Raw genomic sequence first — 57,671 nt, 5'->3', positions numbered from 1 at the left:
TTGAAATGATTAAAACGACTGTCCCGGCTGGGGGACTGCGTGAGAGGAAGATTTACATTTAGGGAAACAGGGGAAAAGTGCCTGTTCTCTTTCGTCTTTTAGGGAACACTCCATGCGGGCGGAAAGGCAAGGGTGTTGTGAGCTTGCTTGCAATACGCTTGTGCGGGTTTCCAACGGCTCTTTTCACGAAATACAGTCAGCCATGCCACGCACGGCTGGCGTTTCGGGGAATGTGCCAGTTGGAAAGGGATATAAAAAATGCGGGTAGTCGATGGACTGCCCGCAAGGTGAAAGAGTGTACTTTGTTGGGATATAGTTTATTAGGTGGAATTTCGTTACCGAAATCGTTACCAGTTCTGTTACCAACGGTATATAGGTAACTAAAAACTCACATGGCGACTTCCTTGTAAATCTTTTCGATGCCGACAAATTTCTTGTCAAGCCCCTGCATATCGCTGCCTATCTTGCTGTTGGTGATGCGGGCGTAAATTTGGGTCGTTTCGATATTGGTGTGTCCCAGCATCTTGGAAACCGTTTCAATGGGTACGCCCTTTGATAGTGTGGTAGTCGTTGCGAACGTGTGCCGGGCAAGGTGAAATGTCAGGTTCTTTTTAATACCGCATACATCGGCAATCTCTTTCAGGTACGCATTTAGTTTCTGATTGCTGATTACGGGAAGTATCTTACCGTTCGGCAACTTGCCCTTGTACTTCTTCAAAATCATCTTGGGAATATCCAGCAGGGGAACATTAACGTCCGTATTCGTCTTTTGTCGCTTTGTCATTATCCAAAGGTTGCCGTCAAAGGATTTGCATATATTATCTTGCGTAAGCCCGGCTACATCTATATAGGCAAGCCCGGTGAAGCAGGCAAAGATGAACAAGTCCCTGACGTGTTCCAGCCGCTCGGAAACCATTTTCTTTTTAAGGATGATTTTTATCTCGTCCTCTGTCAGATAACCCCTGTCCACTTTCTCCAGCCGGATTTTGTAGCTGGCGAACGGGTCGCCCACCAGTATGCCGTTGTTGCGGGCAATAATGATGATGCGCTTGAAGAACTGCATGAACTTGGCGGTGGTGTTGTAGCCGCACTTGCAGGCGGTACGCAAATACAACTCAAAATCGGTAATGAACATAGGGGTAATCTCCTTAATGGATATGTCCGATACATTGTACTTGCTGCGGATAAATTCTGCAAGGTGTCGGCGTGTGACTTCATACTTGCGGTAGGTCGCTATCGTCTTGGATATGCCCACAAGCTGCTTCATATCGTCATTGTGCTTTTGGAACAATGAAAGGATTGTTTCGTGGCTCTCGCTGTGTCCCAAAAACTCGTTCTTCACTTTTTCGGCGGTCACGTAGTTGTCACGCCGCTGCATTTCGTGGTAAATGGTGTTCAGGGAAGAACGTATGTCGTCCAAAAGGGCGTTTATCCTCCCGGCATCCCTGCCTTTGGCTTTGCCCGCAGCCGTGTTCCAGTTGTCGGGCTGGATGCTCTGTTTCGTGCTGAACTGGCAAAGTTTTCCGTCTATGGTGATGCGTGCCATAATCATAACCTCGCCGTTTTTCTTTTCAGAACCTTTCTTCAAATAAAAAAGAACCTTGAATGTCGATTTCATAACTCACTTTTTTTAGTTGCAAAATTAATTTTTACCTCTCGTTTTCGAGTTATGCAGACTATGGACTAATCAAGTCATTTTCAGGTCATTTGAGGACAAATCGTTACCGTTTTTGTCCGGTAAGGAATAGGTAACGATTTAGTAACGAAACTTTGTCTTTTACCGTACTTTTGAAGTCTTGGAAGCTGGACTTTCGGGTAATAAAAAAAGCCACAAATCATTGATTTGTAGCTTTTTGTCCGCTTACTGACCATTTCTGTCCAGTAAGTTCAGCGGAGAGACAGGCTCTCGAACTTATACCTTCACAAAATATCATAAAACCGCAAACAACTGATAATCAAGTGCAAATTACAACATAGAGTAAAACTAAATGTTTCTAAATGTCTTTTGCTATCTCAATAATTGGGTGTATATTTGGGTGTAGAATTTCAAACGCACCCAATTATGAATATCAAGCGCAACATCATTTTTGCATTGGAGAGCCGGAAAAAGAACGGTGTGCCAATCGTAGAGAACGTACCTATCCGTATGCGTGTCATCTTTGCCAGCCAACGCATCGAGTTTACAACGGGCTACCGGATTGACGTATCCAAATGGGATGCAGACAAGCAGCGGGTAAAGAATGGATGTACCAACAAGCTAAAGCAAAGTGCAGCCGAAATCAATACGGACTTGCTGAAATACTATGCCGAAATTCAGAATATTTTCAAGGAGTTCGAGGTGCAGGAGGTCATGCCAACGACCCAACAGTTGAAGGAAGCTTTCAACATGAGAATGAAAACCAGCGAAGAACAGCCGGAAGAAGCCCCTGTCAGCTTTTGGGAGGTGTTCGATGAGTTTGTAAAAGAGTGCGGTAACCAGAATAACTGGACGGCATCCACCTATGAAAAATTTGCAGCAGTGAGGAACCACCTCAAAGAGTTCAAGGAGGATGCAACATTTAACTATTTCGATGAGTTTGGATTGAACGAATACGTCAATTTCCTGCGTGATACCAAGGATATGAGAAACAGCACCATCGGCAAGCAAATGGGATTCCTCAAATGGTTCCTGCGCTGGAGCTTCAAGAAAGGACATCATCAGAACATTGCATACGATACATTCAAACCGAAACTGAAAACCACCTCGAAAAAAGTGATCTTCTTGACTTGGGATGAACTGAACAAATTGAAAGATTATCATATACCGCATGACAAACAATATTTGGAACGTGTCAGGGATGTCTTTCTGTTCTGTTGTTTCACGAGTTTACGATATTCGGATGTCCGTAACTTGAAAAGAAGCGATATTAAACCCGACCACATTGAAGTTACCACAGTCAAGACTGCGGACAGCCTGATAATCGAACTGAACGACCACAGCAAAGCCATTCTTGAAAAATACAAGGATGTTCATTTCGAGAATCACATGGCATTGCCCGTCATCAGCAATCAGAAGATGAACGATTATTTGAAGGAACTGGGCGAGCTGGCGGAAATCAACGAACCTGTACGGGAAACCTACTACAAAGGAAATGAGCGCATAGATGAAATCACGCCCAAATATGCATTGTTAAGCACCCATGCCGGAAGAAGAACATTCATCTGCAATGCGTTGGCTCTCGGAATCCCTGCACAAGTGGTTATGAAATGGACGGGACACAGTGACTACAAAGCCATAAAACCCTATATTGACATAGCGGATGACATTAGGGCAAATGCAATGAACAAGTTCAATCAACTATAAAAGTATCAATTAGTTTCATAGATTACCACCTTTGAATTATATTTGTATTCTGAAAATATCATAAGATGAACAACAACGGACATAACATAGAAAAGACGAACTTTGACGCATTTATAAATGCTGTCGGTTCGGAAATACAACAGGCACAAGTACGGCTGATTACCGCAGCCAATGCGCAAATGTTGTTCCATTACTGGAAAATGGGTAACTATATTCTCTATCATCAGCAACTGCACGGATGGGGAAGCAAAACCATCAAACAGTTGGCAAAGGCTATCCGGTTGAATTATCCCGAAAAGAAGGGCTATTCGGAACGCAACCTTACCTATATGTGTCAGTTTGCAAAAGCATATCCTTTGAGGGCATTGCAAAGTTTCATAGAAACGGATGCAAAGTTGATAGCTCCAAGTGTGGAGAAAATAGCAGACGAAGTACGCTACTTAAACGATGCGCAATTTACGTAAGAGCCTCTTACGCAAGTCCAATCCACTGATAACAAGGAAATTATAATCACGCAAGAACCTCTTGCGCAAATTCATAATGTAGCCCAAACCGTATCTGATATTTACCGGATGGAAATTAAGGATATAGAAAGCGTATTCATGGCATCACCTGTTGCAAGAACCAATTGGGCAAGCCATGTGATTATGCTTAACAGTTCACTTCCATTGGGTGTAAGCTATTGGTACATGAAGCAGTCTGTGGAAATGGGCTGGAGCAGCAATGCTCTTAAAATACAAATTGAAACCAACCTGTACAGCAGACAAATCAGCAATAATAAGGTAAACAATTTCACAACCACGCTTCCTGCACCGCAAAGCGACCTCGCCAATTACCTGTTGAAAGACCCGTACATCTTTGATTTGGCTGGAACTAAAGAGAAAGCAGATGAAAGGGACATAGAAGAACAGTTGGTTAAGCACGTTACCCGTTACTTGCTGGAAATGGGCAATGGCTTTGCTTTCGTTGCACGACAGAAGCATTTCCAAGTCGGAAACAGCGATTTCTATGCAGACCTGATATTATATTCTATTCCACTGCACGCATATATCGTGGTAGAATTAAAGGCTACCCCATTCAAACCGGAGTATGCAGGGCAACTGAACTTCTACATCAATGTGGTGGATGATAAACTGAGGGGAGAGAATGACAACAAGACTATCGGGTTGTTGCTGTGCAAGGGAAAAGACGAAGTTGTAGCACAATACGCATTGACAGGCTATGACCAGCCGATAGGCATCAGCGATTACCAACTGAGCAAGGCTATACCTGAAAACTTAAAATCGGCTCTGCCAAGTATAGAAGAAGTGGAAGAAGAACTGGCTTCCTTTCTTGATAAAGACAAAAATCCATAAACCCAAGATATATGGCAGGAGAAATACTGATTATGATTCCCCAATACGGTGAACTCAACCGAATATACAGTGACTTTATTGTAAGCCATACTTTTTCTTTTGACAAGCAGAAATTCATCACGAACTTCTACAAGCAATACAATGACACAAAAGCTTTTGAAGCCGCTATCCTTGAATTGGTACTTGACAAGCAGAAAGAACAGTACACTCTGATTCTCGACAGTCTAAGAGCCGAGATAGAGAAAAACATGATGCTTTACGAAAAATATCCATTGCTTGATGATGAGATAATTTCTCGTGTGTGCTACCATTTCGCTGATAGATATAATATTGATATAGAGGAACAACTGGAGGTTACACAAAGACTAAACAAGCCTTTGAACGAGGCATATAACAGATATGATTTTATTGGTTACAGGGAACATACGGCAGAAGAAGAAAAGCAAGCCGAAAAGGAATATGAACGCTGCAAGGCTGAATATGAGAAAGAAAAAGAAGAACTGAACAGGCTTTATGAATTGCAAAAGCAAGCAAGAAAAGAGGCTTTCCAATATATAGAGAACTGCTGCGGAGATATTTATAAATTGAGTTTCCATTTTATGGAAATATTAGCAAAATATATTCCCGTAGCTAAAGATAAACCGGAAGAGCTAACCAAGCCAAGCGAACCCGATATGCAAGAAGAAGCACCCAAAGAGGAACAACACGAATATTTCGACATGGAGTTGCTTTCGCACGTTTACACGACCTGCGTAGGAGAACAATTCGAGAATATTTCCGAATATGATTTCTATGCTTGTATGAATCTGCACCCCGGCAAATGCAAGCTGAAAATAAAAACGAGAGAGAAAATACGTGTCTGCTACCTGATATTCCTGATGGGTGAACAACTGCCCAAACTTGACAGGGAGAATTGGAAAAAGAATATCCTCAAAATGCTGGATATTGAAGAGAACTATTACAAGTCAAAATACAAGGAACCTGTTTCCGATTTCCCAAGTGACAGCAACCAGAAGTTCGCCAAAGAAATGGACGCAATATTCCGATAATCCGTGATATACCCTGACATATTACGAAATAACCACTTTTACCACTCAAATTAATTTTTGAGTGGTATTTTTATTGTCTGATATTCAAAGAAATAATAAAATATTCCATTTGCACTAACCACATCCTTACCACTTACAAACCTACCTAATTTTGCATCGTTCGAGAACAGAAATAACAGCCAGTGCGCAGGGCTGATTGTTAAACGACTAAATAGATTGGACGATGACAAATCTTCAAGAGTTATTATCAAAACCCGTCTGGCAGATGACAGGCGAAGAGTTCATATTCTTAAGCAAGCACGCTTCCGGTCAAACGGAAATGCAGCCACAGCCCGTTACGGACACAGAAAGGAAGTATGTGTACGGAATACTGGGCATTGCCAAACTGTTCGGGTGCAGCCTGCCCACCGCCAACCGCATCAAGAAAAGCGGAAAGATTGACAAGGCAATCACCCAGATAGGACGCAAGATTATCGTAGATGTGGAGCTTGCCCTTGAACTGGCCGGGAAGAAAACAGGAGGACGAAAATAACGGGAGGCATGGCTATGGACTATATTAAAGAGACTAAGGACATATCGGCAGAAGAAGCCATTATCCTTTGGCAAGCCTCACGTTTGAGCCTGTCGAAAAGTTATGAGAAAGCACCTGAAATCCTCAAAGTACATGGTTCTGTCATTGGGACATTGGGCAATTTCAGCGCATCCATCGGCAAAGCCAAAAGTAAAAAGACATTCAATGTATCGGCTATCGTAGCCGCCGCATTGAAGAACGGCACAGTGTTGCGGTATGTGGCGGAACTGCCGGAAGATAAGCGGAAAGTGCTTTATGTTGATACAGAGCAAAGCCCTTACCATTGCCTGAAAGTCATGACACGCATTTTGCGGATGGCCGGCTTGCCAGATGACAGGGACAATGAGAACCTTGAATTTCTCGCTTTGAGAAAATACACGCCTGAGCAACGTATCAGGATTGTAGAACAGGCTATCTACAACACTCCCGACATTGGTCTTGTAATCATAGACGGCATCCGTGATATGGTGTACGACATCAACAGCCCCGGTGAATCCACACGCATCATATCCAAACTGATGCAGTGGACGGACGACAGGCAGATACACATCCATACGATACTGCATCAGAACAAGGGGGATGAGAATGCGAGAGGGCATATCGGTACGGAGTTGAACAACAAGGCGGAAACCGTATTGCAGGTAGAAAAGGACAAGGGCAACGGTGACATCAGCCATGTTTCAGCCATTCACATACGAGCAATGGACTTTGAGCCTTTTGCGTTCCGCATCAACGACAAAGCCCTTCCCGAACTTATAGAAGGTTACAAACCCGAGACAAAGAAACCGGGAAGACCCGAAGAAGAGAAGTTCGACCCTTACAGGCATATCACCGAGCAGCAGCACCGCATCGCATTGGAAGCCGCATTCGGTCTGAAAGAGGAATATGGTTACAAGGAACTGGAAGATGCTTTAATCAAGACCTATATGTCCGTGGGTGTAAAACTGAACCATAAAAAGGCGGTATCGCTCATCACCATGCTCCGCAACAAGCGGATGATAGTGCAGGAGAACGGCAGGAAATACACCTTCATGCCCGACTTCCACTATTAGCCCATTTCCCTGCAATCACTTCACTTTATTCTCGGGGTGTATATATTAGGAATATAGTGAAGTGATTCTGAAATGGGATTAAATCACTTCACTTTATTACCGTATCCTATATATACGAGAATTTAGTGAAGTGATTATAGACCGTACTTCCTAAAAAGGTACGGGCGAAAAGAAAAACAAATCAATTTACCAACTACTAAAACAATCATTTTATGGATATACAGACAGCCAAGCAAATCAGGATAGCGGATTATCTGCACAGTTTGGGTTATTCACCAGTAAAACAACAAGGTATCAACCTTTGGTACAAATCCCCATTTAGAGAAGAGACTGAAGCATCGTTCAAAGTGAATACCGAACGAGAACAATGGTATGACTTCGGTTTGGGTAAAGGTGGTGGCATCATTGAACTGGCTGCACACCTGTATGCTACCGACCATGTACCTTACATCTTGAAACGGATAGCGGAACAGACACCATATGTGCGCCCGGTATCTTTCTCTTTTGGCAAGCAAAACTCTTCCGAACCGAGCTTCCAACAGTTGGAGATTGTTCCGCTGTCATCTCCTGCCCTGCTTGCCTACTTGCAAGGTAGAGGAATAAATACAGAACTGGCGAAAATAGAATGTAGTGAAGCCCGTTTCACCCACAACGGCAAGCGGTACTTTGCCATCGCCTTTCCCAATGTATCGGATGGATATGAAATCCGCAACCGCTATTTCAAGGGCTGTATCGCCCCAAAGGAAATCTCCCACATCAGACAATCAGGGAAAGCGAGGAATACCTGTTATGTATTCGAGGGGTTCATGGATTACCTCTCCTTTTTGACATTGAGACAGGAGAGCTGCCCGAATTATCCGGAGTTGGACGGGCAGGACTACATTGTATTGAATTCCGTATCGAATATAAACAAGGTTCTCTATCCGTTGGGCAATTACGAACGCATTCACTGCTTTTTCGACAACGACCATGCAGGCATGGAAGCACTCCGGCAAATCCGCAAGGAATACGGCAGAGACAGATACATCCGTGACGCTTCGCAGACTTACAACGGATGCAAGGACTTAAACGAATACTTACAGAAACAGGCTGAGAGAAAAGGGCAAGTCCAATCCGTCAAAGGGGTGCGCAGCCAGTCACCGAAAAAGAAAAACGGCTTTCGGTTATAGCCCACTATAACTACACGCTCCGCTTTCGTAGTTGTGGGCTCTCCCGAGGGGATTAGGGCTTTGCCCTAATGACCCACTCAGGGCGTTTCTCCCCTGAGAACCCCGAGCAAAGAGTGACCCTCTCTTTGCAATCTCCGCTTATGGGTTGTACCCCTAAGAACCCCACTGCGGAAGCGAAGAAACAATCTATTGCGAACAATAAAACAGAACAGCTATGGCAACAAAATCAAGCATACATATCAAGCCTTGCAACATTGCATCAAGCGAGGCTCATAACCGTAGGACTGCCGAGTATATGCGTAACATCGGCAAGTCCAAAATCTATATCGTTTCTGAACTCTCAGCCGACAACGAACAGTGGATAAATCCCGGCTTCGGCACTACCGAATTGCGGACACATTACGACAACATCAAACGGATGGTCAAGGAAAAGACCGGACGTGCCATGCAGGAGAAAGAACGTGAACGCAAAGGCAAGAACGGAAAAATAATCAAAGTGGCAGGGTGTTCGCCAATCCGTGAAGGTGTGCTGCTCGTCAGACCAAACACCACATTGGCAGATGTGCGTAAATTTGGCGAGGAGTGCAAACAACGCTGGGGTATCACTCCGCTGCAAATCTTTCTGCACAAAGATGAAGGACATTGGCTGAGCGGACAACCCGAAGCCGAAGATAGGGAGAGTTTCCAAATTGGTGGAAAGTGGTTCAAGCCGAATTATCACGCTCATATCGTTTTCGATTGGATGAACCACGATACAGGAAAGAGCTGTAAACTAAATGACGAGGATATGACCGAAATGCAGAGTTTGGCTTCTGACATTCTCTTGATGGAACGAGGACAATCTAAAGCCGAAACAGGCAAGAAACATCTGGAACGTAACGATTTCATCATAAAGAAACAGAAAGCCGAACTGCAACGTATAGAGGAAACCCAAAGGTACAAGGAGCAGCAGGTAACTCTTGCTGAACAAGAACTCAAACAGGTAAAATCCGAGATACGCACGAACAAACTCAAAAGCGTAGCCACCGATGCGGCCACCGCCATAGCAAGCGGAGTCGGTTCTCTTTTCGGAAGTGGAAAACTAAAAGAGTTGGAGCATAGCAATTCGGAACTGCATCAGGAAATAGCAAAACGTGATAAAAGCATTAATGGTTTGAAAATCCAAATGAAGCATATGCAGGAACAATATGGCAAACAGATTCGAAATCTTCAAGGAATACATAACCAAGAACTTGAAGCAAAAGACAAAGAAATATCACGATTGAACACCATTCTTGAAAAAGCGTTCAACTGGTTTCCTTTACTCAAAGAGATGTTGAGAATGGAAAAGATGTGTTATGCCGTTGGCTTTACCAAAGATATGGTAAACAGTCTTTTGACAAAAAAAGAGGCTATCAAATGCAATGGAAAAATCTATTCCGAAGAACACAGACGGAAGTTTGAAATCAAAAATGATGTTTTCAAGGTGGAAGAAAATCCGACCGATGAAAACAAATTGATATTGACGATAAACAGACAACCAATAGGCGAATGGTTCAAAGAACAATGGGAGAAACTGCGGCAAGGCTTACAGGAGTCAATAGAAGAACCAAGAAAAAGTAGAGGAATGAGATTCTAATAGCCTTACATCTAATATGATTAATTAGCAAAGAATGAGATTACAAGGCAAGAGCAGGAAACTATAATGTATGTTAAAACAGAAATAGAAATGCAGTCTTTTGCATCTTTTCTATCATATATTAATAAAGTTTACATTGAAAAAGGTAGAACTGTTAAGAACCAACAACCATATTTGATATTTCGCCTAATGCATAATAAATATGACCAAAGAAGAATTAGTAAATCTATGCAAAGAAGGAAATGAGCAGGCTTTAAGTCTGCTCTATAAAATTTATGCAAAAAAGATGAAAAGGATTTGCAGCCGATATGTCTCTAATGAGCAAACAGTAAACGACCTTCTACATGATGGATTTATTATAATTTTTACATCCATTAACACATTACGTTCCTCTGAAAAATTAGAAAGTTGGATGGGGAAGATAATGAAAAATATTTCATTAAAGTATTTGGAACAATGTCATGCCATAACCAATATTCCTTTAGATTGTATAGAAGAATCTGAGGAGCCATTAATTCCGTCATATTCTACTGATTTTCCATCTTATGCAATAATGCTTAAGATGGTAGAGTCATTGCCGAATGGTTATTGTAAAATTTTCAAATTAGCGGTATTGGATGGATTATCTCACAAAGAAATCGGCATATTGCTAAATATAGCGCCTCATTCTTCCTCATCACAACTATCAAGGGCTAAAGAATTGTTACGCAAGCTCCTATCACAATACTATATTGCTGTAGGGTTATTTGTGTTGTTGTCTGTCATTTATCTACGACATCTACTGTATGCGCCAAAAGAAATCGCCGGCACATCTCCCAAAACGGTAATAAATCCCCAAAAAGAACAAGAGTCAGAAAACATCTCACTTGAAGATATTATAAATGTTATTCCTGTTCGTATATCTGCTCACCAATATACACACCTTCAATCAACAAAAGAAGAGATGTACAAACAAGATATTATTAACCAAGATAATGTTATTGAACAAAAAGACAGTAGTCAATTATCTAATAATCCAATAACTAAAGAGCAAGAATTTGAAGAGAGCAAAAACACTCATTACACCATTGTTCCTCAATTCTCGTCCCATAATAAAAAGAAATGGTCATTAGCTTTGTCTTATTCAGGAATAAACAAGCAAACGAATATTCAAAAAACGATAAATTCCGGTGGCATTTCATCCGAAAAGCCACAAGAGGTAATAAAAGAATCATATCATCACATCCCTATCATCTTATCGCTTTCTTTTAGTAAGAAATTTGATGAACGTTGGGGACTTGAAACGGGCTTTCAATACACACACTTACATTCTGATTTTACGACTATTACTGATTCCTACTTAAAAGAAGTACAGAAAATCAACTATATAGGAATTCCCTTGAAAGGAACATTCAATGTACACAGCAAGCAAAGGCTGTCCATTTACTTATCTACGGGAGTAACTTTGGATATCCCTGTAAAAGCAACTTCTGAAAGTATTGCATCTAATGAAAGTGGACAAATTACTTTTTGTGGAAAGAGTGATATATATCCATCTTTGCAGTGGTCAACGAATTTGGGTATAGGCATCCAATATCAGATTACACCATCCGTTGGAATCTATGCGGAACCCAATTTACATTATTACTTCAATAATGGAGATGGAATAAAGACAATTCGAACAGAAAAGCCTTTTAATGTGGCTTTGCCTATAGGAATCCGTCTGTCGTGGTAAAAAAGTTATGGTTATCATGCAGTCTTTTACAAAATAACTTATCATAGTTGTAGAGAACAATTCAAATAAATATTAACTAAAAACAAATCAGTATGAAAGTACGTGTTATCAAATTTTCAAAGGCAATGGAGGATACTCGTATTCAACAACCTCAAACCGTCCTAATGGGACATGGAATAATGAAATGGGGTACGGCTTATGCAATGCTTTTGCAGCAGTTTCTACTGCCGGAGGAGAGATTGTAACCTTTAATGATAAAACAGTATCATCAACACAATCTGTTACAGGTTGGATTATTATGTCAAAAAATGTAACAGTCACCAATGGTGCTAAACTTACATTTAATGCAGGAGAATCCGTAACAATCAATACTCCTTTCACAGTTAATGCAGGCTCACAAATTGAGATTTCCGCAAATTGAACAACAAGAATAGGTAGTAGCAGTTTTTTACTGCTACTACTCTACAAATAATTATTTTATGCAAGAACGTCATAAAAATAGAGCTATCTATTTCAAAGAACTTTCTATTACAAGCAAAAACTATTTTATACCATATATTCAACACTGGCATTCAGTAGAGACAGGAACTGATGTGTTAGAAATAGGCTGTGGTGATGGTGGCAATCTACTTCCTTTTTCTGAAATGGGATGTCGTGTTGTTGGAGTTGATATTGCAGCCTGCCGGATTAAAGATGCAAGAATTTTTTTTGCGGATGCCCATGCAAGAGGGACATTTTACGCACAAGATATTTTTCAACTAAAGGAATTGGAACGGAGTTTTGATATAATCATCTGCCATGATGTCTTTGAGCATATAGACAATAAAAAGCTATTCCTTTCAAATTTGAATAAATATCTAAAGCCTCAGGGCATTGTTTTCATGTCATTCCCGGCCTGGCAAATGCCATTTGGTGGGCATCAGCAGATTTGTCAAAACCCCATACTTTCCCGTCTGCCCTTTGTTCACCTACTTCCCATGACTGTATATCGGGGAGTACTAAAAGCCTTTGGAGAAAACGGAGACTGTATCAAAGAGTTGCTTTCTATTAAAAGAACAAGGGTGTCAATAGAATCTTTTGAAAGCATGCTAAAAACGACTGTTTTACGCATTACAAATAGGCAATTATGGCTTATCAATCCTCATTATCAGGTTAAATTCGGATTATCCCCACGCAAATTGAACAAAGTGATTGCCTACATTCCTATTCTAAGAAACTTCTTTAGTACGAGTTGTTTTTATATTCTGAAAAAAGGAACATAAGCTTTGCTCCATATACCACAATATTATTGGTTAGTCCGAAACCCCGTCTATGTCCCTGCTCTCTTTTTCCAACAGGCAAGACCGATACACAGGAAGAATTTTCAATGTAGAGGTTACGTTTTTTAGAAAGCCTGTTCTGTGGAGCGTTGTTTATACGCTCTGAACTATGCACACAAAAATAGGGGCTGTAACTGGATTTCCGGACAAATCAATATTATTTAGTTACAGAATTCAGGGATTTAGTTAAATAACAAAAAAATACCCAACTTTACATTTTGGGGTGTAAAATTGGGTGTTTCTTTTGTAATTCATTGATTTTCAATGTTTATCGCGGAGAGACAGGGATTCGAACCCCGGGTACCTCGCAGTACAACGGTTTTCAAGACCGCCGCAATCGACCACTCTGCCACCTCTCCAAACTCCTCTTTCAAGAAGTGCTTTTCTCTTAAAGCGGTGCAAAGATACAAATCATTTTTAATTCTGCAAACTTCTTTTCTATTTTTTCATGAATTAATAGTACTTTTGCACCATGATATATCCGCAGAACTTTGAACAGAAAATAGGTTTCGACCAAATACGCCAATTACTGAAAGAAAAATGCCTCAGTACACTTGGCGAAGAACGGGTGATGAACATGACATTTTCCAATTGCTTTGGAGAAGTGGAAGAACGTCTGGACCAAGTCACCGAATTTGTACGTATACTCCAAGAAGAAGATAATTTCCCGGCACAATATTTTTTTGATGTACGCCCATCATTAAAACGCATACGCGTAGAAGGCATGTATCTGGATGAACAAGAGCTTTTTGACCTGCGCCGTTCACTGGAAACCATACGTGATATTGTACGCTTCCTACAAAAAAGCGACGATGATGAGGAAGAAAGGGCTTCCCCCTACCCTTGTCTGAAAAGACTAGCGGGAGACATCACCGTTTTCCCACAGCTCATAACAAAAATAAACGGCATCCTCTCTCCTTACGGAAAAATCAAGGACAATGCCTCTACAGAGTTGGCACGCATCCGCCGGGAACTGGCAAGTACTATGGGAAGCATCTCTCGCTCACTGAACAGCATTCTACGAAATGCTCAGTCCGAGGGCGTTGTGGACAAAGATGTAACGCCCACCATGCGTGACGGTCGTCTGGTCATTCCCGTTGCACCGGCACTGAAACGGAAAATACGTGGTATTGTACACGACGAGTCGGCCAGCGGTAAAACCGTATTCATTGAGCCTGCCGAAGTAGTGGAAGCCAACAATCGCATACGGGAACTGGAAAGTGACGAACGCAGAGAAATTATCCGCATCCTGACGGACTTCTCCAACCAGCTGCGTCCCTCCATCCCCGACGTACTGCTATCATACGAATTCCTTGCTGAAATAGACTTCATACGTACCAAAGCACTGTTTGCTGAGCAGATATCCGGGCTGAAACCAGCTCTCGAAAACAAGCAGTTGCTAGACTGGACAATGGCTGTGCACCCGCTCTTGCAACTTTCTCTTGCCAAACATGGCAAAGAAGTAGTACCACTTGACATCGAACTGAATGAGAAGCAACGTATCCTAATCATCTCTGGTCCAAATGCAGGCGGTAAATCCGTCTGCCTAAAGACAGTGGGCTTACTGCAATACATGCTGCAATCCGGACTGCTCATCCCGATGCACGAACGCAGTCATGCCGGAATATTCAGCAGCATATTCATCGACATAGGTGACGAGCAGTCCATTGAAGATGATTTGAGTACCTACTCCTCCCACCTTACGAACATGAAAATCATGATGAAAAGCTGCAATGAACGGAGCCTCATCTTGATTGATGAATTCGGTGGTGGAACTGAACCCCAGATTGGAGGCGCTGTCGCTGAAGCCGTATTGAAACGTTTCAACCAAAAACAGACGTTCGGTGTCATCACCACACACTATCAGAACCTGAAACATTTTGCCGAAGACCACGAAGGTGTAGTAAACGGTGCCATGCTCTATGACCGCCATCTGATGCAAGCACTGTTCCAGTTGCAGATAGGCAATCCGGGCAGTTCGTTCGCTGTAGAGATTGCCCGCAAGATTGGTCTTCCGGAAGATGTCATTGCCGATGCCTCGGAAATCGTGGGCAGCGAATACATCAATGCCGATAAGTACCTGCAAGACATTGTGCGCGACAAACGCTACTGGGAAAGCAAACGCCAGACAATACGCCAGCGTGAAAAGTACATGGAAGAGACCATAGAGCGCTATCAAACTGAAATAGAAGATTTGCAGAAATCCCGAAAGGAGATTCTGCGCAAAGCAAAGGAAGAAATGGAGCAACTGATGCAGGAAGCCAATGCGCGCATCGAGAACACCATACGCTCCATCAAAGAAGCCCAAGCTGAAAAAGAAAAGACACGCCAGGCCCGCCAAGAGTTGACGGACTTCCGTGAATCAATGGAAGCACTTGCCAACAAGGAACTGGAAGAAAAAATTGCCCGCAAAATGGAAAAGCTGAAAGAGAAGCAAAACCGGAAAAAGGAAAAGAAAGCGGGCAAAGGAAAAGAAAACGGGCTGTCTGCTCAAGCTTTGGCAGAACAGCAGGCACGGAAAGAAGCAGAACGTCTCGCAGCCATCATCCCCGGCTGCAACGTCAGAATAAAGGGACAGACCTCTGTGGGCGAAGTAATGGAAGTAAATGGCAAGAATGCGGTCATCGCGTTCGGCAGTATCAAGACTACCGTAAAGCTGGATAGACTGGAACGTACCAACGCGCAGCCTAAACAAGCTGATGTGTCCACCAAAAGCACTTTTATCAGTGCCCAGACCCAAGACAGCATGTACGAGAAGAAACTGCATTTCAAGCAAGACATCGATGTCCGAGGTATGCGAGGTGACGAGGCCTTGCAAGCCGTAACTTATTTCATTGATGACGCCATCCTTGTCGGCATGTCACGCGTGCGTATCCTTCACGGAACGGGGACAGGCATCCTACGCATGCTCATCCGTCAATATCTGGAAACTGTTCCCGGAGTACGCCACTTTGCCGACGAACATATACAGTTCGGCGGAGCAGGCATCACCGTTGTAGACTTGAATTAATGGATAATTGATAGTTAAAGCTAAATCATAAATTTGATAAATTTTGAAATATATGAAATCAATCAAAGAACTCTACCGTATCGGTACCGGCCCATCCAGCAGCCACACTATGGGGCCACGCAAGGCAGCTCAGATATTCTTGGAAAAACATCCCAAAGCAGCCGCATTCCAAGTAACTCTATACGGAAGCCTCGCTGCTACCGGCAAGGGACACATGACCAATGTTGCCATCACCGAGACACTGCAACCCGCAGCACCGGTAGAAATAATCTGGGAACCCAAAATATTCCTGCCCTTCCATCCCAACGGCATGAAATTCGTCTCCTTGGACAGTGAAGGCAAGGAGACAGACCAATGGACTGTATTCAGTGTCGGTGGCGGTGCCCTGGCAGAGGAGAATGACGGAACCTCATCCGTCAACACCCCGGATGTATACGAAATGAACCGCATGACCGAAATACTGCAATGGTGTGAACGTACCGGAAAAAGTTATTGGGAGTACGTCAAGGAATGCGAGGAAAGCGATATTTGGGATTACCTGCAGGAGGTATGGAAAACCATGCAAGCTGCCGTAAAACGGGGATTGGATAGTGAAGGAGTCTTGCCCGGCCCTCTGAATCTGCGCCGGAAAGCCTCGACCTATTATATACGTGCCAGTGGCTACAAGGCTTCCCTCCAGTCGCGCGGACTGGTATTTGCCTATGCCTTGGCAGTAAGTGAAGAAAATGCGTCAGGCGGGGTCATTGTCACTGCACCTACCTGCGGTTCGTGCGGCATTGTACCTGCAGTGCTCTATCATCTGCAAAAAAGCCGGGAGTTTAGCGACACACGCATACTCCGTGCCCTTGCCACAGCCGGACTGATAGGAAATATCGTGAAGACCAACGCTTCCATTTCGGGAGCGGAAGCCGGATGCCAGGCAGAAGTAGGCGTAGCATGTTCTATGGCATCAGCCGCGGCCAACCAATTGTTTGGAGGTAGTCCGGCACAAATAGAATATGCCGCTGAAATGGGATTGGAGCATCATTTGGGAATGACCTGTGACCCGGTTTGCGGACTGGTACAAATCCCATGTATCGAACGTAATGCCTACGCCGCCGCACGCGCCCTGGATGCCAACCTTTACTCCTCTTTCACCGACGGCATGCACCGCGTATCATTCGACAAGGTGGTAGAAGTCATGAAAGAAACCGGAAACGACCTGCCCTCCCTCTACAAAGAAACCAGTGAAGGAGGACTGGCAAAGGACTATAAACCGATGTAGCCAGAAATTAGGAATTAGGGATTAGGGGGGCAATATGATTACCACAACACTAGTCCCTAATCCCTTATCCTTTAATCAAGTTTTATCGGCCAATACGTATCATCCCTATCACCGCTCACATCTTTTGTCTGCAGCAAGTCGCCTTCTTCCGAATAGAACAATTGATACTCTGCATTTCCCTTTTCAACTTCAATGACAAACTGCATAGGCACTACCGGATACTCCAAAAGAACAATCTCCTCTATCTTCCAGCCAACATATTTACTGCCGCTGAAAGAAGTCAGTACAGTTCCCGGAAGATCGTTCCAAAGCAGTTCTGTCTCCGTCAACACCCATTCTGCCCGATTATTGAACCATACATCCTTTTCCTGGCCATCCACTCTACAGTCTGCCACCAAATAACCTCCTTTCTGTTCCCACTCCACATGGATTGCGGAAGGGTATTTGGACTTCAATGCCTGTGACATTGCTTCAGGCACTTTCACATCATCCTTGTCGTCATCATTACTGCATGCACCAAGTGCCAAGGCGGTGATGAACATCATCGCCAACATTTGAATCTTCATTCTCATCATTTTCATATAAAGTTAAAATATTTACTAAAAAATCAGTCGTCCATACTGACAAATTTTCCTTTTTTGTTGAACTTCAAAGAGTAGTCATTGTTCAGCTCGACTTCCATACCGGTACGTCCGCGCTCAATCTTGGTAATAATCTCTCTCGGGAAGTTGGTCTTCACATATTCCTTTACCGGAGCCGGAATCAATGCTTCGGGAACAGCAGATTTCTTGCAATCCACTTCCAGCCAATTTCCTTTCTTATCGAAATCAATTTCCGTACGGTCGGTCAGCAGCACTTCATATTTCTTGGTCTGCAGTATTTCACTTTCAATCTTGATATGCGAAATATGCGGTTTCGAGAAATACTGATTGATAAAGTTACGCGCTGTCAGCGGAAGCAGCTTGGCATCCTGAGTAATTACATCACCGGCAAAAGCAAACTGAACAGCTACAAGAGCCAATATAAAAATAGACAATACTTTCTTCATAATCGTCATTTTTTAATGTTATTAATAAATTTCATATCATTCACACTGCAAATAACAGTAGAGAATTAGGAAAGATTTGGGAATAATCGCAGTTTACGATTTTTTTAGTTTTCTTTAACCAGACAGAAGCAATGCATGCCATCCTGCCATTCATACGTAAGCTTCAGTGAAGACGACAATGCAATGGAACGCGCAATGGCAAGCCCCAGTCCTGTGGAATCCTTCTTGCCATCCATGCCGCGATAAAAACGCCGGAACAGCTTCTCTCCATCCAAAGGAATATCCCCCGTGTTTCTGATGACCAGCGAAGTTGGAGTGGTAAGCACCTGCAACTCCCCCCCTTCCCTATTGTGCAGCAACGAATTCTTCACCAGATTGGAAACCAGTATTTGCGCCAGCGAATGATTACAACGGATGATAAAAGGTTGTTCCTCCCGTTTCCGTATCAGATTCACGCACTTATGTTCATAAATATCCATCAGGTCGGGCAAGAGTTCATCCAATATTTCATCTACCGAGACATCTTCCATCTCAGTATACTGCCCGTTTTCTATACGGGAAAGCAACAACAGGGACTTATTCAATTTCACGGCACGGTCCAACGTGACATATATCTCGTCCAGTTCCTTCATTTGCTGTTCCGTCATTCCTTCACTCTCAGCCAGCAGTTCCACTTTTCCCCTCACGATGGCAAGCGGTGTCTGCAACTCATGCGAGGCATTCTCGATGAACTGTTTCTGCTCCTCGTATGCCTTGTAGCTGCGGTTTCCCATATCCAATGCGGCGTCACTCAACTGGCGGAACTCCCGTATCTTCGTCGGGTTGTCCAATGAAGGCACCTCCTTGCCGGGCTGAATGCGGTGCAACCAGTCAAGCAGCTTATGTAATGGACGGAACACCCCCTTCAACACCAATTGAATGCCGATGGAAGTACAGATTAGAAACAGCAGGAACAGCGCTCCCAGATACCAAAGCATAGCCTCCACCATATCGTCCCGCTCCAGAATGGAAATCATCAGTTTCAACTCATAATATTGCCCGTCGGGCATACGGAAAGCGGTACACATGACACGTACCGGCTCGTCTTCATCCTCCAGTTCGATATAGACTGTAGCATCATAAAACACTTGCCGGTAATGCCGCCCCTCTTCTTCGGATATTGGAGTGAACTTATAGAAAGACATCAACGAGCCTTCTGTTCCGAGTATCGCGGGGTCGTGAAGCGCACTCTCCATCAATATATCACCGTAATTCTCCAACGTATCGTCCGTCTCATCCACCACCTCGTCGATGATTGCGCAATAGAACAGCACACCCCACACTGCCATCAGCAGAAACATCAGCCATGCAAGTTTGCGGTAGGTGTAGCTTAACAGTTTCATAATTCGGAGAGTTTGTAGCCGAATCCATAAACTGCCTTTAATTCTACGCTAGCCTCAGCTTGTTTCAATTTCTTACGCAGATTTTTCACTTGCGAGTAGATAAAATCCAGCGAATCCGTCTGGTCTATATTATCTCCCCACACCGACTCGGCAAGACTCATCTTATTGATGACCCGGCCGGGGTTGACAACAAAATAATAGAGCAGGTCGAACTCCTTACGGTTCAGTAGCAAAGGCTTTCCGTTTATCTCTACCTGCCGTTTATCGGGATAGAACAGAAGATTTCCAAGAGTGACGGTCACATCTCCCTTCGCCTGCCTTCTACGTATCAATGACTTGACACGTGCATTGAGTTCTGCCAAATGGAAAGGCTTTGTAAGGTAATCGTCGGCTCCCAGTTCCAGCCCATCCACCTTGTCGTCCAGAGAATCTTTGGCCGAGATAATCAGCACGCTGTCACTGCGGTGCAGCCGTTTCAACTCACGCAGCAAGTCCAGACCGTTTCCACCGGGCAACATTATATCCAGTAGAATGCAGTCGTAATCGTAGTCATTGATTTTATCTAATGCCGAGAAATAGTCGGCAGCAGTCTCTACGACAAACTTTTCTTTCAGGAGCGAAGTGCGGATGGTTTCCCGCAAATCTTGCTCATCTTCTACAATCAGGATTTTCATACCGGCAAAGATGGTCTATAAAACAGGAAACAATCTGGAAAACCATCCACTAATCAATGCTGTTTGTCTGATACTCCTCCAGCAGTTCCTCTTTTGCCATGGAGATTTTCCCGTCAGCCGTAATGGTCAGTCTGATGGGAACATAAAGGTCGGATTGCGGATAGCAGACACTGGCCGCATATATGATTCCCTGCGGAGTGGTCTTGTCATAGACCAGCCCCTCAAGAATGGAGTACTTCATAAACTTGGCATCCACCAACGAAGCAAAATTATCTTTGGTGAACACTTTATCCACCACATGCTTCCCATCGCACGTAATGTGCAAGGTAATACGGTTATCCACAAATTTCTCTCCCTGCTCGTTTTTCACTATCGGCAAAGATTCATCCGGCCGACGCACTACAGAAGACTGATACTCTTTTCCCTTATACCTAAAGGATGTTTTTACGTCAGACACCTGCATGCGCTGCAGACCGGCAAATTCTGTACTATCCTGCATCAATAGCAGGCCGTCTTTCTTATTCTTGTCTTGAGACGAACAAGCTGTGAAAAAGACAACCGATGCACATACCAAAATATAGACTATATTCTTCATTGTTTTGTTTTTAGTAATTGACCGGACAAAAATAGTACAAATTGAATGCAATAGAAAATTTATTTTCTTTTAGATTCCATTTTTGCTTTTCTATCCTGCACTTTCTTGCTGTATGCAGCATATTGTTCTTCCGTCATAATCTTCTGGAGTTGTGAATCATAAGCAATACGGGCAGCCTTCATCTCTTCACGTTTCTTTTCCATCTCCGCTTTTTTCTGCGCGCGCTGCTCATCCGTCAATTGATGGCGCTTACCTTCTCTCTTCAAATGCTTGTGTGCTTTGGCACGGTGCATCGGCATATCTTCCATTTTCGCGACCAATGCCAGATTGGCTTCCAGCAGTTGTTGTTTCTGCGTATCGTTCAGGGAGTACTCTTTCACCATCCGTTCCGTCATGCGCTCGGCACGGACTTTCGGTTCGGGCATTTTATCACTGCGGCGGACATGTTGCGCCATTGCCATGCCACCCATCAGGAAGGCGGCCATCCATATCAGAACTATTCTTTTCATCATTTTTCTCTTTTTTTAATTAATACCTTATGTTAGTTATACCTATTGTGTTGCAACGTATCTATGACAAAAACAAAAGCGGGAAGTTTAACCGCAACTTCCCGCTTTAACACAATAAATGAGGTTGAAAAGAATATTAAGGTTCGTCCAGATACTGTACGATGAGGCTCACCTGCTTCGGCATGAATGTCCGTGTCCTTACATTGTAGCCGGTATGCGCCAAGGCTTCATACAGTTCGTGATTCCGCTTTATCCACCGCGTCAGGGTGCGGATGGCGCAACGTGCAGTAGCGTTGGGGCAATAGAGGCATGCCAAATCTTTCTTTTTATAGGTCGTGACACGAAATCCGTTTTTTGTTTCCATAATAACAGTTGGTCTGATTTAAAATGATTGACGTAAAGATACGATATTCAAAAGGCGAAGTCAAGTATTTCAAGGAGAATATGAACCTTTTTCCGAGAAAGTTCATATTCTCCTTATTTACAGAATGCTTATCCTAACGGATTTTCTCCCTGATTACCATCGGAACCTCCGCCATCCGGATTCGGATTGGAGCTGCCGCCGGAAACAGTCCCGTTGCCCGGCCAACTCATCTTCTCCACACTGGCGCGGGTCAGCATATCCTTAAAGTAGAAACCCGGAGTGAAGATAATCTTGCGGCGATAAATCGTACTTGCCGTCACGTCTTCCTGTTTTTCCTGGCTCTTGGCGTTGATGCCGGGACGAAAACAGCCGAACTCCCCCAACTGTACCGAAAATCCCTTGTTGATATTCATATTCAAGGTGTCAATCAATCCGTCCAACACCAACTTCACCACACCGCGAGGCGCCATGCCTATCTTGGAAACCTCGTCACATAAATCTCTGAAAGCGAACACCCCCAAAGTCTTCATCTGCGCCACGTACTTTTCCGTTTTTGTCTCGTCAAAACCGAACACTCTCTTTTTTACTTCATAATTCAAAGCCATAGTTTTTTTTATTTTAAGTTGATTAATAAAAACCGGTCTTGTTCGCTCGTCAGTCTGCAAAACCTATTTCTTTGTGACCACAATGCAAAGATACAACGGGCAGAAAACGAGGTGGTGCTTTAACGGAGGTTTTCGGAGGTTAAAGGAGGTTTAACCTATATTATTCACGGCAGTTATCGGGAGTCAAGGCTTCGCCCGGAGTTATCGGAAGTTAGAAGCCGATAGTTTGGCAGATGAACCAAGAAGGTTAAACCGTAAGACTCAAAAGTTCACGTACGGATGTAAACTCTCTTTCCACTTTTTATGAGAATATTATAAAAAATATTCTTTCTCCGTTTAATGGGCAAAGATAATAAAAAAGCAAGCAACCTTACTTGCGGTCCACTTCTTATTTAAGGAAATAATACATTATTCTATCCACGCAATTTCTCACTTTCCGTAATCCTCCATCCCATCGGCTGCTATCATCCTACCATTTCCCTCTTCATATTCCCGATAAGGTTTCATTTCACCTTTCTTACGCATTCCGTAATTTTCCAGCAATATCCTATTCAGTGCCCATTCAATCCCTTTCAGTGTCATCTCCCGCTCCTTGGGTTTCAACTGGCATTCCCATACCTGCATCACATGCCACCCCATGTAACGCAACTGAATCCGTTCCTTCAAGTCCCTGCGCCGATTCCGTTCAATCTTGTCCTTCCAAAATTCCACATTACTTTTGGGAAGTACAAAATATTTGCATCCCTCGTGCCCATGCCAGAAACATCCGTTCACGAATATCACCGTACGATACTTGCGGAGTACAATGTCGGGCGTGCCAGGCAACCGCTTCACATTGACACGGAAACGGAAACCACGGGAAAAAAGATAACGGCGTACCACCATCTCCGGTTTCGTGTTCTTGCTGCGGATGCTGCTCATGCAGTGATGCCGCTGCTCGGGAGTCATCTTGTCCATAAAAACAATCTATAATTAGTGTAAAGGTACGTTTCTGAATTGCAAATAGCCAAATCTTGCTCACTTTTTCCTTGCATACACCACACTCGGCCCCATCCCATGCCTCATCAGCATCCCCTCTTCTATAAACCTGTTCAAATCGACAACAGCCTGCTTGTAACTGCGTCCTGCCAGCCGTGCATACTGGGCGCGGTTGATGCAAGGATACTGCTGCAAATACTCATCCAGCAACTTCCAGCGCTGCTCCACGCCCAACGCCTCATCGGCAGACGAAGCAGGCGCCGATGCCGATTGCGGACAACGCTCCAACTGCATCTTACCTTTCAAATCCTTATAGAACTCCCTGCCCAGACGGAAATTCAACCCGCGCAAAGCGATGGAGGCAGCACGAAGCTCTTTCTTGTCCGTCGCCTGGCGGGTACAACTCAAAGAGGGGGTGAAGTAACCCAGCTCGCCCAGCTCCACCGTCCAGCCATTGGCAAGGCAGTCGCGCAACTCGTCCATAAAGCCTGCCATCGCTCCTTCCAGCAGGCTGCGGCTGAGGCCGGTAAAAAGATGCACACGCTCGATAAATTCCTTGCGGTCGATGGTTCCCTTGGGGACAAAGCGGGCATAAAGGGATTGTTGCTCGCCGGTCTGGCGGACGTCGGGTTTCTCAAAAAGGTCGTAATACGCACTCATATATATTCTGTTTTTAAATGGTTCTGCAATTCTGTTTTTTTCTTCTTCCCAAACATTAAGGAAAAGAAAAGCGATTCTTTAATCGTTCCATCATGGAGAAAATATCATTCCACCACGGAAGAAAAATCGTTCCACCATGGTGGAACGATTTTTTCCACACGATGGAACGATTTAATAGTAGCATACAAATATACTAATCAAAAGGAGGAAAAACAAGAAAATTTCTACAAAAAGCATATCTTTACACCGAAAAATAAAATTTATAAAGATACACACCAAATTCGCTTTAGCACCATGAAGAAAATATACCCCAAAGAATGGTTGGAACTGCATCCGTACAAGCAGACAAACAGCGTTGACCAGTACTACGTCGGCATTGCAAACGAAATCCACAAAAGACTCTACTCTTCAACGATAGCCAACGCCTTCGAAGAAGAGGAAAACATACGCTATACAAGCCTCTGCCTCGCCGCATGGTTTGAGGACGTCATCTCCCAGACCGGCATCTGGCAGGCATTCACTGCCGAGTGCCGGAAGCGATACGGAGCCTATCTGCCCTTCTACCCCATCAAAGGCGATTATTTTCCGGATGAAATCAATCTGGAGGACATACGCTTTCTGCTTTGGCACCATATACAATATCTGTGCCGGGGAATAAGCGCCATCAACCCCGAGAATCCCGGAATAGAGCAGACTGCACAAGAGATATACGGACTGCTTGCAGAGGAATACGAAACCGCTCCAGAAAATGAAAGGATGCAGGAATTTCTATACCCCTCAGCTATGGGAGAAGAAGACTTCTTCCGCTACCGGGAGATACTGAACTGGTTTCACTACCAATGCTACTTCAACATCGAAAATGTCGCCCAATGCCGGGACGAAGCTGAACGGTTGCTGAATGATGAAAAGATTACCATCGAAATGGCAGAGACCCTCATATATGCCACACGCACCTCACTGACGTTCAAAGGCCGCCGCAACCTGCTGTCGCTGACCTCACCGGAATGGCTGGCTCTCATCGGAAAAGCCCATCCCGAACATCAGCTTTGGGGCAAGGTGAAGGCACGGGAAAACAGTTGCTATCTGCTGGAGAAAGAAGACGACGAGTATCTGTACGTCAAAGATTTGTGTAGTGAAGACGAATGCGAATTCAAGATAACCAAGAAGTCCTTGAACCTCTCGGCCATCCGTAGCAGAGAAGTAGGGAAAAGCACCCTTATCTGCGAACTGATTTATTTTGGCAACGCATGGTGGCAGTGCGGCATGCTTCTCGAAAACAAGTACGACCGGAAAATAGCGGAATATGTGGACGACTTGACGAACCAGAAAGAAAAGACGAATGAAAAGGCTACATTCCATGATTTCATAAAAGCATCCGGCGGGAAATCTTTTGTATTCTGCCAATCGCAAGAGGAAATCTCTGATTTTCTGCTGAACAAGATGGGATACGGCTTGAAAGAAGACCTGGACATACCACGCATACATACAGAAACCGGAGCCATGCTGATGGCCAACCCGCACACCGGCCTACATATCCAATTCAAGCTGTGCGAATGCATCAAATCTCCGGACAACCCCAATTATAATAAGGAGAAAGCAGAGAAAAACGCCATTATGTTCATCATCAACCCCGACATCATCCCTTACCAGCTGAGCTGCATCCTGCAAGACGAAGGCATGCTGCCCGACGCTTATCTGAACAGTTTGCAAGGAAAAGAACACGGGCAAGAGTTCATACGCAAGAATGCACACTTCCTGACTGATTATTTCCATTATCGGTGTCGGGAGAAGGACTTTGATTAGTTGAAAATGGGGGGCAAAATTCACCACTTTTGACACATTTCCAACTACCAATTATCATAGTGCTTTCCAGAACTTCTGGAAAGCCTTATATCGTCCGTAGCACACCAACTGGTCGCCGGCTTGTATCAGGTCATTTTCCGGCAGTTCGTTCCGCACATTGCGTTCCACATAAGAGATGCCCAGACAATTCTTCAAAGTCTCGGCACGCTTCAAGGCGAGCATCTTCAGGCCAAATTCCTCATCAAGATTCAATTCGTTGGCATAATATCCAATGAACTTGTCCGGAACGGTGAACTTGACCACATAATAATCCGGTGCCACGCGGAATGTCTCCATATCGGCACCGAATTCCAGCAACTGCACCAGCCCGCGTGCAGCATCTTCCTCGGGAGTAAGAATGCGCTCCAACTCAAAGGCCTCGAGCACGGAACGGTGAACAGCGTCAATGGCGCGGGCATAGATATGCTGCACCTTCTTCTGCTTCAGCAAAGCCACTACACGGATGGACGCACCGAAATTCTCGCCGATGGCAACAATCACCACATCCACGCTGTTCAGCGGCAACACGGACAGCGCCTGCTCGTCCGTTGCATCGATGATAAAAGCTGTAGCTATCTTCTCCTTCAGACTATCTACCCGGCCGGCGCTCACGTCCGCACCTATCACTTCGTGCCCCAGTGCAGAAAGCTCTTCTGCCAGCACATGACCATAATTCCCTAAACCGATAATAATATATTTCATTCTATTAATGGATAAATGGATAATAAATCTACAAATCAATTATCAGTTGATTATAATCTGACCACTCGGATACTGATACTTCGTATGCTTCTTCTGCTTTATGACGCCAAGCATCAGCGTAATCAGTCCCACACGCCCCACAAACATCAGCAGTGCCACCAGCAGCTTGCTGTCGTCTCCCAACTGCTGGGTAAGGTTCAAACTGGACCCAACCGTACTCAATGCCGACACACACTCGAAGGTAATGGCCAAAAGCGACGTACCCGGCTCCAGAATGCTGATGATGAAAACGAACAGCAACAAGACACCGAACGACATCACCACTGTGGCATTGGAACGGCGGATGGAATCGTGTGACAGTTCACGGCCAAACACCTCTACCCGTTCCGTGCCGCGCAACACAGCCACCAGGTTCAGCACCACTACCGCAAAGGCATTCACCTTGATACCGCCCGCCGTAGACTGGGAACCTCCTCCCACCCACATCAGAAACAGATAAATGAGCAATGTCTGTACCCCCAATCCGGCCAAGTCCACGCTATTGAAGCCTGCCGTACGGGGACATACGGCATTGAAAAACGCCTGAGTCCACTTGTCCGCTACCGGCATACCTGCAAAGGCTGCATTCCACTCAAAGAGGGCAATGCCCGCCGTGCCCAGCACCAGCAGCAGGAAAGTGACAATCAATGCAATCTTTGTATTCAGGTTGTACAGATGGTAGAAACGCCTACTACCATCCCAATGCCACGTACGCAGAAAGTGTCGCAGACGGTGCAGATGATAAAGAATAATATCCTTGAAATTCACCAGGATAGGGAAACCTATACCGCCCAGAATAATCAGCAGCGAGATGTAGATGAAAAAAGGATTGTGCCCCGTCATCACCAGCGGATTGCCCAGATTACCCGGTAACGTGGAGAATCCGGCATTGCAGAAAGCGGAAATGGCATGGAAGGCCGAAAAAGCCAGCTCTTCCTGCAAGTCCATTCCCATCGTCCCATGAATGTCTCCCCAGATGGCAAGCATCCCTACCCCTTCAATCACCAGTGTAAAGGCCAGAATATAGACCAGAGTGGAAAGCAGGGAATTCAGGGAATCGGAACTCACCATATCACGCATCACCAGCTGATTATACAACGAGGTATTACCCATGAAGAACATGGCAAAGAAACTTGTCAGCGTCATCACACCCAGACCGCCAATCTGAATCAGCAGGATGATGACCGTGAAACCGGTCGGGGTGAATGTAGAAGCTACATCGACCGATGTCAGCCCGGTGACACACACCGCGCTGGTGGATATGAACAGCGAGTCGACCCACGATATACCGTTCACCGTGCAACGAGGAAGCATCAGCAACCCCGTCCCCACAAGTATGATTATCAGAAAGCTGACAGCCAAAATAAGAGAAGGGTTCGTACGCCTTCCCAACAGCCGCACAAGCCCGTTTGAAAGACTGAGAAAGGAAAATATCAGCAACAGGACAAGCCTATAGGTCTTCCCATGCAGAAAATCCCAGAATTGCAGAACGGCACCCTCCTCCTCCGGACGATGGAAAATAACCGGAATAAGAGTCAGATAGAGCAGAATGGTCAATATCCATGTGAGCCTACTGAACGTACGCCGGGTATCCTTGTATTCCAGCAAAATGCGCAGAGTGACGTCTATCAGGAAAGCAATCCACACCCCATGATACAAGTGCTGGAGCTGATGCGCCTCAGCTACGGAAATCGTAAAGCCATGCTCATAGACCACACCGACAATCAGCAGGACGGACATCAAATAAGTGATGAAGGTCATTACTCCCACTGTCATCCGTACGTAAGGGTGAATCCATTTATTCTGATACAAAAGGAATTTATGATAAATCTTCATAAATGCATCGATTAATGAAACGCGGCAAACTTAGACAAATCTACCCTCATATACAAAAAACAAAAGAAAAAAGAAATTGGTTCAAAAATAATAGCTACATTTGAGCATTGAATTATTAATCATCATGACCACTATGAGCAATAAAAAGAAAAGATTCATTCTTCCGGAAGAGGAAATTCCACAGTACTGGTATAACATACAAGCCGACATGGTGAACAAGCCCATGCCGCCGCTTCATCCCGGCACCAAGCAACCGTTGAAGGCAGAAGACCTATACCCCATCTTTGCCGAGGAACTCTGCCGCCAGGAGCTGAATCAGACCGACGCGTGGATTGAAATCCCCGAAAAGGTCCGCGAAATGTACAAATACTACCGCAGCACTCCGCTGGTGCGCGCTTACGGATTGGAGAAAGCACTCGGCACGCCGGCACATATCTACTTCAAGAACGAAAGCGTCAGCCCGATGGGCTCGCACAAGCTGAACTCCGCCATTCCCCAGGCATACTATTGCAAACAAGAGGGAGTGACCAATGTAACCACCGAAACCGGTGCCGGACAGTGGGGAGCTTCCCTGGCATACGCCGCCCGCCTCTTCGGACTGGAAGCCGCTGTTTATCAGGTAAAAATCAGCTACGAGCAGAAACCTTACCGCCGCAGCATCATGCAGACGTTCGGTGCGCAGGTTACACCGTCGCCCTCCATGTCGACCCGTGCCGGAAAGAATATTCTGACAGCCCACCCCAACCATCAAGGTTCATTGGGTACAGCTATTTCCGAAGCTATCGAACTGGCGCAAACCACTCCGAACTGTAAATATACTCTTGGTTCCGTATTGAGCCATGTCACCTTGCACCAAACCATAATCGGCCTGGAAGCTGAAAAGCAGATGGCAATGGCAGGCGAATACCCCGATATGGTCATCGCTTGCTTCGGAGGCGGTTCCAATTTTGGCGGTATCACCTTCCCCTTCATGCGCCACAATATTCTTGAAGGAAAGAAAACACGCTTTATTGCCGCCGAACCCGCTTCTTGCCCGAAACTGACACGCGGCAAATTCCAATACGACTTCGGCGACGAGGCAGGATACACTCCACTGCTGCCCATGTTTACACTGGGACATAACTTTGCCCCCGCCAACATTCATGCCGGTGGTCTGCGCTATCATGGCGCAGGTGTCATCGTCTCGCAACTGTTGAAGGACGGATATATGGAAGCTGTAGATATCAAGCAACTCGAATCATTCGATGCCGGTTGTCTTTTTGCACAAGCAGAGGGCATTATCCCCGCTCCCGAGTCTTGCCACGCCATTGCCGCCACCATTCGCGAAGCAAACAAATGCAAGGAAACAGGCGAAGAGAAGGTAATTCTGTTCAACCTCTCCGGCCACGGACTTATCGACATGGCATCCTACGACAAGTATCTCTCCGGCGACTTGGTCAATTATGAATTGACCGACAATGACATCCGGAAGAATCTGGACGAAATAGGCAATCTGGCTTAATAAAAACAACTCCCGCCAACTTGCGCCTTACGGCAACAATCGGCGGGAGCTGTTTTTTTGAAAAACATCATTTACCAAAATCTGTTCTTTGCAGGATTATACTCAAATCCCACTAGCTTCAGTTTCCGTACAATGTCCTCTTTCTCTACGTTCATATCCTCACAGAGTGCATCCAGCGAAGGATAGAAATCACGCAGTTTCATGTTAATGAAGCTGTACAGCATCACCGGATCTTCAGGTAATCTCATAGTTACAATCTTTAAATTAAAACTAATACCGGGTGCAAAATTACAATAAAAAACCAAAGATATGGATGTTCTTAGTGTGGAATATACAATGCATTCACCGCAAACGATTGTAGACTATACTCAGGCTGCTTCTCCGTCTGTTCTATTATCATAGGAAACCGGAAGTCCCCCCCCTCTCCGAAACGTAAATTATCAGTTGAATTCTTGCGGCTTCCGTTGGCTCAGAATAACGTAGATGATGACCGGCGCACCGATAATGGGCGTGACGGCATTCAAGGGGATAATGCCCGCTTCACCGGGCAAGACGCAAATCAGGTTGCAAAGCAGTGCCACTGCACCGCCACTCAGGATGGTGACCGGCAATAGGGAGTTGTGATTGGCCGTCCCCAATATCATGCGGGCCACATGCGGCACGGCCAGACCGATAAAGGCAACCGGACCACAGAAGGCGGTGGTGACAGCCGTCAAGAGCCCGGTGATAATCAAAAGCCAGTTGCGCACACGGCGGATATTTACACCTAGATTTTCGGCATAGCGCTCTCCCAGCAACAAGGCGTTCAGGGGCTTTATCAACAATAATGAGCCGAACAGTCCCACAATGGTGACCAGCGCAAAGGCCGGCATCTGCTGTAGGGAAACTCCGCCGAAGTTGCCCAGCCCCCATATCATATAAGACTGCACCCCCTCTGCCGTAGCAAAGAAGTTCAGCAGGGCAATGGCCGAAGAAGTGATGTAGCCTATCATGATACCCGTTATCAGCAGCATGACATTGCTCTTTATCAGCGTGGAAAAGAAAAGGATAAGTGCCATAATCAGCATGGCTCCGATAAATGCGCCAAGCAGCACGGAGAAAAAGCCGGACAGACTGAACGCCCCTGCCGTGATGCTGCCGCCAAACAGCAGCATGACGAAGGCCACTCCCAGACTTGCCCCGGAGTTGATGCCCAGAATGGATGGTCCTGCCAGCGGATTCTTGAAAGCCGTCTGCAACATCAGTCCGCAGACAGCCAATGCGCCACCGCAAAGCAGCGCCGTCAGCGCTTGGGGCAAACGGGATTCCCAAAGGATGAAGCTCCAGCTTGCCTTCTCCCCTTCTCCACCAAGCAGGATGCGGAAAACATCGGCAGGCGGAATCGAAACCGACCCCACCAGCAGATTGCCCGCAAACAGCAATAAGATGACTACTCCCAGCCCGATACCATATTTCCAGCCTTTACTCATAGTTACATTATTTAGCACACGGAGGCACAGAGTTTTCCATTACTTTCACAAAAGTTCCGTATCTCTGTGTTCATCACTCCTTCAGTCTGCAAAAATAGCGCAAACCTCCCAAATCTCCTATTTCGGGATGCAGAATCTGTATCAGGTCGGATAACAAATAATCGGGACGGAACGGAGTCTCCTCGTAGAAAGGAACTTTCAACGTATTACAACCATAGACATTCCGGGTCTTGAAAGCCTTAAAACCGGTGTAGCCGATATAATCCGCCTCCAAATCAGCATAGCTCATGTCGCGGTCGCGGTTGTACTTCACCAGCCAGACGTCGGCATCGCCCGCCTTGTCGAAAACGGTCTCGAAAGCCAAAGGAACGGAGCCGCTGTGGGTATCGTCGGCAAAGGCGTAACGCCCGCAAGCATCCTGAAAAAGCCTTCCTATGGTGCTACGCCCTCCCGGTACGTACCATGCCGAGCCACTTTTCAACTCACTGACAACGGAGAACGAGGTGGATGAAAGTTGTGCACGCATCTTGAGACGTTGGTAACAACTGTCCACTTCAGCAAAAAGGCTGTCGGCTTGTGGCGCAACCCCGAAGAGCAGTCCGTAGAAACGCATCCACTCGGCACGTCCCAAAGCGGAGGTTTCCATGTAGTCGGCACATTCGATGATGGGAATATCCAGTTTCTCGATACGGCCATAACCGCCACTGTTCTCGAACGGAGACAGAAGGATGGCATCGGGATGCAGGTCGATGATACGCTCCATATCGGGATTCATGCCGTCGCCACAATCGGCGATGGCACCCCGGCGGCAGGCTTCGTGAACGGCGGGTAGCTTTATGTACTTCAAGTCGCAGACGCCGCCGATGCTACCAAACACACCCAGATTATCCATCAGTCCGCAGTGGACGGAAGAGTAGATGACTGATTTGGAGAGCGGGGTACGTACCACAGTACCTGCCGGAAGATGTGCCGGGAGTTCGCGGTCTTTCGGGACCAGTATATAGGTATGTAGCGTGTGCAACGTATCCCAAGGATTGCGCAAGGTGGCAAGGGTATAGCCGGGATAGGACACTAAGGTAAGATTCTCTGCATAACGTAAGGGAATGGTGTCACCGTTGGCCAAAGCAGAGGCAGTCTTGCCCCTTCCTCCGCAGGAGGAAAGAAACAAGACTGCGAACAGACAGATAAGTAAACTATTTCTTTTCATTGATATTAATTGAAGAAGATAGCAGAATTAGGATTCATACCTCCTGCATCGAACTGCTCTATAAAGGTACCGTCTTTCTTGAAACGATAAATGGTGCCGTTCGTGGTATATTCAGAAGTACCAATATAGAAATCACCGTTATTATCATTTACTTCCAACATATAAATCGTAGAAGTTTTCAACTTTTCCGGTATATCCTTCAAGAAAGAAGCTTCATCCATCTTTCCAGTCTTTATATTATAAGTAAAAAAAGAAGCGGTAGGATTGGTGTAATTTGAATAAGTCAAATAGAGAATATCATCAGTAGCACACATACGGGTGGCACTGCCTAATTCCGTCACCTTATTGTTGGCAGCAGGGTCTATCATCTGTAATGAATAGCCAATATCAACATAATTACCCCATGAAATCAAAAAAACCTTATCATCCTCTTCAACCAAAGCATTGGGGTTCAAACCTACCGTCAACGTCTCTTTCAACTTGAAAGTACGCAAATCTATCACCTTTACGTCATTGTGATAAGCGCTCCAATCAGCAGTACAGCTATTCGCCACATAAAGCATATCCTCGCAGATTGCCACACCTTCCAGATTGTCGCCAAGTCCGGTCAATTTATCCACTACCTCCAACGTTTTCGCATTGATTTTAGCAACAACTCCTCCGTAGAAGGAAGCATAGATATATCCATCTTCAGCATCGATATAACGAATACCAGCACTGAGGTCATTATCACCAACAAACGAAACACGTTTCAACTCCACACCTGCGGCATTCAGCTTAGTCAGATAATTAGAGCCATAAACGGCTATATATATTTCATCTTCATACTCAATCATACTCTGACCAAGGTCACCCAACTTGGCATTGTTTTGAATCTTGTAGATATCACTGATAAGATCCGCATCCTTATTGGGTGCATAAAAGGCAAGTCCTGCATTGTTCGCCCCTTGAGAGCCTTCGTTCAGAATATAGACACGCGTCTGCGGCAATGTCACCTTCGACCCGCCGTCATCCAGAGAATCGTCATCGTCGTCACTACAAGATGCCAAAGAGGCACCCAAAGCAAGCATGCAGAGCATACCGAATAATAAACTTCTTACTTTCATAATTACAGTTGTTATTGTTTATAATTAGTTTTTGTTGTTCATAAATAGATTATTCAAAACTTGAAAGTACCCGTCAACCGCCACGAACGGCCCGGCATAGGATAATATTTTATCACGTCATACTGTTCATCGGTCAGATTTATAATCTCGGCCTGCAACAGAAGCCGGCAACCGCCCAAAGCAAACTCATGAGAGAGGCTCATCGTATGCTCCAGATAGCCCTCAATCTCATTCTCTGGAATGTTCTGCGACAAATAGTAACGCTTTCCCACTCCTACCGCCGAGTAGCCCAGATTCACCCACGGCGTTTCTACAATGGCGGACGCGTTTCCGCTATGAAGAGGAGTATAAGGCAATTGGTCCTTATAGTTCTTCGCGTCGGAATCGGTCAGGTCAATGGCCTTTTGCCATGTATATCCGCCCGACATAATCAGCCTTATTTTCTCCGTCAATGGAACGGTTGCCGCCAAAGTGGCATCCACACCTGCGGCATGCACCTTGCCGTAGTTCGCCATCTTCCACGCATAGGTGGTGGGAAAAGCCACAATCTTATCCGTCACATCATTATAGTAACCGTCGAGCGTAACGGAGATATAGTCGAACACAGACAATCCGGATTTGCTCCATGTGATGCCGACATTATATTCGTCTGCCTTCTCGGGCCGCAGATTACGGTTGCCCAGCCGGTAGTAATAGAGGTCGTTGAAAGTGGGCAGACGGAACGTACTCTTATACATCAGCCGGAGATACAGCGACTCGTCCTGCCAAGGCTGCATGCTGACCGACAGAGAAGGGGCAAAACGATGGAAGTCATCGGGGACCGTACCTTTCTCGGCATGCTCCGAAGTGGCAGTATGCACCAGCGAGGCCGTGGCCGTGAGCCATCCTTGCCGGTAGCGTGCATTGAAGGCACTGATGGAAGTATATCTTGTGGGGAAAGGACATTCCGGCAAACTGTTGCGCAACTTGTTTATCACCCCGTCCTGCGCCAACGAAAGGGTCAAAGCTTCCAAAGGACGGTAGAGAACGGTTGCGGAAATATAATATTCGTCTTGCCGGTGATTTTCCCGATAATGTCCGTCGGTATATTCCTTGCCCTCATCCTTATATTTGTTCCAGCCATGATTATACTTTGCCTGTGCCTGCAGACTCCACCGGGGCGAAAAATGCTTCCTATAACGTGCCTGCACAAAAGTATTCTCATCCCAAAGCGTTTCATCGGAAAGGGGATTATAGAGTGTAACCGCCCCCGGAAGTCCCCGGCGGGAATAGAAGTAGTACCCCTTCACATCCAGTTCGCTGTCATCCTTGAAAGTATGATAAAAGGTGGCTTCACCCTGCCAGGAATAGATGCCGGAGTTGTTACGTTTCTCTTCCGTCACGTATTTCCCATTGACCAGCGTGAAAGGGTAATTACCGTCTGCCCTCATATAAGCGGCATCTACCGCCACGCGTGTACGGCTGCCCAGTTTCTGCCACCAGCGCAGCGAGGGGCTGACCATGCCGAACGACCCTCCGCGCACCCGTGCCTGAAAAACGGCACTGCGCCCGTCATCAAAATGAGGCTTTTCCGTCTCTATGCCCAGCACACCGGCCGACGCATACAAGCGGGCGGACTGCAACAAGTCCTCCGACTGCCCGATGGCGAGCGAAAGCATGGAAACATTGTCCAGCGAAAAACGCCCGATATCTATCTGCCCTGCCTGACAATTGCTCACCGCCACCCCGTCATAACTGACAGCTGTATGGGCGGCTCCCATATTGCGTATGGAAACCGTTTTCAGTCCTCCAATGCCTCCATAGTCCTTTACATTGGCTCCGGCAAAACGGCGCACAGCATCTGCCATACTCTGTATTCCCAGCTGGCTGATATCCTGACGTGACATCGTCTGTATAGGTACGGCAGAAGTCACTTTATTGGGCGACCTACGTGCTGTCACTGTCACTTTCTCTATCTGATGCACTTTCCCTGTAATCGTATCTCCCCCCACTTCTTGGGCAGAGAGCCGAAATATGCCTGCGCTCAAGAAAACGGCACAAACCAGTCGTACCTTAGTCTTTCCTGACATAGAATAAATGAAGATTATCTTAAACCATTTGCACACTGCCCACTTTCCTCGAATGGACAATTTTTCGACTTTGTTTTGCAGGTCTTCTGACTCGTTCCCGGTACATCGCCTTCCCGTTCTTTCCGAAGAACAGTGGCACAAGTATGATATACCGCGCATAGAACTCACAGCAGCGGGACTGTTCGGGACTTTCACCCGATTCCCTTTTCATCCGTTTCTCCGGATAGAGAACGCGGAACAAAACGTGGGCAAAGATAGGATAAATAAAAGAAATTTCAGTAAACAATAATACAAATATTACCGTTTTAACAGTCATTTTTCTAACTTTGTAGCATAATAACCCCTAAATCGAATTACCATAAAATATAAATTATTGGTTCTTGATATAGACTGAACGCTACTCAATGATGAAAGAAAAATCAGTAAAAGAACATTAGCTGCTCTGCTAAAGGTTCAGCAGATGGGAGTGCGCATAGTTTTGGCATCCGGTAGGCCGACTTATGGATTGATGGGAAACTTCGGCATTCTGCATGGCGGTGCTACCCTTGCCTTGGCAGAAACCGTTGCCGGAATCGGCTCCATGATTATCTGCGAGCCTGACGAGATTGTCGTGGGAATGCAAGTCAGCGGAAATCATATTTCTTCTGCACACGAAGGAGATTCCGTAAGAGCGGTAGGCACTATCCTGCACAAAGGACGCTCATCCCATATATGGAATGTGGATGTATTTACTTCTACCAACAAACTGGTTTCCTCTGTACGGGTGGTGAATAGTGTGATAAAGAAAAGATAAAACAACACCAGGAGTGGCTGGGTAATTGCAGATAATTGCTCAAGGTGTGGTTGTCGCTTACTTAAAGCCCACCGACTCACTGTGATTTCCGTATGAAGACCTTCCGTGGCAATAGACCAATGTTCTACTAATTCAACTTTCAGTTTTAATATTGTTTACATTTTAGGCAGTGGTACAATTGGTACAGTGGGTACAGCGTCTCTTCTGCTTCACACACATACGCTCGCGTACATTACTTATATACATGCGTGTGTGAGATAGAAGAGACGCTGTACCAACTGTACCAACTGTACCAACTGTACCCATAAACCTCACCTTTACGCCGCTCAAGTTCACCTCTGCACGGCCCAACCTCACCTTTGCTAATGTCACTTCACCTCTTCCAGATAAAGCACACGGCTCGAATAGCCGTTCTGCTTGTGATAGTCCACCTTATGGTTGTAGGGAATCTCCAGCCCGTTTGCCATGAGGTAGGCACCACTGAAACTCTTTCCTTCGTAGTTCAAGGGAACATTATCTATACGGTTCAGCTCATGTACCCGGTATTGCTTGTCAGCACAGAGACCGGCCATCTTCACACGCGGCAGGTGCTGGTTACAGAAATGTTCCGTCTTCCACCAGTAGAAGACTGCCTTGTCCTTCTCCGGAGCCACGTACATCAGAGAAGCCACACCTTGCTTGTCATAAGGAGAGAGCAGGCGGTAGATGTCTCCCAATTGCACCACAGGACGAATGGTCTTGTACTCGGCAATGGCATTTTTGCAAAGCGCCTTTTCCTCTTCCGTCATGTTCTTGGGCTGGATTTCCATACCCAGACGACCGCTCATGGCCACGTCGATGCGGTATTTCAGAGGGATGGTGCGGAATGTCTGATGGTTGGGGGCAGCACTGATGTGCGATGCCATGGCGATGGCAGGGAAGAAATAGGAAGTTCCCCACTGCATATAAACACGCTGGAGGGCATCGGTATTGTCACTCACCCAGAACTCATCAAAGTAAGGCAGCACTCCGTAGTTGGCACGTCCACCACCACTGGCACACGCCTGGATGGTAAGATCGGGATATTTGGCACGGATACGCTGGCACACCTTCTCAAAGCCGCGATGATACTCTATATACATGTGGCTCTGATTGTCTTTGGCCAGATATTGGGAGCCGTGGTTCATGACAGCCATATTGGCATCCCATTTGATATAGTCTATATCAGGATAAGAAGTCATCAGATTGTCAACCACACCGAATACGAAGTCCTGCACGGCAGGATTGGCGAGATCTAGCACCACCTGCGTACCGCCACGTCCCAACACGAGGTCACGCTCAGAGGCCTTGAGCACCCAGTCGGGATGCTGTTCGTAAAGTTCGCTGGTGGTATTCGCCATTTCCGGCTCAATCCAGATACCGAACTTTATGCCATGCTTCTTGGCATCACTTAGCAGACCTTCGACGCCGTTCGGAAGCTTGCTCCGGTCTACCACCCAGTCACCAAGCGACGAACTGTCGTTCTTACGGGGATACTTATCGCCAAACCAGCCGTCATCCATCACGAACAACTCGCCGCCCATAGAAGAGATGTCTGCCATCATCTGGTCCATACCTTGCTGGTTGATGTCGAAATACACGCCTTCCCAACTGTTCAAGAGAATCTTGCGGGGAGTGGTACCATGCGCCAACTTGTGCAGGCGTGCCCAGTGGTGGAAGTTACGGCTGCTGCCGCTCAGTCCCTCATTGCTATAGGTCAAGGCAAGTTCGGGAGTGCGAAAAAGCTCGTCCTTCTTCAAGGAATAAGCAGAGTTCTCTTCGTTGATTCCGGCAAAGAAATGGTGGTATTCATCATCATGCGTCTCAATGCGGAGCTTGTAGTTGCCGCTGTAACAAAGAGCTGCGCCAATCACGTTGCCCGTATTCTCCTGCGGACGACCGTCGAGGGAGAACATCACTTCAGCATGGTCGGTATGAGAATTGCGCACACCATCCTTGTTCTTGACAACCTTCATGCCCGGAGTAAGAGGTTCCTGTGTCAAAAAGCCCTCATTGGCCCAGGAGCCGGAAAGATGGGACAGCCACACATCACCGCGACGGATGGGCAGATAACCGGAGGCAAACTGATTGAGCACTACCGGCTTCTTCTCCTGATGGGAGATTTCAGTCCAGGATTCTATCACATCGGCATCCTGCCAGGCACGGTAGCAGACGTTGACGAAGAAAGGATACACCTTGTCCTTCAGCGCCACGACGGTCGTCACGGCATCCCCTTCCTTCTCGGTAGTCACGTTCAGCACCTCAAGCTGGAGGGTCATGTTGCCGTCGGCGTGCTTCACGGCGAGGGCAGTCTCTACAGGAGCATTCAATCCATATTCGGGATAGGCCGTGTCACCCGCTTCTGTCGTGGCAATATTCTGCAAGTCGGCTTCAGAAAGCCTGTTACCATAATACAAGTGTCTCAATGTCCCCCCTTCAGGAGCCGAAAGCACCAAAGAGGTTTTTGGAGTAGACACACACACGTTTTGAGCCCACAAACTGCTCACCAGCAGTAACGCTCCCAAAAGAGAATTTGTTCGTTTCTTGAAATTCATGCTTTTCTTGTTTAGATTCTATAATCATTTAATTGTGGGCAAATATAGGCATTTTTTTGTAGATGAGATAGTATCATTTTATCATATCCTTATACCTTTCATAACCCGTTGGCGGAATCAGCCTCTTTCTTCTTGTGCCGGAGAGGAACTGAAACATACCACTTCGGCCATATCAATGCTGCCAGTAAAAATACCACTTATTATTTTAACTTCAAATGAATTTTAGAGTAAAGCAAAAATTCCCAATAAATTATGTAACTTTGCATCCGCTTTTTTTGAAAGCCTGAGATTTGTTTAATTCGTTTGGATAAAGTAAAAGACGCTTATGCAAAAGTCCGATTGCATCATCGGTGTGGAGCACGTATCGAAATTCTTCGGAGACAAGGCCGTGCTGAATGATGTGAATTTGTCTGTCCGTAAGGGCGAGTTTGTAACAATACTGGGACCGTCCGGCTGCGGAAAAACAACACTGTTGCGCCTCATCGCAGGCTTTCAGACAGCCTCGGAAGGAGTAATAACCATTGCCGGAAAGGACATCACACAGACACCGCCGCATAAGCGTCCGGTGAACACCGTGTTCCAGAAGTACGCCCTCTTCCCCCACCTCAACGTATTCAATAACATTGCCTTCGGGCTGAAGCTGAAGAAGCTGTCCGGTGCCACCATCGAGAAGAAGGTGAAGCAAGCCCTGCGCATGGTAGGCATGACGGACTATGAAGACCGCGACGTGGATTCCCTCTCCGGTGGGCAGCAACAGCGTGTAGCCATCGCCCGCGCCATCGTCAACGAACCTGAAGTGTTGCTGCTGGACGAACCACTTGCCGCCCTAGACCTCAAGATGCGCAAAGACATGCAGATGGAGCTGAAGGAAATGCACCAGAAACTGGGCATCACCTTCGTGTACGTGACCCACGACCAAGAAGAAGCACTGACCCTGAGCGACACTATCGTCGTGATGAGCGAAGGTCGCATCCAGCAGATAGGTGTGCCGACGGACATCTACAACGAGCCCATCAATTCCTTTGTAGCCGACTTCATCGGCGAGAGCAACATCTTGAATGGAGTAATGATAAAAGATAAAGCCGTCACCTTCTGCGGACACGAGTTCGAGTGCGTGGACGAAGGTTTCGGCTGCCAGACGCAAGTGGACGTGGTGATCCGCCCCGAAGACATATACATCTTCGACGTGTCTGATGCCGCACAATTGACGGGCACCGTGACAAGCTGCATCTTCAAAGGCGTACACTACGAGATGCTGGTGCAGACGCGCGAGGGCTACGAACTGATGGTACAGGACTACCACGCCTTTGAGGCAGGACACGAAGTGGGTCTACTGGTAAAGCCCTTCGACATCCACGTGATGAAGAAGGAACGCACCTGCAACACTTTCGAGGGAAAGCTGGTGGACGAAACGCACGTAGAGTTCCTAGGCTGCAACTTCGAGTGCCTTCCCGTGCAGGAAATCGAACCGGGCAGCACCGTGCAGGTGGAAGTGGACTTCCGGCACGTCATCCTCGAAGACAACGAAGAGGACGGTCGGCTGACGGGTGAAGTGAAATTCATCCTCTACAAAGGGAACCATTACCACCTGACCGTGTTTACGGACTGGGACGAAGATATATTTGTTGATACCAACGACGTATGGGACGACAGTGACCGCGTGGGTATCACCATAGCGCCCGAAAATATACGGATTGTTCAATCTATTAATAAGGAAGGAAGTGCTCAATAAGTTATCCCATTTCTTCATGCGCCGGCGCAACTGGACGGTACCCTACGCGCTGTTTCTGCTTGTATTTGTCATAGTGCCGCTACTGCTCATCGTGCTCTACGCCTTTACGGACGAAGGGGGAGCGTTTACGCTTGCCAACTTCCGCAAGTTCATGATACATCCCGAGGCGATGAACACCTTTGTCTACTCCATCGGAATAGCCGTCATCACAACGCTGGTCTGCCTCGTGCTGGGCTATCCGGCAGCGTATATACTGAGCCAGAAGCAATTCAACACCTCGCGTACCATGGTGGTGCTGTTCATCCTACCCATGTGGGTGAATATCTTGATACGAACGCTCGCCACAGTAGCGTTGTTCGACTTCCTGAACCTACCGCTGGGCGAAGGAGCACTGGTGTTCGGCATGGTCTACAACTTCCTGCCATTCATGATATACCCCATTTACAACACACTTCAGAAGATGGACCACAACCTGATTGAGGCGGCGCAAGACCTGGGGGCTTCCCCCACGCGCGTATTCGGCAAGGTGATACTGCCCCTTTCCATGCCGGGCATCATGAGCGGCGTGGTGATGGTGTTCATGCCCACTGTCTCCACCTTCGCCATCGCCGAGCTGCTGACGATGAACAACATCAAGCTTTTCGGCACCACGGTACAAGAGAATATTTACAACGGAATGTGGAACTACGGTGCCGCCCTCTCGCTCATCATGCTACTGCTGATAGGCATCACCATCCTCTTCACCAACGAGGAAGACGGGGCATCGAATGAAAGCGGAGGTGTGATATGATGACACGAATTCTGACACGCGGTTATTTGTGGCTGCTGCTGGCGCTGCTCTACTCGCCTATCCTGATAATTATGGCATTCTCCTTCACCGAGGCCAAGGTGCTGGGCAACTGGACGGGGTTCTCCACCAAGCTGTACAGCTCACTGTTCATGGGTGGAATGCACCACTCGCTGATGAACGCCATCTGGAACACGTTCGCCATTGCGCTCCTAGCCGCCACCGCCAGCACGGCGCTGGGCAGTATTGCCGCCATCGGCATCTTCAACTTGCGCTCGCGCACACGGCAGGTGATGAACTTCGCCAATGCCATCCCAATGATGAATGCAGACATTATCACCGGTGTGTCACTGTTCCTGCTATTCGTCAGCTTCGGTATATCGCAGGGATTCACCACGGTGGTGCTGGCACACATCACCTTCTGCACGCCCTACGTGGTGCTCAGCGTGATGCCCCGGCTCAAGAAGATGAACCAGAATGTCTACGAAGCAGCACTCGACTTGGGCGCCACACCGTTCCAGGCATTGCGCAAAGTGATTCTTCCGGAGATATTTCCAGGCATGATAAGCGGCTTCATCCTCGCCTTCACGCTCTCCATCGATGACTTTGCCGTGACGATTTTCACCATCGGCAACCAAGGGTTGGAGACGCTCTCTACCTACATCTACGCCGATGCGCGCAAAGGCGGACTGACACCGGAGCTGCGCCCCTTATCCACCATCATCTTCGTGACAGTGCTGGTGCTGCTGATAGTAATCAACAAACGTGCTGAACGGACGAAGAACACTTGATGACATAACGAAAAAGACACCCGGAGTTTCAAAACAAGACAATGAAAAGGACAATAGACATACTGATTCTGCTGTGCAGCATAGCCTCCCTCGTCTCCTGCGGAAGTTCCACAGAAGAGCGCAACCGTGTACTGAAAATATACAACTGGGCCGACTACATTGACGAAGATGTCCTCGCCGAATTCCCCGAATGGTACAAGCAGCAGACGGGTGAAGAAATCCGCCTCATCTACCAAGTGTTCGACATCAACGAAATCATGCTCACCAAGATTGAACGCGGGCACGAAGATTTCGACGTTGTATGCCCCTCGGAGTATATCATCGAACGCATGCTGAAGAAAAACCTCCTGCTGCCCATCGACCGCAATTTCAGCAGCACGCCAGACTACATCCCCAATGTGTCACCCTACATACGGCAAGAGCTGAACAAGACCTCGCAGCCGGAACGCCGGACTCAGGACTATGCCGTTCCCTACATGTGGGGCACGGCCGGAATCCTCTTCAACAAGAAGTTCGTCACGGCCGAAGAGGCAAGTACGTGGGCCATCCTCTGGAACCCCAAAAACCGCAGCAAGATACTGATGAAGGACAGCTACCGCGATGCTTATGGCACCGCCATCATCTACGCCCACACCGGAGAACTTGCCGACAGCACCGTCACCATAGAGCAACTGATGAACGACAATTCTCCACAGACCATCGCCCTCGCCGAGGAATACCTCAAGGAGATGAAGCCCAACATTGCCGGTTGGGAAGCCGACTTCGGCAAGGAAATGATGACCAAGAACAAGGCGTGGCTTAACTTCACCTGGAGCGGTGATGCCGTCTGGGCCATCGAGGAAGCCGATGCCGTAGGCGTGGAACTGGACTATACCGTTCCCCGCGAAGGTAGCAACATCTGGTACGACGGCTGGGTAATCCCCCGCTACGCCCGCAACGTGAAGGCGGCAAGCTATTTCATCAACTACCTCTGCCAGCCTTCCGTGGCACTGCGCAACATGGATGCCATCGGTTACGTCAGCGCCGTCGCCACACCGGAAATCATGGAGGCTAAAACCGACACCACGCTTAACGTGCATTCCGACCTGAGCTATTTCTTTGGTTCCCTGCCCGGAGCCAACAACTTGCAGATAGACCCGGTGCAATATCCCGACCGCCGCGTCGTGGAGCGCTGTGCCATGATACGCGACTTCGGCGACCGCACGGAACTGGTACTCGAAATGTGGAGCCGTGTGAAAGGCGACAACCTCAATACGGGCATCGTACTGCTCATCTTCGCCGTCTTCGGCATGCTCTTCATCTGGCTGGTATATACCAAGATACGCAAGTACAAGCAGAAACGTCGCCACCACCGAAGACGGAGAAGGCGATGATTAAAAAATAGACTAATATCAAAATTATATTCATAACTCATAATCAAATAAATGCAATGCTGACCCAAATAATAAACGGACGTATATTCACCCCGCAAGGCTGGCTGAACGAAGGTTCTGTCCTAATACGCGATGGAAAGATTCTCGAAGTGACCAACTGTGACCTCGCACTCATCGGTGCCCGGATGATAGATGCCAAAGGCATGTACATTGTCCCCGGCTTCGTCTGTATGCACGCTCACGGAGGTGGCGGATACGACTTTACGGAATGTACCCCGGAAGCCTTCCGCACCGCTGTCCACACTCATCTGAAGTATGGAGCCACGAGTATCTTCCCCACCCTTTCCTCTTCCCCCTTCGACAAGCTGCACCAGGCAGCCGCCCTTTGCGAGCAACTGATGCAGGAACCCGGCAGCCCCATACTCGGCCTGCACATCGAAGGGCCCTACCTTAACCCGAAGATGGCAGGCAGCCAATTCTCCGGACTGGTGAAGGAAATTGAAGAAAAGGAATATCGCGAACTCATCGAAAGCACCCGTTGCATCCGCCGTTGGGACGCATCCCCCGAACTGCCCGGAGCACTGGAGATGGCACGCTACCTCCACGACCACGGCATACTGGTAGCCGCCTCGCACACCGAGGCCGAGTACGACGGTATCAAAAAAGCCTACGAAGCCGGATTCACTCATGCCGCACACTTTTACAATGCCATGCCGGGCTTCCATAAACGCCGTGAGTACAAGTACGAAGGCACCGTGGAAAGTGTCTATCTGACGGACGGCATGACCATCGAACTGATTGCCGATGGCATCCATCTGCCCTCCACCATCCTGCGCCTGGCATACAAGCTGAAAGGTGTGGAGCATACCTGCCTCGTCACCGACGCGCTCTCCTGCGCAGCCACCGGCAGCAAGGAGTCCGGCGACCCGCACTACATCATCGACAACGGTGTCTGCAAGCTTGCCGACCGTTCCGCACTGGCGGGCAGCATCGCCACCAGCGACGTACTTGTACGCACCATGGTGAAAGCAGGTATCCCCTTGGGCGATGCTCTGCGCATGTCCTCCGAAACTCCGGCACGCATCATGGGCGTATTCGACCGCAAAGGCTCGCTCCAGAAAGACAAGGATGCCGACATCCTCATTCTGGACAAGGAACTGAACATACGCGCTGTCTGGCAAGCAGGCAGACTGGTGGAAGAAGCCAATACATTGTTTACCTAACCCCCGTCAATGTGCAAGGAACAAAGAATCTGACACAAGGTCCCATCAACCGTCAGCTCTTCACGCTGGCAATGCCCATCATGGCCACCTCGTTCATCCAGATGGCCTACAGCCTGACGGACATGGCATGGGTAGGACGGTTGGGCAGCGAGTCTGTGGCAGCAGTAGGCGCGGTAAGCATACTGACGTGGATGTCCGGTTCCATCGCACTGCTGAACAAGGTGGGTGCCGAAGTCAGCGTGGGCCAGTCCATCGGTGCACGCAACGAAGAGGATGCACGCAGTTTTGCTTCGCACAACATTACGATTGCCCTGCTCATCTCCGTCTGCTGGGGAGGCCTGCTCTTCTTTTTTGCCCGCCCCATCCTGAACATCTTCGAGCTGAAACTGCACATCACGGATGCCGCCGTAACTTATCTGCGCATCGTATCGACGGGACTGATAATGAATATCCTCCTCGACCCTCTGTTCATCTTCGGCTTTGGCTGGGGAACAGTAGGGGCCGCACTTGCCACCTGGCTGTCCGAAGCCACGGTCTTCGGCATCTTCCTCTACAAGCTCCGGGGGAAAAGCGCTGTGTTCGGAGGGCTCTCTTTTATCGTTCCGCTGAAAAAGAAATATACCCGACGCATCTTCAAACTCGGCCTGCCCGTAGCTACACTGAACACGCTCTTTGCCTTCGTCAACATGTTCCTCTCGCGCACCGCCTCGGAGCAGGGAGGACACATCGGACTGATGGCATTCACCACCGGAGGACAAATCGAGGCAATTACTTGGAATACTTCGCAGGGGTTCTCTACAGGGCTGAGTACATTTATCGCCCAGAACTATGCAGCGGGACAGAAGTCACGCGTGAAGCAGGCATGGCGCACCACCCTATGGATGACTGGTGTATTCGGCAGCCTCTGCTCGTTGCTGTTCATCTTGTTCGGCAACGAGGTGTTCTCCATCCTCGTGCCTGAGAGCGATGCCTACCGCGTGGGTGGAGACTATCTCCGCATTGACGGCTATTCGCAAATGTTCATGATGATGGAAATCACCATGCAAGGTGTGTTCTACGGGCTGGGACGGACGATACCGCCTGCCATTGTAAGCATCGGATGTAACTATATGCGCATTCCTCTAAAAAAACAACCGCACTGACGAACTTTAGGAAGAGAAATATGGTTATTATATACATAAATTTGCAGTATTAAAGATAAAGTCAACTTTTAAAAGAAAAAGAATTATGAAGAAAATGAAAATTACAGTATTGTTTCTGTGCAGTGCATTACTGCTGGGCAGTTGTGGCACCATGAACAACAAAGCAAAAGGTGGAATAATCGGTGGTGGCTCCGGCGCAGCGGCAGGTGCCATTATCGGCGGACTGATAGGTAAAGGCAAGGGTGCTGCCATTGGCGCGGCAGTAGGCGCGGCAGTAGGTACGGGTGCCGGTGTTGCCATCGGACACAAAATGGACAAAAAGGCTGCCGAAGCTGCCAAGATTGAAGGTGCCCAAGTGGAGCAGGTAACGGATGCCAACGGCTTGCCGGCTGTCAAAGTATCCTTTGCGGCAGGTATTTTGTTCGGCTTCAACTCTGCAGCACTGAGCAACGATGCCAAGGCTTCCCTGCGCGAACTTGCACAAATTCTGAAGGAAGACCCGACAACGGATATTGCCATCATCGGCCATACCGACAAGGTGGGTACTTACGAAGCTAACATGAAGGTTTCCAAGAATCGTGCCTATGCCGTAGAGAACTATTTGCAGGATTGCGGTGTATCTCCAGCCCAATTCAAGAAAGTGGAAGGCGTGGGATACAACGAATACGACGAAAGTCTGTCTGCCGACCAGAACCGACGCGTGGAAGTATACATGTATGCCAGCGAACAGATGATTAAGAATGCGGAAGCAGCTAATTAACGTGCGAATGTGATTAATGTGCCGATTAGCATATTGGCACATTAATCACATTGTCAAAAATACAAAAAACGATAAAAGAGAAAGACTAATTCTGCGATTGATGAAACTGGCACCCAGTTCTGCATCCTTAGTCTCTCTCACTTCAATTTTCAATCAATATGCGTGTCCACCCTCTTCCATCTCCTTCGCATCAATCTTACGATTGTCTATGCTGCGCCATGCGTAGAAGATGTAGGCAAGAACGAAAGGAACAAGGATAGAGACATAAGCCATAACCTTCAGTGTGAACCGGCTCGAGCAACTGTTTGCCAACGTGAGTGAGCTTTGCAGGTCGTGGGTAGAAGGATAATAGGCCGTATTGTTATAGCCTGTCACAAGCAGCAGTGCCAATACCGTAAGCACCGTCCCTGCACCGGCAAACCAGATACCTTTATCGAATGTCGGCTTCCACAGCGTGCGGATGATGCCCCAGAGCACAGCCACCACACCAACAAGAAATACAAGCAGCACTACCGGCATCTGCAGGAAGTTCGTCAGATACTTGTAAGGTTCCATAAACACCTCTCCCGTTTCCGGACGTACAGCATAGCCGTCGGCCACCAGCGTACGGATGACGAAGGCCAGGAAGAATAACAGAAACAATGCTGTATTTCCCCAGAGTGCCCGGCGACAACGTCTCACCAAATCATCCTCATTGATATTATTAATAAAATAGAGCGCTCCCAAGATGCGTGCCAGGAAGAATACAGCCAGCCCCAGCACCACATTCCACGGATTAAGCAACGCATCCAACCCATGCCAGCCGTTAGCCCATTGGCTGATAACCGGCATTGCCGCATCTGCGATATTCCCTTTATTGATATAGAAGTTAGACCCCGTGAAGAACGTGGACACTGCCCCACCCAGCAATACCGGACCTACCACTCCGTTTATCACCAGGAACGTGCGATACGTTGTCTTGCCCAACAGATTTCCCGCTTTCGACTGGAACTCGTAGCTGACAGCCTGCAACACAAAGCTGAACAGAATAATCATCCACAACCAATAGGCCCCTCCGAAACTAGTGCTATAGAACAACGGAAACGAAGCAAAGAACGCACCTCCAAACGTGACAAGCGTTGTAAATGTGAACTCCCACTTCCGTCCCGTAGAATTAATCATCATCTTCTTCTGCTCCTCCGTCTTCCCCAGACAGAACAGAAGCGAATTACCTCCCTGCACAAACAGCAGGAATACCAGCAGTGCTCCCAGCAAGGAGACTACAAACCACCAATAGTGTTGAAGAAATATATAAGCATTCATTGTAAGTTATGAGTTATAAGTTATGAGTTATGTGACGGTGTGTGCGTTTCGGTTTCCGGACCTTTGCGAATGGCCTTCAGCATAATTCCCACCTCGGCAATCAGCATGACAGTGAAAAGCACAAGGAAGATAAAGAACGTGGTCTGCACGGAGCCTACGTCCAGCTTAGAGATAGCCGCACTCGTAGGCAGCATGTCTTGGATGGCCCACGGCTGACGACCGCACTCGGCAACCACCCATCCGGCTTGTCCGGCCAGATAGCCCAACGGAATGGTGAGCATAGCCACCCAATGCATCCACGGCATCTGCGACAAGTCTTTCTTATAGGCCAGGAACAGCACCACGATAAAGAAGAGGATGAAATATCCCCCCAACATCACCATCACACGGAACATGTAGAACGTAAGAGGCACATTGGGCACCAGCTCGTTCGCATCCTTGATATAGCCGTAACCGAAATAGGCTACATTATCTTTCAGCACTTTGGCAGCCACCTCTGCATCCGCATCATTGCCCGCCGCCTTGGCTGCACGATAGGCGGCAAACGCACCGATGGCCGTTTTTCCTTTTTCTATTTTCTCTTCTGCCGAAAGCGCTATGGTACCGTCCCTCAACGGATATCCGCCTTTCAGCAAGTCATTGATGCCGGGAACAAAAGCATCCATCTTCCGTTCGGCAAGCAGCGACAGCATCTTAGGGATTTCCACACGGAAAAGGAAGGGATCTACTCCGTCCTGCGGCGTCTGCTTGGCAGGATTCAGCAGACCGAAGGCTACCAGCCCCGCACCCTGCTCTCCTTCATAATACCCTTCCATGGCGGCAAGCTTCATCGGCTGCTTTTGCGCCACCTGATAGCCCGAGCCATCACCCGTCCAGGCAGAGAGCACAGCGGCACACAGCCCTACCCATGCGGCAATCTTTACACTTGCCAGCGCAAATTCCTTTTCACGCTTCTTCCACAGATACCAGCAGCTTACGCCTACTACAAACACGGCAGCCAGCACCCAGCCGGACAGCACACTGTGGAAGAACTTGTTGACAGCCATCGGCGAAGTTGCCACAGCCCAGAAGTCCACCATCTCGTTGCGTGCCGTATCGGGATTGAACTCCATGCCTACGGGGTTCTGCATCCACGCATTGGCAACCAGAATCCACCAGGCGGAAATCGTGGCGCCCAGCCCCGTGAGCCAGGTAGATGCCAAGTGGAAACGCTTGCTCACCTTATCCCAGCCGAAGAACATGACGGCGATAAACGTTGCTTCCATAAAGAAAGCCAAAATACCCTCGATGGCAAGCGGCGCACCGAAGATGTCGCCCACAAACCAGCTGTAATTACTCCAATTCGTACCGAATTCAAACTCCAGAATGATGCCGGTTGCCACACCAATGGCAAAGTTGATACCGAAAATCTTCATCCAGAATTTGGCGGTACGTTTCCAAAATTCGTCACCCGTACGGTAGTACACCGTCTCCATGATGCCCATAATTACCGCCAGTCCAAGTGTCAGCGGCACAAAAATCCAGTGATAGATGGCTGTCAAGGCAAATTGGGCTCTCGACCAGTCAATCAGAGAAGTGTCAATGTGTTCAAGCATAAGAATCAAGTTATGTGTTATGAGTTATAAATTATTTGCTGAGAGTTATTGGGAAGGTAGAAGGTCACTGCCCAGACTCCGGTGGATAAGCTCATTGCTGACGTAGCCTTCCTTGTCATCGCCCACCACGGGAGTATTCAAGAACCGTGGAAAGAAGAAAAGGCGGAGAATAAAGAACATGATAAATAACTTCACAAGGATGATAAGCCACAAAGTACGCCCTAACGTCATACTTCGGAAACCTTCCAAATAAAAACGCCAAATATTCACCGCAGTCCGTTTCATGTCGATAAAATTATAATGATTACAAATATAAAATACTTTTATATAAAGAACAAATAAAAAAGTAAAAAGTTGAACAGAAAAAAGAGTTCTCCCATTCATCGGTACAAAAAAGATTTTAGACGAGAAAAATTCTCCCAACGTCTATCACTTTTGCAATCCTTTCTCCACTCCGCTACATTTGCCAATGTAAAACCATAGAATAACGAAGATATGACGAATGTAAAAAGATTGACAGTGATAGCGCTATGTATGGCAAGCTGCATGGGATTGGCCGCCCAAAACGCCACTCCCGCGCAGACTATCGGAAATTCCGAACAGCCTGCCGACAGCCTGGCCGCCCTATGGGACTTGCAGTCGTGCATCGACTATGCCTTACGGCAAAACATCACCATCCGTAAGAACCGCCTCAGTGCGGAAAGTGCCCGGGTAGACGTAAAGGCCGCCCAAGCCGCCCTCTTCCCCAACCTTTCGGCCAGTGTGAACCAGCGTATCGTGAATCGCCCGAAGAGCGAAACAAACACCATCATCGACGGTGACAATATCACCAGCAGCCAGAGCAAGACTTCCTACAACGGTAGCTACGGCATTGATGCCAACTGGACTCTCTACAATGGCGGGAAGCGCCTCAACACCATCAAACAGCAGCAACTGAACCGCCGCATTGCCGAGCTCAGCGTGGCCCAAAGCGAAAACAGCATCGAGGAAAGCATCGCACAGAACTACGTACAGATACTCTACGCCACCGAAGCCGTGAAAGTGAACGAATCTACCCTGAAAGTGAGCCAGGCCGAATGCGAACGCGCCCGCCAGCTTCTTGAAGCAGGAAGCATAGCCAAGAGCGACCTGGCACAACTGGAAGCGCAGGTAAGCACCGACAAGTACCAGTTGGTGACAGCGCAAGCCACCCTGCAAGACTACAAACTACAGCTGAAACAGCTTCTGGAACTGGATGGCGAAGCCGAAATGAACCTCTACATCCCTGCCCTGGGCACAGAAAACGTACTGGCACCCCTGCCCGCCAAGACGGATGTCTATCGCTCTGCCCTCGTGCTTCGTCCGGAGATAGAAGCAGGCAAACTGAACATACAGACATCCGACCTCGACATCAAGATTGCCCGCGCAGGCTATCTGCCTACACTGAGCCTCAGCGCCGGTATCGGAACCAGCCATGCCAATGGCAACGACTTCACCTTCAGCGAGCAGGTAAAGCAGAACTGGAACAACTCGCTGGGCTTCACCGTAAGCGTGCCTATCTTCAGCAACCGGCAGACCAAAAGTGCCATAGAGAAGGCCAAAATTCAGAAGCAAACCAGTGAGCTGGACTTGCTGGATGACCAGAAGGCACTATACAAAACCGTCGAAACCCTCTGGCTCGATGCCAACAGCGCACAGCAACGCTACGTCGCTGCTACGGAGAAACTGAAAAGTACGCAGATCAGCTATGAGCTAATCCGGGAACAGTTCAACCTGGGCATGAAGAATACCGTAGAACTGCTGACGGAAAAGAGTAATCTGCTCAACGCACAGCAGGAAACGCTGCAGGCCAAGTACATGGCAATACTGAACATGCAGCTACTGAAGTTTTACCAAGGAGAAAAAATCGAATTATAATACCTTATATATATATGAACAAAAAAAGAACCATCCTCATTGCCGTAGCTGCCGTAGTCATAGTGGGCGGCGGCGTATGCCTCTTTGGTGGCGCAAAGGCCAAGCACGGGGTGACCTACGCCACAGCCACCGTCAGTAAAGGCGAGATTGCCGAATCCGTAACCGCCACGGGAACCATCGAACCGGTGACGGAAGTAGAAGTGGGTACCCAGGTGAGCGGTATCATCGACAAGATTTATGTAGACTACAATTCCGTAGTAACCAAAGGCCAGCTCATTGCCGAGATGGACCGCGTGACACTGCAAAGCGAACTCGCTTCGCAACGCGCCGCCTATAACGGTGCAAAGGCCGAGTACGACTACCAGAAGAAACTCTACGAACGCAACAAGACCTTGAACGAAAAGCAGCTCATCGCCACAACGGACTATGAGCAGTCCGTCTATAACTACGAGAAAGCCAAGAGCAACTACGAAAGCAGCCAGGCATCACTGGCAAAGGCCGAACGCAACCTTTCCTATGCCACCATCACCTCTCCCATTGACGGCGTGGTCATCAGCCGCGACGTGGAAGCCGGACAGACCGTAGCTTCCGGATTTGAGACGCCGACACTGTTCACCATCGCTGCCGACCTGACGCAGATGCAAGTTGTGGCCGATGTGGATGAAGCCGACATAGGCGGTGTGGAAGAAGGACAGCGCGCCACATTTACCGTAGACGCCTATCCGAATGACGTGTTTGAAGGAGTAGTCACGCAAATCCGCCTGGGAGATGCCAGCTCAAGCAGCACGTCGAGCACCGGCACCAGCACGGTTGTGACCTACGAAGTAGTCATCTCCGCCCACAACCCGGACCTGAAACTGAAGCCACGTCTGACAGCCAACGTCACCATCTTCACCCTCGACCGCAAAAACGTGCTGTGCGCTCCCGCCCGTGCCCTGCGTTTCAACCCCGAAAAACCGCTTATCGGCGACAATGATATCGTGAAAGACTGCGAAGGGGAACATAAACTCTGGACACGCGAAGGCAACACCTTTACCGCCCATCCAGTGAAAATCGGTATCTCCAACGGAGTCAACACGGAAATCATCAGCGGCATTAACGAAGGTACCGTAGTGGTGACCGAAGCCACCATCGGCAGCCTGCCCGGCAGCGGTGCTCCGGACATGAACAGGGAAGTTCCCGGCGGTGAAAAAAGTCCGTTCATGCCCGGCCCTCCGGGAAGCAAGAAGAAGAACGGAAAATAATATAAAAAAAGAATTATGAACAAAGCAGTCATTGAACTTCAAAATATCAAACGGAACTTCCAGGTGGGAGACGAAACCGTGCATGCCCTGCGCGGCGTCTCGTTCACCATCCACGAAGGCGAGTTTGTCACCATCATGGGCACATCGGGCTCCGGAAAGTCTACTTTGCTGAATACCCTCGGCTGCCTGGACACGCCCACCAGCGGCGAATACCTGCTGGACGGCATCTCCGTACGCACCATGAGCAAGCCTCAACGTGCCGTACTGCGCAACCGTAAAATCGGATTCGTATTCCAAAACTATAACCTGCTGCCCAAAACCACTGCCGTGGAGAATGTGGAGCTACCGCTGATGTACAACTCCTCCGTCTCGGCTTCCGAAAGGCGGAGGCGCGCCATCGAAGCCCTGCAAGCCGTAGGACTGGGCGACCGACTGGAGCATAAGTCCAATCAGATGTCCGGCGGACAGATGCAACGCGTAGCCATCGCCCGCGCCCTGGTGAACAATCCCGCGGTTATCCTGGCAGACGAAGCCACGGGTAATCTGGACACCCGTACCTCTTTCGAGATTCTGGTACTGTTCCAAAAGCTGCATGCCGAAGGACGTACTATCATCTTCGTGACACACAATCCCGAAATAGCCCAGTACAGCAGCCGCAACATCGTGCTGCGCGACGGGCAAATCAAGGACGATACAATCAACACCCATATTCAGAATGCAGCCGAAGCCCTGGCCGCATTACCTAAACAGGAGGAAGACTAATGAACGGAACAAACCTTTTCAAAATAGCCCTGCGAGCCTTGAACAACAACAAGCTGCGCGCATTCCTCACCATGCTGGGCATCATTATCGGCGTGGCGTCCGTCATCACGATGCTTGCCATCGGACAAGGTTCGAAGAAAAGCATCCAAGCGCAAATCTCCGAGATGGGCTCCAACATGATTATGATTCATCCCGGTGCCGACATGCGTGGCGGTGTCCGCCAAGACCCCAGCGCCATGCAGACACTGAAGCTGACCGACTACGAAGCCCTGCGCAACGAAACCAACTTCCTGGCTGCCGTCAGTCCCAATGTCTCCTCCAGCGGACAACTCATCGCCGGCAACAACAACTACCCCTCCTCTGTGAGCGGCGTCGGTACGGATTATCTCGAAATCCGGCAGCTCAGCGTAGAGAACGGCGAAATGTTTACCGAAGCCGACATACAGACCTCCGCCAAGGTGTGCGTCATCGGAAAGACCATCCGGGACAATCTCTTCCCCGGTGGAGAAGACCCCGTAGGACGTATCATACGCTTCAACCAAATTCCCTTCCGCGTGGTGGGCGTGCTGAAGTCCAAAGGCTACAACTCCATGGGCATGGACCAGGACGATGTCGTGCTTGCCCCTTACAGCACCGTGATGAAACGCCTGCTGGCACAGACCTATCTCAGCGGTATCTTCGCCTCTGCCCTTACCGAGGAGATGACAGACAATGCCACCGGCGAAATTACCGGGATACTACGCCGCAACCACAAGCTGAAGGAGAGTGACGATGACGACTTCACCATCCGCAGCCAGCAGGAACTCAGCACCATGCTGAACTCCACCACCGACCTGATGACCACGTTGCTTGCCTGCATCGCCGGCATCTCGCTCGTTGTGGGCGGCATCGGCATCATGAACATCATGTATGTATCGGTGACGGAACGCACGCGCGAAATCGGTCTACGCATGAGTGTAGGCGCACGCGGTGTCGACATCTTGAGCCAGTTCCTCATCGAAGCCATTCTTATCAGCATCACTGGAGGCATTATCGGCGTCATCATAGGCTGCGGCGCCAGTTGGATAGTGAGAAGCGTTGCCCACTGGCCCATCTTCATACAGCCATGGAGCGTATTCCTCTCCTTCGCCGTATGTACCGTTACCGGTGTGTTCTTCGGTTGGTATCCCGCCAAGAAGGCTGCGGACCTCGACCCGATAGAAGCCATACGCTACGAATAACCAGTCTTCCTCTTGTCGGACATTAGGAAAGAACTTTCTATGTATTAGGAAAAAACTTTCTGCCAACAAGAAGAAAAGTTATGCGGAACTAAAGATAATCTCTATCCCAAGCCTTGGGATAGACATCCGCAAGCTGGGGACACATATCCGCAACCTTGGAATACATATCCGCACCCTGCGAACAAGGAAAAGCTCTACAGGTGTTGCGGATGTTTTCAATATCCATATAAAAATATTATCTTTGTGTCATGATGAAACTGCAACTTCCCAACCCACGCCGCTGTGGCATCGAAATCCTGATACACATCATAGGCTGGGGAATCATATTCGGTTTCCCCTTTCTGATGATGACGCGAAGCGGATTCAACATCACCTGGATGGACTATCTGCGCCACGGCAGTGTCATCCCCCTCTCCTTTCTCATCGTGTTCTACGTAAACTATTGTTTCCTGATTCCACGATACTTGTTCGAAGGACGCATCAAGCAGTATCTGCTGCTCAACGCACTGCTGATTATCTGTATCACCGCCGGTGCCCACCTATGGCAAGAATACATGTTTCAGGCACACGCCCACGATGATAAAGGCAGCAAACGCATAGGACCTCCCAAATGGATATTCATCCTGCGCGATGCCTTCTCCATGATACTGACCATAGGGCTAAGTGCCGCCATCAAGATGAGCGGACGCTGGGTACAAATGGACGCCGCCCGCCGGGAAGCCGAGAAAAGCCGCACGGAAGCCGAGTTGAAAAACCTGCGCAACCAACTCAACCCGCATTTCCTGCTCAACACGCTGAACAACATCTACGCCCTCATCGCCTTCGATGCCGACAAGGCACAAACCGCTGTCCAGGAACTGAGCCGGTTGCTGCGCCATGTGCTGTACGACAACCAGCAGAGCTTCGTCACCCTGAACAAGGAGATGGACTTTATCCGCAACTACATCGAACTGATGCGCATCCGTCTCTCCTCCAACGTCACTGTGGAAACAAAGATAGACATCCGGCCGGACAGTCGTACGGAAATAGCTCCGCTCATCTTCATCTCTCTAATAGAGAATGCCTTCAAGCATGGCATCTCCCCTACCGAGCCCAGCTATATCCGCATCCACTTCAGTGAAAGTCCCGGAGAGATATGCTGCGAAATAACCAACAGCTACCATCCCAAAAGCATGGCAGACAAAAGCGGAAGCGGCATCGGTCTGGAACAGGTACGCAAGCGTCTGGAACTGACCTATCCCGGTCATTACGGCTGGCAGCAGGAAGTGAGCGAAGACATGAAAGAGTATAAATCGATTTTAATTATAAAAATATGAATCTGAAGTGTGCCATTGTAGACGACGAACCTCTTGCTTTGGGGCTTCTGGAAAGCTACGTCAACAAGACCCCGTTTCTGGAGTTGGCCGGTAAATATTCCAGTGCCGTGCAAGCCATCAAGGAATTGCCCGAAAAGCACGTCGACCTGCTTTTCCTCGACATCCAGATGCCCGAACTGAACGGACTCGAATTTTCAAAGATGGTCGATTTCAATACCCGCATTGTTTTCACCACCGCCTTCGACCAATATGCCATAGACGGCTACAAGGTCAATGCGCTGGACTACTTGCTGAAACCCATCTCCTACGTTGACTTTCTGCAAGCTGCCCACAAGGCTGTGCAATGGTTCGAATTGCTGCAACAGCCGAAGGAAGAGATTCGGAGCATCTTCGTAAAGAGCGAGTATAAGCTGGTGCAAATCGAACTGAGTAGAATTCTGTACATAGAGGGGTTGAAAGACTATCTTAAAATCTACGAGGAGGACTCTCCCAAGCCTATCTTGTCTTTAATGAGCATGAAGGCAATGGAGGAACTCCTGCCTGCCTCGCGTTTCATGCGCGTCCACCGTTCCTACATTGTCCAAAAGGAAAAAATACGCATCATAGACCGTGGTCGCATCGTATTCGGGAAGAATTATATCCCGGTAAGTGACAGCTACAAACAAGCTTTTCAGGATTTTTTAGACCGAAGAAGCTAGAAAAATCGACCAATCTATCGATAAAATCAGGAAAAACGTCGATTTATCATAGAATCCTTTTGCATATTAAAATATGTTTTTTTATCTTTGCACCGAACAGATAGGAGTTGTGAAACTCCCCCAATAGAATAGTTTAGTTAAGTCTAGTTTAGTTTTTGTGTGAAGCACTTCCTCCGTAAGCGAACGTTGGAAGTGCTTTTATTTTAGGTGTATCAAGCACTTACGAAAAAAGCAGATTTCCATCATTTCGCAGCAGGTTGCAAAATTTGATTGTCGGACAATCTCCCCCCATTGGCCCAGACATCGAGAAACAATTCCACACGCTCGGCATGATGGGCCACATAAGCTGCCGGACCGGTGGCATCCCCGGAATCAAGAATATTGCGGACTACATCCGCCTTATTCTTACCGGTA

At 47.7% G+C, this 57,671-nt stretch carries 49 protein-coding genes, 1 tRNA gene, 3 pseudogenes and 1 riboswitch (1 of these 54 only partly in view); of the genes and pseudogenes, 28 read left to right on the top strand and 25 right to left on the bottom strand.

Annotated features, from left to right (window positions below; all coding sequences use genetic code 11):
* Window positions 1-388: 388 nt before the first annotated feature.
* Window positions 389-1,618, bottom strand: a complete 1,230-nt coding sequence (locus tag E5355_RS04785; protein WP_136009400.1) for a site-specific integrase — start codon at window positions 1,616-1,618, stop codon at window positions 389-391.
* 444 nt (window positions 1,619-2,062) lie between these two features.
* On the opposite strand from E5355_RS04785, the gene E5355_RS04780 reads away from it, so the two are divergent.
* From E5355_RS04780 to E5355_RS04735, 10 genes and pseudogenes are all read left to right on the top strand, one after another.
* Window positions 2,063-3,343, top strand: a complete 1,281-nt coding sequence (locus E5355_RS04780) for a site-specific integrase (RefSeq protein WP_136009399.1) — start codon at window positions 2,063-2,065, stop codon at window positions 3,341-3,343.
* Between the two features lie 65 nt (window positions 3,344-3,408).
* Window positions 3,409-4,698 (top strand): annotated as a pseudogene (locus tag E5355_RS04775) (PDDEXK nuclease domain-containing protein).
* An 11-nt stretch (window positions 4,699-4,709) separates the two neighbouring features.
* Complete coding sequence (locus E5355_RS04770; protein WP_136009398.1) at window positions 4,710-5,747, top strand: hypothetical protein; 1,038 nt, start codon at window positions 4,710-4,712, stop codon at window positions 5,745-5,747.
* Window positions 5,748-5,970: 223 nt separating this feature from the next.
* The gene (locus E5355_RS04765) at window positions 5,971-6,279 is read left to right on the top strand and encodes a DUF3853 family protein (RefSeq protein ID WP_009121544.1); all 309 of its coding nucleotides are present in this window, start codon (window positions 5,971-5,973) and stop codon (window positions 6,277-6,279) included.
* 14 nt (window positions 6,280-6,293) lie between these two features.
* Complete coding sequence (locus E5355_RS04760) at window positions 6,294-7,370, top strand: AAA family ATPase (protein ID WP_118121495.1); 1,077 nt, start codon at window positions 6,294-6,296, stop codon at window positions 7,368-7,370.
* Between the two features lie 212 nt (window positions 7,371-7,582).
* Entirely contained in the window at window positions 7,583-8,539 is a 957-nt protein-coding gene (locus tag E5355_RS04755) for a toprim domain-containing protein (RefSeq protein WP_136009397.1), read from the top strand.
* A 214-nt stretch (window positions 8,540-8,753) separates the two neighbouring features.
* Complete coding sequence (locus E5355_RS04750) at window positions 8,754-10,157, top strand: mobilization protein (protein ID WP_136009396.1); 1,404 nt, start codon at window positions 8,754-8,756, stop codon at window positions 10,155-10,157.
* 202 nt (window positions 10,158-10,359) lie between these two features.
* A complete protein-coding gene (locus E5355_RS04745; RefSeq protein ID WP_136009395.1) occupies window positions 10,360-11,871 on the top strand; it encodes a sigma-70 family RNA polymerase sigma factor in 1,512 nt (503 codons plus the stop codon).
* Between the two features lie 184 nt (window positions 11,872-12,055).
* Entirely contained in the window at window positions 12,056-12,292 is a 237-nt protein-coding gene (locus tag E5355_RS04740) for a 3-coathanger stack domain-containing protein (protein ID WP_136009394.1), read from the top strand.
* A gap of 58 nt (window positions 12,293-12,350) precedes the next feature.
* Window positions 12,351-13,133, top strand: a complete 783-nt coding sequence (locus E5355_RS04735; RefSeq protein WP_136009393.1) for a class I SAM-dependent methyltransferase — start codon at window positions 12,351-12,353, stop codon at window positions 13,131-13,133.
* A gap of 331 nt (window positions 13,134-13,464) precedes the next feature.
* Here the strand turns inward: E5355_RS04735 and E5355_RS04730 are convergent.
* Window positions 13,465-13,549, bottom strand: a tRNA-Ser gene (locus tag E5355_RS04730).
* Window positions 13,550-13,662: 113 nt separating this feature from the next.
* Here E5355_RS04730 and E5355_RS04725 point away from each other — a divergent pair.
* Window positions 13,663-16,200, top strand: coding sequence for an endonuclease MutS2 (locus E5355_RS04725; RefSeq protein ID WP_136009392.1), 2,538 nt, complete (start codon window positions 13,663-13,665; stop codon window positions 16,198-16,200).
* A 52-nt stretch (window positions 16,201-16,252) separates the two neighbouring features.
* On the top strand, window positions 16,253-17,464 hold the full coding sequence (locus E5355_RS04720; RefSeq protein WP_136009391.1) for an L-serine ammonia-lyase: 1,212 nt from the start codon (window positions 16,253-16,255) through the stop codon (window positions 17,462-17,464).
* A gap of 71 nt (window positions 17,465-17,535) precedes the next feature.
* On the opposite strand, the gene E5355_RS04715 is transcribed toward E5355_RS04720, so the two are convergent.
* The 10 genes from E5355_RS04715 to E5355_RS04670 form a co-directional block, all read right to left on the bottom strand.
* The gene (locus tag E5355_RS04715; protein ID WP_136009411.1) at window positions 17,536-18,039 is read right to left on the bottom strand and encodes a PepSY-like domain-containing protein; all 504 of its coding nucleotides are present in this window, start codon (window positions 18,037-18,039) and stop codon (window positions 17,536-17,538) included.
* A gap of 32 nt (window positions 18,040-18,071) precedes the next feature.
* Window positions 18,072-18,512, bottom strand: a complete 441-nt coding sequence (locus E5355_RS04710; RefSeq protein WP_136009390.1) for a PepSY-like domain-containing protein — start codon at window positions 18,510-18,512, stop codon at window positions 18,072-18,074.
* A gap of 104 nt (window positions 18,513-18,616) precedes the next feature.
* Window positions 18,617-19,894: a sensor histidine kinase gene (locus E5355_RS04705; RefSeq protein WP_136009389.1), complete on the bottom strand. Its 1,278-nt coding sequence runs from the start codon at window positions 19,892-19,894 to the stop codon at window positions 18,617-18,619.
* A complete protein-coding gene (locus tag E5355_RS04700; RefSeq protein ID WP_136009388.1) occupies window positions 19,891-20,568 on the bottom strand; it encodes a response regulator transcription factor in 678 nt (225 codons plus the stop codon). The genes E5355_RS04705 and E5355_RS04700 overlap by 4 nt, the downstream gene beginning before the upstream one ends.
* Window positions 20,569-20,617: 49 nt before the next feature.
* Complete coding sequence (locus E5355_RS04695) at window positions 20,618-21,163, bottom strand: DUF4738 domain-containing protein (RefSeq protein WP_136009387.1); 546 nt, start codon at window positions 21,161-21,163, stop codon at window positions 20,618-20,620.
* A gap of 59 nt (window positions 21,164-21,222) precedes the next feature.
* Entirely contained in the window at window positions 21,223-21,672 is a 450-nt protein-coding gene (locus E5355_RS04690; protein WP_168354275.1) for a DUF4890 domain-containing protein, read from the bottom strand.
* Window positions 21,673-21,808: 136 nt separating this feature from the next.
* Entirely contained in the window at window positions 21,809-22,036 is a 228-nt protein-coding gene (locus E5355_RS04685; RefSeq protein WP_136009385.1) for a DUF4248 domain-containing protein, read from the bottom strand.
* A 128-nt stretch (window positions 22,037-22,164) separates the two neighbouring features.
* Window positions 22,165-22,641 (bottom strand): HU family DNA-binding protein, encoded by a 477-nt coding sequence (locus E5355_RS04680; protein ID WP_136009384.1) that lies wholly within the window; start codon window positions 22,639-22,641, stop codon window positions 22,165-22,167.
* A 429-nt stretch (window positions 22,642-23,070) separates the two neighbouring features.
* Window positions 23,071-23,598, bottom strand: coding sequence for a very short patch repair endonuclease (locus E5355_RS04675; RefSeq protein WP_136009383.1), 528 nt, complete (start codon window positions 23,596-23,598; stop codon window positions 23,071-23,073).
* 60 nt (window positions 23,599-23,658) lie between these two features.
* On the bottom strand, window positions 23,659-24,279 hold the full coding sequence (locus tag E5355_RS04670; RefSeq protein WP_136009382.1) for a DsbA family protein: 621 nt from the start codon (window positions 24,277-24,279) through the stop codon (window positions 23,659-23,661).
* A 294-nt stretch (window positions 24,280-24,573) separates the two neighbouring features.
* Between E5355_RS04670 and E5355_RS04665 the strand changes: the two genes are divergently transcribed.
* Window positions 24,574-26,082 (top strand): DUF3843 family protein, encoded by a 1,509-nt coding sequence (locus E5355_RS04665; RefSeq protein ID WP_136009381.1) that lies wholly within the window; start codon window positions 24,574-24,576, stop codon window positions 26,080-26,082.
* A gap of 54 nt (window positions 26,083-26,136) precedes the next feature.
* Here E5355_RS04665 and E5355_RS04660 read toward each other — a convergent pair whose 3' ends face one another.
* Together E5355_RS04660 and E5355_RS04655 are read right to left on the bottom strand one after the other, a co-directional pair.
* Window positions 26,137-26,823: a potassium channel family protein gene (locus E5355_RS04660; RefSeq protein ID WP_136009380.1), complete on the bottom strand. Its 687-nt coding sequence runs from the start codon at window positions 26,821-26,823 to the stop codon at window positions 26,137-26,139.
* A gap of 42 nt (window positions 26,824-26,865) precedes the next feature.
* Complete coding sequence (locus E5355_RS04655) at window positions 26,866-28,698, bottom strand: TrkH family potassium uptake protein (RefSeq protein WP_136009379.1); 1,833 nt, start codon at window positions 28,696-28,698, stop codon at window positions 26,866-26,868.
* 133 nt (window positions 28,699-28,831) lie between these two features.
* Between E5355_RS04655 and E5355_RS04650 the strand changes: the two genes are divergently transcribed.
* The gene (locus E5355_RS04650) at window positions 28,832-30,199 is read left to right on the top strand and encodes a TrpB-like pyridoxal phosphate-dependent enzyme (protein WP_136009378.1); all 1,368 of its coding nucleotides are present in this window, start codon (window positions 28,832-28,834) and stop codon (window positions 30,197-30,199) included.
* 71 nt (window positions 30,200-30,270) lie between these two features.
* Here the strand turns inward: E5355_RS04650 and E5355_RS04645 are convergent, their stop codons facing one another.
* The 5 genes from E5355_RS04645 to E5355_RS04625 form a co-directional block, all read right to left on the bottom strand.
* The gene (locus tag E5355_RS04645; protein WP_005832662.1) at window positions 30,271-30,447 is read right to left on the bottom strand and encodes a DUF4250 domain-containing protein; all 177 of its coding nucleotides are present in this window, start codon (window positions 30,445-30,447) and stop codon (window positions 30,271-30,273) included.
* Between the two features lie 192 nt (window positions 30,448-30,639).
* Window positions 30,640-31,668 carry an iron ABC transporter permease gene (locus E5355_RS04640; protein WP_136009377.1) on the bottom strand — a complete coding sequence of 343 codons (1,029 nt, stop codon included), beginning with the start codon at window positions 31,666-31,668 and terminating at the stop codon, window positions 30,640-30,642.
* A 73-nt stretch (window positions 31,669-31,741) separates the two neighbouring features.
* On the bottom strand, window positions 31,742-32,875 hold the full coding sequence (locus E5355_RS04635; RefSeq protein WP_136009376.1) for an ABC transporter substrate-binding protein: 1,134 nt from the start codon (window positions 32,873-32,875) through the stop codon (window positions 31,742-31,744).
* A 5-nt stretch (window positions 32,876-32,880) separates the two neighbouring features.
* Complete coding sequence (locus tag E5355_RS04630; protein ID WP_136009375.1) at window positions 32,881-33,981, bottom strand: YncE family protein; 1,101 nt, start codon at window positions 33,979-33,981, stop codon at window positions 32,881-32,883.
* Between the two features lie 53 nt (window positions 33,982-34,034).
* Entirely contained in the window at window positions 34,035-36,050 is a 2,016-nt protein-coding gene (locus tag E5355_RS04625; RefSeq protein ID WP_136009374.1) for a TonB-dependent receptor plug domain-containing protein, read from the bottom strand.
* 58 nt (window positions 36,051-36,108) lie between these two features.
* A riboswitch (cobalamin riboswitch) is annotated at window positions 36,109-36,308 on the bottom strand.
* Between the two features lie 136 nt (window positions 36,309-36,444).
* On the opposite strand from E5355_RS04625, the pseudogene E5355_RS04620 reads away from it, so the two are divergent.
* A pseudogene (locus E5355_RS04620) lies at window positions 36,445-36,843 on the top strand (hotdog domain-containing protein); the annotation flags it as partial.
* A gap of 368 nt (window positions 36,844-37,211) precedes the next feature.
* Here the strand turns inward: E5355_RS04620 and E5355_RS04615 are convergent.
* Window positions 37,212-39,416 carry an alpha-galactosidase gene (locus E5355_RS04615; protein WP_136009372.1) on the bottom strand — a complete coding sequence of 735 codons (2,205 nt, stop codon included), beginning with the start codon at window positions 39,414-39,416 and terminating at the stop codon, window positions 37,212-37,214.
* A gap of 325 nt (window positions 39,417-39,741) precedes the next feature.
* On the opposite strand from E5355_RS04615, the gene E5355_RS04610 reads away from it, so the two are divergent.
* From E5355_RS04610 to E5355_RS04580, 7 genes and pseudogenes are all read left to right on the top strand, one after another.
* On the top strand, window positions 39,742-41,148 hold the full coding sequence (locus tag E5355_RS04610; protein ID WP_136009371.1) for an ABC transporter ATP-binding protein: 1,407 nt from the start codon (window positions 39,742-39,744) through the stop codon (window positions 41,146-41,148).
* A gap of 16 nt (window positions 41,149-41,164) precedes the next feature.
* Window positions 41,165-41,938, top strand: a complete 774-nt coding sequence (locus tag E5355_RS04605) for an ABC transporter permease (RefSeq protein ID WP_136009410.1) — start codon at window positions 41,165-41,167, stop codon at window positions 41,936-41,938.
* Window positions 41,935-42,726, top strand: coding sequence for an ABC transporter permease (locus tag E5355_RS04600; protein ID WP_136009370.1), 792 nt, complete (start codon window positions 41,935-41,937; stop codon window positions 42,724-42,726). The genes E5355_RS04605 and E5355_RS04600 overlap by 4 nt, the downstream gene beginning before the upstream one ends.
* A 41-nt stretch (window positions 42,727-42,767) precedes the next feature.
* Window positions 42,768-44,099: an ABC transporter substrate-binding protein gene (locus E5355_RS04595; protein ID WP_136009369.1), complete on the top strand. Its 1,332-nt coding sequence runs from the start codon at window positions 42,768-42,770 to the stop codon at window positions 44,097-44,099.
* 56 nt (window positions 44,100-44,155) lie between these two features.
* Entirely contained in the window at window positions 44,156-45,322 is a 1,167-nt protein-coding gene (gene nagA, locus E5355_RS04590) for an N-acetylglucosamine-6-phosphate deacetylase (protein WP_136009368.1), read from the top strand.
* An 11-nt stretch (window positions 45,323-45,333) separates the two neighbouring features.
* Window positions 45,334-46,446 (top strand): annotated as a pseudogene (locus E5355_RS04585) (MATE family efflux transporter); the annotation flags it as partial.
* A gap of 103 nt (window positions 46,447-46,549) precedes the next feature.
* Window positions 46,550-47,224: an OmpA family protein gene (locus E5355_RS04580; RefSeq protein WP_136009366.1), complete on the top strand. Its 675-nt coding sequence runs from the start codon at window positions 46,550-46,552 to the stop codon at window positions 47,222-47,224.
* 153 nt (window positions 47,225-47,377) lie between these two features.
* Here the strand turns inward: E5355_RS04580 and E5355_RS04575 are convergent, their stop codons facing one another.
* Genes E5355_RS04575 through E5355_RS04565 form a run of 3 tightly spaced genes read right to left on the bottom strand, consistent with a single transcriptional unit; the run spans window position 47,378 to window position 50,406 of the window.
* Window positions 47,378-48,526, bottom strand: a complete 1,149-nt coding sequence (locus tag E5355_RS04575; RefSeq protein ID WP_136009365.1) for a cytochrome d ubiquinol oxidase subunit II — start codon at window positions 48,524-48,526, stop codon at window positions 47,378-47,380.
* 20 nt (window positions 48,527-48,546) lie between these two features.
* A complete protein-coding gene (locus tag E5355_RS04570) occupies window positions 48,547-50,121 on the bottom strand; it encodes a cytochrome ubiquinol oxidase subunit I (protein ID WP_136009364.1) in 1,575 nt (524 codons plus the stop codon).
* Window positions 50,122-50,166: 45 nt separating this feature from the next.
* On the bottom strand, window positions 50,167-50,406 hold the full coding sequence (locus E5355_RS04565; RefSeq protein WP_136009363.1) for a DUF4492 domain-containing protein: 240 nt from the start codon (window positions 50,404-50,406) through the stop codon (window positions 50,167-50,169).
* Window positions 50,407-50,616: 210 nt separating this feature from the next.
* On the opposite strand from E5355_RS04565, the gene E5355_RS04560 reads away from it, so the two are divergent.
* From E5355_RS04560 to E5355_RS04545, 4 genes are read left to right on the top strand one after another with little or no spacing between them, the layout of a single operon-like run.
* Window positions 50,617-52,017, top strand: coding sequence for a TolC family protein (locus E5355_RS04560; protein ID WP_136009362.1), 1,401 nt, complete (start codon window positions 50,617-50,619; stop codon window positions 52,015-52,017).
* Window positions 52,018-52,031: 14 nt separating this feature from the next.
* Complete coding sequence (locus E5355_RS04555) at window positions 52,032-53,261, top strand: efflux RND transporter periplasmic adaptor subunit (RefSeq protein WP_136009361.1); 1,230 nt, start codon at window positions 52,032-52,034, stop codon at window positions 53,259-53,261.
* A 15-nt stretch (window positions 53,262-53,276) separates the two neighbouring features.
* Window positions 53,277-54,023: an ABC transporter ATP-binding protein gene (locus E5355_RS04550; RefSeq protein WP_136009360.1), complete on the top strand. Its 747-nt coding sequence runs from the start codon at window positions 53,277-53,279 to the stop codon at window positions 54,021-54,023.
* Entirely contained in the window at window positions 54,023-55,243 is a 1,221-nt protein-coding gene (locus E5355_RS04545; protein WP_136009359.1) for an ABC transporter permease, read from the top strand. Before E5355_RS04550 ends, E5355_RS04545 begins: the two co-directional genes overlap by 1 nt.
* An 88-nt stretch (window positions 55,244-55,331) precedes the next feature.
* On the opposite strand, the gene E5355_RS19340 is transcribed toward E5355_RS04545, so the two are convergent.
* Window positions 55,332-55,469 (bottom strand): hypothetical protein, encoded by a 138-nt coding sequence (locus E5355_RS19340; RefSeq protein ID WP_168354274.1) that lies wholly within the window; start codon window positions 55,467-55,469, stop codon window positions 55,332-55,334.
* 22 nt (window positions 55,470-55,491) lie between these two features.
* Here E5355_RS19340 and E5355_RS04540 point away from each other — a divergent pair, with 22 nt between their 5' ends.
* Together E5355_RS04540 and E5355_RS04535 are read left to right on the top strand one after the other, a co-directional pair.
* Window positions 55,492-56,559, top strand: coding sequence for a sensor histidine kinase (locus E5355_RS04540; RefSeq protein ID WP_136009358.1), 1,068 nt, complete (start codon window positions 55,492-55,494; stop codon window positions 56,557-56,559).
* A complete protein-coding gene (locus tag E5355_RS04535; protein WP_136009357.1) occupies window positions 56,556-57,257 on the top strand; it encodes a LytR/AlgR family response regulator transcription factor in 702 nt (233 codons plus the stop codon). The genes E5355_RS04540 and E5355_RS04535 overlap by 4 nt, the downstream gene beginning before the upstream one ends.
* Window positions 57,258-57,499: 242 nt before the next feature.
* Here E5355_RS04535 and pgl read toward each other — a convergent pair whose 3' ends face one another.
* Window positions 57,500-57,671 carry the 3' portion of a 6-phosphogluconolactonase gene (pgl, locus tag E5355_RS04530; RefSeq protein ID WP_136009356.1) on the bottom strand. It continues 575 nt past the right edge of the window, so 172 of the gene's 747 nt are visible here — the last part of the coding sequence; its start codon lies off the right edge, out of view; its stop codon occupies window positions 57,500-57,502.

This window comes from Bacteroides muris (ex Afrizal et al. 2022) (assembly GCF_004793475.1).
Taxonomy (GTDB): Bacteria; Bacteroidota; Bacteroidia; order Bacteroidales; family Bacteroidaceae; genus Bacteroides; species Bacteroides muris.
Note: the sequence above shows the minus strand (reverse complement) of the source record. Positions and strands in the feature narration are given on the sequence as shown.

What these genes read in the sequence shown, in the direction of transcription:
- E5355_RS04785 (WP_136009400.1), bottom strand. Translation starts at nt 1,618, where the DNA reads ATGAAATCGACATTCAAGGTTCTTTTTTATTTGAAGAAAGGTTCTGAA.
- E5355_RS04780 (WP_136009399.1), top strand. Translation starts at nt 2,063, where the DNA reads ATGAATATCAAGCGCAACATCATTTTTGCATTGGAGAGCCGGAAAAAG.
- E5355_RS04770 (WP_136009398.1), top strand. Translation starts at nt 4,710, where the DNA reads ATGGCAGGAGAAATACTGATTATGATTCCCCAATACGGTGAACTCAAC.
- E5355_RS04765 (WP_009121544.1), top strand. Translation starts at nt 5,971, where the DNA reads ATGACAAATCTTCAAGAGTTATTATCAAAACCCGTCTGGCAGATGACA.
- E5355_RS04760 (WP_118121495.1), top strand. Translation starts at nt 6,294, where the DNA reads ATGGACTATATTAAAGAGACTAAGGACATATCGGCAGAAGAAGCCATT.
- E5355_RS04755 (WP_136009397.1), top strand. Translation starts at nt 7,583, where the DNA reads ATGGATATACAGACAGCCAAGCAAATCAGGATAGCGGATTATCTGCAC.
- E5355_RS04750 (WP_136009396.1), top strand. Translation starts at nt 8,754, where the DNA reads ATGGCAACAAAATCAAGCATACATATCAAGCCTTGCAACATTGCATCA.
- E5355_RS04745 (WP_136009395.1), top strand. Translation starts at nt 10,360, where the DNA reads ATGACCAAAGAAGAATTAGTAAATCTATGCAAAGAAGGAAATGAGCAG.
- E5355_RS04740 (WP_136009394.1), top strand. Translation starts at nt 12,056, where the DNA reads ATGGGGTACGGCTTATGCAATGCTTTTGCAGCAGTTTCTACTGCCGGA.
- E5355_RS04735 (WP_136009393.1), top strand. Translation starts at nt 12,351, where the DNA reads ATGCAAGAACGTCATAAAAATAGAGCTATCTATTTCAAAGAACTTTCT.
- E5355_RS04725 (WP_136009392.1), top strand. Translation starts at nt 13,663, where the DNA reads ATGATATATCCGCAGAACTTTGAACAGAAAATAGGTTTCGACCAAATA.
- E5355_RS04720 (WP_136009391.1), top strand. Translation starts at nt 16,253, where the DNA reads ATGAAATCAATCAAAGAACTCTACCGTATCGGTACCGGCCCATCCAGC.
- E5355_RS04715 (WP_136009411.1), bottom strand. Translation starts at nt 18,039, where the DNA reads ATGATGAGAATGAAGATTCAAATGTTGGCGATGATGTTCATCACCGCC.
- E5355_RS04710 (WP_136009390.1), bottom strand. Translation starts at nt 18,512, where the DNA reads ATGAAGAAAGTATTGTCTATTTTTATATTGGCTCTTGTAGCTGTTCAG.
- E5355_RS04705 (WP_136009389.1), bottom strand. Translation starts at nt 19,894, where the DNA reads ATGAAACTGTTAAGCTACACCTACCGCAAACTTGCATGGCTGATGTTT.
- E5355_RS04700 (WP_136009388.1), bottom strand. Translation starts at nt 20,568, where the DNA reads ATGAAAATCCTGATTGTAGAAGATGAGCAAGATTTGCGGGAAACCATC.
- E5355_RS04695 (WP_136009387.1), bottom strand. Translation starts at nt 21,163, where the DNA reads ATGAAGAATATAGTCTATATTTTGGTATGTGCATCGGTTGTCTTTTTC.
- E5355_RS04690 (WP_168354275.1), bottom strand. Translation starts at nt 21,672, where the DNA reads ATGAAAAGAATAGTTCTGATATGGATGGCCGCCTTCCTGATGGGTGGC.
- E5355_RS04685 (WP_136009385.1), bottom strand. Translation starts at nt 22,036, where the DNA reads ATGGAAACAAAAAACGGATTTCGTGTCACGACCTATAAAAAGAAAGAT.
- E5355_RS04680 (WP_136009384.1), bottom strand. Translation starts at nt 22,641, where the DNA reads ATGGCTTTGAATTATGAAGTAAAAAAGAGAGTGTTCGGTTTTGACGAG.
- E5355_RS04675 (WP_136009383.1), bottom strand. Translation starts at nt 23,598, where the DNA reads ATGGACAAGATGACTCCCGAGCAGCGGCATCACTGCATGAGCAGCATC.
- E5355_RS04670 (WP_136009382.1), bottom strand. Translation starts at nt 24,279, where the DNA reads ATGAGTGCGTATTACGACCTTTTTGAGAAACCCGACGTCCGCCAGACC.
- E5355_RS04665 (WP_136009381.1), top strand. Translation starts at nt 24,574, where the DNA reads ATGAAGAAAATATACCCCAAAGAATGGTTGGAACTGCATCCGTACAAG.
- E5355_RS04660 (WP_136009380.1), bottom strand. Translation starts at nt 26,823, where the DNA reads ATGAAATATATTATTATCGGTTTAGGGAATTATGGTCATGTGCTGGCA.
- E5355_RS04655 (WP_136009379.1), bottom strand. Translation starts at nt 28,698, where the DNA reads ATGAAGATTTATCATAAATTCCTTTTGTATCAGAATAAATGGATTCAC.
- E5355_RS04650 (WP_136009378.1), top strand. Translation starts at nt 28,832, where the DNA reads ATGAGCAATAAAAAGAAAAGATTCATTCTTCCGGAAGAGGAAATTCCA.
- E5355_RS04645 (WP_005832662.1), bottom strand. Translation starts at nt 30,447, where the DNA reads ATGAGATTACCTGAAGATCCGGTGATGCTGTACAGCTTCATTAACATG.
- E5355_RS04640 (WP_136009377.1), bottom strand. Translation starts at nt 31,668, where the DNA reads ATGAGTAAAGGCTGGAAATATGGTATCGGGCTGGGAGTAGTCATCTTA.
- E5355_RS04635 (WP_136009376.1), bottom strand. Translation starts at nt 32,875, where the DNA reads ATGAAAAGAAATAGTTTACTTATCTGTCTGTTCGCAGTCTTGTTTCTT.
- E5355_RS04630 (WP_136009375.1), bottom strand. Translation starts at nt 33,981, where the DNA reads ATGAAAGTAAGAAGTTTATTATTCGGTATGCTCTGCATGCTTGCTTTG.
- E5355_RS04625 (WP_136009374.1), bottom strand. Translation starts at nt 36,050, where the DNA reads ATGTCAGGAAAGACTAAGGTACGACTGGTTTGTGCCGTTTTCTTGAGC.
- E5355_RS04615 (WP_136009372.1), bottom strand. Translation starts at nt 39,416, where the DNA reads ATGAATTTCAAGAAACGAACAAATTCTCTTTTGGGAGCGTTACTGCTG.
- E5355_RS04610 (WP_136009371.1), top strand. Translation starts at nt 39,742, where the DNA reads ATGCAAAAGTCCGATTGCATCATCGGTGTGGAGCACGTATCGAAATTC.
- E5355_RS04605 (WP_136009410.1), top strand. Translation starts at nt 41,165, where the DNA reads ATGCGCCGGCGCAACTGGACGGTACCCTACGCGCTGTTTCTGCTTGTA.
- E5355_RS04600 (WP_136009370.1), top strand. Translation starts at nt 41,935, where the DNA reads ATGATGACACGAATTCTGACACGCGGTTATTTGTGGCTGCTGCTGGCG.
- E5355_RS04595 (WP_136009369.1), top strand. Translation starts at nt 42,768, where the DNA reads ATGAAAAGGACAATAGACATACTGATTCTGCTGTGCAGCATAGCCTCC.
- nagA (WP_136009368.1), top strand. Translation starts at nt 44,156, where the DNA reads ATGCTGACCCAAATAATAAACGGACGTATATTCACCCCGCAAGGCTGG.
- E5355_RS04580 (WP_136009366.1), top strand. Translation starts at nt 46,550, where the DNA reads ATGAAGAAAATGAAAATTACAGTATTGTTTCTGTGCAGTGCATTACTG.
- E5355_RS04575 (WP_136009365.1), bottom strand. Translation starts at nt 48,526, where the DNA reads ATGAATGCTTATATATTTCTTCAACACTATTGGTGGTTTGTAGTCTCC.
- E5355_RS04570 (WP_136009364.1), bottom strand. Translation starts at nt 50,121, where the DNA reads ATGCTTGAACACATTGACACTTCTCTGATTGACTGGTCGAGAGCCCAA.
- E5355_RS04565 (WP_136009363.1), bottom strand. Translation starts at nt 50,406, where the DNA reads ATGAAACGGACTGCGGTGAATATTTGGCGTTTTTATTTGGAAGGTTTC.
- E5355_RS04560 (WP_136009362.1), top strand. Translation starts at nt 50,617, where the DNA reads ATGACGAATGTAAAAAGATTGACAGTGATAGCGCTATGTATGGCAAGC.
- E5355_RS04555 (WP_136009361.1), top strand. Translation starts at nt 52,032, where the DNA reads ATGAACAAAAAAAGAACCATCCTCATTGCCGTAGCTGCCGTAGTCATA.
- E5355_RS04550 (WP_136009360.1), top strand. Translation starts at nt 53,277, where the DNA reads ATGAACAAAGCAGTCATTGAACTTCAAAATATCAAACGGAACTTCCAG.
- E5355_RS04545 (WP_136009359.1), top strand. Translation starts at nt 54,023, where the DNA reads ATGAACGGAACAAACCTTTTCAAAATAGCCCTGCGAGCCTTGAACAAC.
- E5355_RS19340 (WP_168354274.1), bottom strand. Translation starts at nt 55,469, where the DNA reads ATGGATATTGAAAACATCCGCAACACCTGTAGAGCTTTTCCTTGTTCG.
- E5355_RS04540 (WP_136009358.1), top strand. Translation starts at nt 55,492, where the DNA reads ATGATGAAACTGCAACTTCCCAACCCACGCCGCTGTGGCATCGAAATC.
- E5355_RS04535 (WP_136009357.1), top strand. Translation starts at nt 56,556, where the DNA reads ATGAATCTGAAGTGTGCCATTGTAGACGACGAACCTCTTGCTTTGGGG.